The organism is Streptomyces sp. NPDC001920 (assembly GCF_053594495.1).
In genome coordinates, this window is sequence record NZ_JBSFEP010000025.1 from 17,469 (window position 1) to 74,399 (window position 56,931).

The 56,931-nt window shown below is 67.5% G+C and carries 49 protein-coding genes and 6 pseudogenes (1 of these 55 cut by a window edge); 20 read left to right on the forward strand and 35 right to left on the reverse strand.

Going from position 1 to position 56,931, the window contains the following annotated elements; all coding sequences use genetic code 11:
- Nucleotides 1-208: 208 nt before the first annotated feature.
- From ACWCPI_RS33300 to ACWCPI_RS33315, 4 genes are all read left to right on the forward strand, one after another.
- A complete protein-coding gene (locus ACWCPI_RS33300) occupies nt 209-442 on the forward strand; it encodes a hypothetical protein (RefSeq protein ID WP_451041680.1) in 234 nt (77 codons plus the stop codon).
- 65 nt (nt 443-507) lie between these two features.
- Nucleotides 508-1,815 (forward strand): hemopexin repeat-containing protein, encoded by a 1,308-nt coding sequence (locus ACWCPI_RS33305; protein ID WP_451041681.1) that lies wholly within the window; start codon nt 508-510, stop codon nt 1,813-1,815.
- Nucleotides 1,816-2,187: 372 nt separating this feature from the next.
- Nucleotides 2,188-2,526, forward strand: coding sequence for a hypothetical protein (locus ACWCPI_RS33310; protein WP_451041682.1), 339 nt, complete (start codon nt 2,188-2,190; stop codon nt 2,524-2,526).
- A 999-nt stretch (nt 2,527-3,525) separates the two neighbouring features.
- Nucleotides 3,526-4,008 carry an AfsR/SARP family transcriptional regulator gene (locus tag ACWCPI_RS33315; RefSeq protein WP_451041683.1) on the forward strand — a complete coding sequence of 161 codons (483 nt, stop codon included), beginning with the start codon at nt 3,526-3,528 and terminating at the stop codon, nt 4,006-4,008.
- 121 nt (nt 4,009-4,129) lie between these two features.
- Here the strand turns inward: ACWCPI_RS33315 and ACWCPI_RS33320 are convergent, their stop codons facing one another.
- From ACWCPI_RS33320 to ACWCPI_RS33355, 8 genes are all read right to left on the reverse strand, one after another.
- Entirely contained in the window at nt 4,130-5,776 is a 1,647-nt protein-coding gene (locus tag ACWCPI_RS33320; protein ID WP_451041684.1) for a hemopexin repeat-containing protein, read from the reverse strand.
- A gap of 407 nt (nt 5,777-6,183) precedes the next feature.
- Entirely contained in the window at nt 6,184-6,951 is a 768-nt protein-coding gene (locus tag ACWCPI_RS33325) for a bifunctional DNA primase/polymerase (protein WP_451041767.1), read from the reverse strand.
- A gap of 1,458 nt (nt 6,952-8,409) precedes the next feature.
- A complete protein-coding gene (locus ACWCPI_RS33330) occupies nt 8,410-9,249 on the reverse strand; it encodes a hypothetical protein (RefSeq protein ID WP_451041685.1) in 840 nt (279 codons plus the stop codon).
- A 12-nt stretch (nt 9,250-9,261) separates the two neighbouring features.
- The gene (locus ACWCPI_RS33335) at nt 9,262-10,629 is read right to left on the reverse strand and encodes a radical SAM protein (RefSeq protein WP_451041686.1); all 1,368 of its coding nucleotides are present in this window, start codon (nt 10,627-10,629) and stop codon (nt 9,262-9,264) included.
- 530 nt (nt 10,630-11,159) lie between these two features.
- Nucleotides 11,160-11,384, reverse strand: coding sequence for a hypothetical protein (locus ACWCPI_RS33340; protein ID WP_451041687.1), 225 nt, complete (start codon nt 11,382-11,384; stop codon nt 11,160-11,162).
- 809 nt (nt 11,385-12,193) lie between these two features.
- Nucleotides 12,194-13,276 (reverse strand): M14 family metallopeptidase, encoded by a 1,083-nt coding sequence (locus tag ACWCPI_RS33345; RefSeq protein ID WP_451041688.1) that lies wholly within the window; start codon nt 13,274-13,276, stop codon nt 12,194-12,196.
- Between the two features lie 2 nt (nt 13,277-13,278).
- A complete protein-coding gene (locus ACWCPI_RS33350) occupies nt 13,279-13,599 on the reverse strand; it encodes a hypothetical protein (protein WP_451041689.1) in 321 nt (106 codons plus the stop codon).
- Nucleotides 13,596-15,149 (reverse strand): S8 family serine peptidase, encoded by a 1,554-nt coding sequence (locus ACWCPI_RS33355; protein WP_451041690.1) that lies wholly within the window; start codon nt 15,147-15,149, stop codon nt 13,596-13,598. Before ACWCPI_RS33355 ends, ACWCPI_RS33350 begins: the two co-directional genes overlap by 4 nt.
- Nucleotides 15,150-15,703: 554 nt before the next feature.
- On the opposite strand from ACWCPI_RS33355, the gene ACWCPI_RS33360 reads away from it, so the two are divergent.
- Nucleotides 15,704-17,221, forward strand: coding sequence for a hypothetical protein (locus ACWCPI_RS33360; protein WP_451041691.1), 1,518 nt, complete (start codon nt 15,704-15,706; stop codon nt 17,219-17,221).
- 191 nt (nt 17,222-17,412) lie between these two features.
- Here ACWCPI_RS33360 and ACWCPI_RS33365 read toward each other — a convergent pair whose 3' ends face one another.
- Nucleotides 17,413-18,009, reverse strand: a complete 597-nt coding sequence (locus ACWCPI_RS33365) for a TetR/AcrR family transcriptional regulator (protein ID WP_451041768.1) — start codon at nt 18,007-18,009, stop codon at nt 17,413-17,415.
- Between the two features lie 168 nt (nt 18,010-18,177).
- On the opposite strand from ACWCPI_RS33365, the gene ACWCPI_RS33370 reads away from it, so the two are divergent.
- Entirely contained in the window at nt 18,178-19,143 is a 966-nt protein-coding gene (locus tag ACWCPI_RS33370; RefSeq protein WP_451041692.1) for an alpha/beta hydrolase family protein, read from the forward strand.
- A 140-nt stretch (nt 19,144-19,283) separates the two neighbouring features.
- Here the strand turns inward: ACWCPI_RS33370 and ACWCPI_RS33375 are convergent, their stop codons facing one another.
- The 3 genes from ACWCPI_RS33375 to ACWCPI_RS33385 all read right to left on the reverse strand — a co-directional run bounded on the left by ACWCPI_RS33375 (nt 19,284) and on the right by ACWCPI_RS33385 (nt 21,484).
- Nucleotides 19,284-19,712 (reverse strand): hypothetical protein, encoded by a 429-nt coding sequence (locus tag ACWCPI_RS33375; RefSeq protein ID WP_451041693.1) that lies wholly within the window; start codon nt 19,710-19,712, stop codon nt 19,284-19,286.
- On the reverse strand, nt 19,709-20,701 hold the full coding sequence (locus ACWCPI_RS33380; RefSeq protein ID WP_451041694.1) for a hypothetical protein: 993 nt from the start codon (nt 20,699-20,701) through the stop codon (nt 19,709-19,711). The genes ACWCPI_RS33375 and ACWCPI_RS33380 overlap by 4 nt, the downstream gene beginning before the upstream one ends.
- Nucleotides 20,702-21,040: 339 nt before the next feature.
- Entirely contained in the window at nt 21,041-21,484 is a 444-nt protein-coding gene (locus tag ACWCPI_RS33385; RefSeq protein ID WP_451041695.1) for a hypothetical protein, read from the reverse strand.
- Between the two features lie 240 nt (nt 21,485-21,724).
- Between ACWCPI_RS33385 and ACWCPI_RS33390 the strand changes: the two genes are divergently transcribed.
- Nucleotides 21,725-22,678, forward strand: coding sequence for an AraC family transcriptional regulator (locus ACWCPI_RS33390; RefSeq protein ID WP_451041696.1), 954 nt, complete (start codon nt 21,725-21,727; stop codon nt 22,676-22,678).
- Between the two features lie 341 nt (nt 22,679-23,019).
- Here the strand turns inward: ACWCPI_RS33390 and ACWCPI_RS33395 are convergent.
- From ACWCPI_RS33395 to ACWCPI_RS33410, 4 genes and pseudogenes are all read right to left on the reverse strand, one after another.
- A pseudogene (locus ACWCPI_RS33395) lies at nt 23,020-24,312 on the reverse strand (IS256 family transposase).
- A gap of 98 nt (nt 24,313-24,410) precedes the next feature.
- Entirely contained in the window at nt 24,411-25,058 is a 648-nt protein-coding gene (locus ACWCPI_RS33400) for an RICIN domain-containing protein (RefSeq protein ID WP_451041697.1), read from the reverse strand.
- A gap of 141 nt (nt 25,059-25,199) precedes the next feature.
- On the reverse strand, nt 25,200-25,559 hold the full coding sequence (locus tag ACWCPI_RS33405) for a PLAT/LH2 domain-containing protein (protein ID WP_451041698.1): 360 nt from the start codon (nt 25,557-25,559) through the stop codon (nt 25,200-25,202).
- A 55-nt stretch (nt 25,560-25,614) separates the two neighbouring features.
- Nucleotides 25,615-26,241 carry a hypothetical protein gene (locus ACWCPI_RS33410; RefSeq protein WP_451041699.1) on the reverse strand — a complete coding sequence of 209 codons (627 nt, stop codon included), beginning with the start codon at nt 26,239-26,241 and terminating at the stop codon, nt 25,615-25,617.
- Between the two features lie 223 nt (nt 26,242-26,464).
- Here ACWCPI_RS33410 and ACWCPI_RS33415 point away from each other — a divergent pair, with 223 nt between their 5' ends.
- Nucleotides 26,465-27,271, forward strand: coding sequence for a response regulator transcription factor (locus ACWCPI_RS33415; protein WP_451041700.1), 807 nt, complete (start codon nt 26,465-26,467; stop codon nt 27,269-27,271).
- Between the two features lie 164 nt (nt 27,272-27,435).
- On the opposite strand, the gene ACWCPI_RS33420 is transcribed toward ACWCPI_RS33415, so the two are convergent.
- The 3 genes and pseudogenes from ACWCPI_RS33420 to ACWCPI_RS33430 all read right to left on the reverse strand — a co-directional run bounded on the left by ACWCPI_RS33420 (nt 27,436) and on the right by ACWCPI_RS33430 (nt 29,605).
- Nucleotides 27,436-28,065: a hypothetical protein gene (locus ACWCPI_RS33420; protein WP_451041769.1), complete on the reverse strand. Its 630-nt coding sequence runs from the start codon at nt 28,063-28,065 to the stop codon at nt 27,436-27,438.
- 78 nt (nt 28,066-28,143) lie between these two features.
- A pseudogene (locus tag ACWCPI_RS33425) lies at nt 28,144-28,728 on the reverse strand (transposase); the annotation flags it as partial.
- A gap of 63 nt (nt 28,729-28,791) precedes the next feature.
- Nucleotides 28,792-29,605, reverse strand: a pseudogene (locus tag ACWCPI_RS33430) (IS5 family transposase).
- A 136-nt stretch (nt 29,606-29,741) separates the two neighbouring features.
- On the opposite strand from ACWCPI_RS33430, the gene ACWCPI_RS33435 reads away from it, so the two are divergent.
- From ACWCPI_RS33435 to ACWCPI_RS33445, 3 genes are all read left to right on the forward strand, one after another.
- On the forward strand, nt 29,742-30,215 hold the full coding sequence (locus ACWCPI_RS33435) for a hypothetical protein (RefSeq protein WP_451041701.1): 474 nt from the start codon (nt 29,742-29,744) through the stop codon (nt 30,213-30,215).
- A gap of 133 nt (nt 30,216-30,348) precedes the next feature.
- The gene (locus tag ACWCPI_RS33440; protein WP_451041702.1) at nt 30,349-30,693 is read left to right on the forward strand and encodes a Pepco domain-containing protein; all 345 of its coding nucleotides are present in this window, start codon (nt 30,349-30,351) and stop codon (nt 30,691-30,693) included.
- Nucleotides 30,690-32,288, forward strand: a complete 1,599-nt coding sequence (locus ACWCPI_RS33445) for a caspase family protein (RefSeq protein WP_451041703.1) — start codon at nt 30,690-30,692, stop codon at nt 32,286-32,288. Before ACWCPI_RS33440 ends, ACWCPI_RS33445 begins: the two co-directional genes overlap by 4 nt.
- Before the next feature lie 287 nt (nt 32,289-32,575).
- Here the strand turns inward: ACWCPI_RS33445 and ACWCPI_RS33450 are convergent, their stop codons facing one another.
- The 4 genes from ACWCPI_RS33450 to ACWCPI_RS33465 all read right to left on the reverse strand — a co-directional run bounded on the left by ACWCPI_RS33450 (nt 32,576) and on the right by ACWCPI_RS33465 (nt 37,591).
- The gene (locus tag ACWCPI_RS33450) at nt 32,576-33,721 is read right to left on the reverse strand and encodes a hypothetical protein (protein ID WP_451041704.1); all 1,146 of its coding nucleotides are present in this window, start codon (nt 33,719-33,721) and stop codon (nt 32,576-32,578) included.
- Nucleotides 33,722-33,723: 2 nt separating this feature from the next.
- Nucleotides 33,724-34,773, reverse strand: a complete 1,050-nt coding sequence (locus tag ACWCPI_RS33455; protein WP_451041705.1) for a hypothetical protein — start codon at nt 34,771-34,773, stop codon at nt 33,724-33,726.
- Nucleotides 34,774-35,202: 429 nt separating this feature from the next.
- On the reverse strand, nt 35,203-35,649 hold the full coding sequence (locus ACWCPI_RS33460; protein WP_451041706.1) for a DUF6463 family protein: 447 nt from the start codon (nt 35,647-35,649) through the stop codon (nt 35,203-35,205).
- 1,207 nt (nt 35,650-36,856) lie between these two features.
- Nucleotides 36,857-37,591, reverse strand: coding sequence for a dienelactone hydrolase family protein (locus ACWCPI_RS33465; RefSeq protein ID WP_451041707.1), 735 nt, complete (start codon nt 37,589-37,591; stop codon nt 36,857-36,859).
- A gap of 1,908 nt (nt 37,592-39,499) precedes the next feature.
- Between ACWCPI_RS33465 and ACWCPI_RS33470 the strand changes: the two genes are divergently transcribed.
- The 3 genes from ACWCPI_RS33470 to ACWCPI_RS33480 all read left to right on the forward strand — a co-directional run bounded on the left by ACWCPI_RS33470 (nt 39,500) and on the right by ACWCPI_RS33480 (nt 41,314).
- Nucleotides 39,500-40,231 carry an HAD family hydrolase gene (locus ACWCPI_RS33470; RefSeq protein ID WP_451041708.1) on the forward strand — a complete coding sequence of 244 codons (732 nt, stop codon included), beginning with the start codon at nt 39,500-39,502 and terminating at the stop codon, nt 40,229-40,231.
- The gene (locus ACWCPI_RS33475; RefSeq protein ID WP_451041709.1) at nt 40,228-40,728 is read left to right on the forward strand and encodes an N-acetyltransferase family protein; all 501 of its coding nucleotides are present in this window, start codon (nt 40,228-40,230) and stop codon (nt 40,726-40,728) included. The genes ACWCPI_RS33470 and ACWCPI_RS33475 overlap by 4 nt, the downstream gene beginning before the upstream one ends.
- A gap of 70 nt (nt 40,729-40,798) precedes the next feature.
- Nucleotides 40,799-41,314 carry a DinB family protein gene (locus ACWCPI_RS33480; protein WP_451041710.1) on the forward strand — a complete coding sequence of 172 codons (516 nt, stop codon included), beginning with the start codon at nt 40,799-40,801 and terminating at the stop codon, nt 41,312-41,314.
- 47 nt (nt 41,315-41,361) lie between these two features.
- Here the strand turns inward: ACWCPI_RS33480 and ACWCPI_RS33485 are convergent, their stop codons facing one another.
- On the reverse strand, nt 41,362-42,087 hold the full coding sequence (locus ACWCPI_RS33485) for a DUF2625 family protein (protein ID WP_451041711.1): 726 nt from the start codon (nt 42,085-42,087) through the stop codon (nt 41,362-41,364).
- Between the two features lie 230 nt (nt 42,088-42,317).
- Here ACWCPI_RS33485 and ACWCPI_RS33490 point away from each other — a divergent pair, with 230 nt between their 5' ends.
- Complete coding sequence (locus ACWCPI_RS33490) at nt 42,318-43,202, forward strand: transposase family protein (protein ID WP_451041712.1); 885 nt, start codon at nt 42,318-42,320, stop codon at nt 43,200-43,202.
- 9 nt (nt 43,203-43,211) lie between these two features.
- On the opposite strand, the pseudogene ACWCPI_RS33495 reads toward ACWCPI_RS33490, so the two are convergent.
- From ACWCPI_RS33495 to ACWCPI_RS33515, 5 genes and pseudogenes are all read right to left on the reverse strand, one after another.
- Nucleotides 43,212-43,441, reverse strand: a pseudogene (locus tag ACWCPI_RS33495) (transposase); the annotation flags it as partial.
- A 267-nt stretch (nt 43,442-43,708) separates the two neighbouring features.
- Nucleotides 43,709-43,957: an Imm21 family immunity protein gene (locus ACWCPI_RS33500; RefSeq protein ID WP_451041713.1), complete on the reverse strand. Its 249-nt coding sequence runs from the start codon at nt 43,955-43,957 to the stop codon at nt 43,709-43,711.
- Nucleotides 43,947-44,336, reverse strand: a complete 390-nt coding sequence (locus ACWCPI_RS33505) for an Imm21 family immunity protein (RefSeq protein WP_451041714.1) — start codon at nt 44,334-44,336, stop codon at nt 43,947-43,949. Before ACWCPI_RS33505 ends, ACWCPI_RS33500 begins: the two co-directional genes overlap by 11 nt.
- Nucleotides 44,337-44,719: 383 nt before the next feature.
- Nucleotides 44,720-45,145 (reverse strand): DUF3592 domain-containing protein, encoded by a 426-nt coding sequence (locus ACWCPI_RS33510; RefSeq protein ID WP_451041715.1) that lies wholly within the window; start codon nt 45,143-45,145, stop codon nt 44,720-44,722.
- 286 nt (nt 45,146-45,431) lie between these two features.
- Nucleotides 45,432-45,893: a hypothetical protein gene (locus ACWCPI_RS33515; protein WP_451041716.1), complete on the reverse strand. Its 462-nt coding sequence runs from the start codon at nt 45,891-45,893 to the stop codon at nt 45,432-45,434.
- Between the two features lie 612 nt (nt 45,894-46,505).
- Here ACWCPI_RS33515 and ACWCPI_RS33520 point away from each other — a divergent pair.
- Nucleotides 46,506-46,718: a hypothetical protein gene (locus tag ACWCPI_RS33520; RefSeq protein WP_451041717.1), complete on the forward strand. Its 213-nt coding sequence runs from the start codon at nt 46,506-46,508 to the stop codon at nt 46,716-46,718.
- A gap of 86 nt (nt 46,719-46,804) precedes the next feature.
- Here the strand turns inward: ACWCPI_RS33520 and ACWCPI_RS33525 are convergent.
- Nucleotides 46,805-47,617, reverse strand: a pseudogene (locus ACWCPI_RS33525) (IS5 family transposase).
- A 273-nt stretch (nt 47,618-47,890) separates the two neighbouring features.
- Between ACWCPI_RS33525 and ACWCPI_RS33530 the strand changes: the two are divergent.
- Nucleotides 47,891-48,049: pseudogene (locus ACWCPI_RS33530) on the forward strand (IS5 family transposase); the annotation flags it as partial.
- A gap of 351 nt (nt 48,050-48,400) precedes the next feature.
- Here ACWCPI_RS33530 and ACWCPI_RS33535 read toward each other — a convergent pair.
- Complete coding sequence (locus ACWCPI_RS33535; protein WP_451041718.1) at nt 48,401-49,006, reverse strand: dihydrofolate reductase family protein; 606 nt, start codon at nt 49,004-49,006, stop codon at nt 48,401-48,403.
- Nucleotides 49,007-49,597: 591 nt separating this feature from the next.
- Between ACWCPI_RS33535 and ACWCPI_RS33540 the strand changes: the two genes are divergently transcribed.
- From ACWCPI_RS33540 to ACWCPI_RS33550, 3 genes are read left to right on the forward strand one after another with little or no spacing between them, the layout of a single operon-like run.
- The gene (locus ACWCPI_RS33540) at nt 49,598-50,944 is read left to right on the forward strand and encodes a flavin-containing monooxygenase (RefSeq protein WP_451041719.1); all 1,347 of its coding nucleotides are present in this window, start codon (nt 49,598-49,600) and stop codon (nt 50,942-50,944) included.
- Entirely contained in the window at nt 50,941-51,816 is an 876-nt protein-coding gene (locus ACWCPI_RS33545; protein ID WP_451041720.1) for an SDR family NAD(P)-dependent oxidoreductase, read from the forward strand. The genes ACWCPI_RS33540 and ACWCPI_RS33545 overlap by 4 nt, the downstream gene beginning before the upstream one ends.
- Nucleotides 51,813-53,222 (forward strand): aldehyde dehydrogenase family protein, encoded by a 1,410-nt coding sequence (locus ACWCPI_RS33550; RefSeq protein ID WP_451041721.1) that lies wholly within the window; start codon nt 51,813-51,815, stop codon nt 53,220-53,222. The genes ACWCPI_RS33545 and ACWCPI_RS33550 overlap by 4 nt, the downstream gene beginning before the upstream one ends.
- Before the next feature lie 19 nt (nt 53,223-53,241).
- On the opposite strand, the gene ACWCPI_RS33555 is transcribed toward ACWCPI_RS33550, so the two are convergent.
- From ACWCPI_RS33555 to ACWCPI_RS33570, 4 genes are all read right to left on the reverse strand, one after another.
- Nucleotides 53,242-54,321 (reverse strand): AraC family transcriptional regulator, encoded by a 1,080-nt coding sequence (locus tag ACWCPI_RS33555; RefSeq protein WP_451041722.1) that lies wholly within the window; start codon nt 54,319-54,321, stop codon nt 53,242-53,244.
- A gap of 502 nt (nt 54,322-54,823) precedes the next feature.
- Complete coding sequence (locus ACWCPI_RS33560; RefSeq protein ID WP_451041770.1) at nt 54,824-55,381, reverse strand: protein kinase domain-containing protein; 558 nt, start codon at nt 55,379-55,381, stop codon at nt 54,824-54,826.
- Nucleotides 55,296-55,511 (reverse strand): hypothetical protein, encoded by a 216-nt coding sequence (locus tag ACWCPI_RS33565; protein ID WP_451041723.1) that lies wholly within the window; start codon nt 55,509-55,511, stop codon nt 55,296-55,298. Before ACWCPI_RS33565 ends, ACWCPI_RS33560 begins: the two co-directional genes overlap by 86 nt.
- 1,180 nt (nt 55,512-56,691) lie before the next feature.
- Nucleotides 56,692-56,931, reverse strand: partial view of a hypothetical protein gene (locus ACWCPI_RS33570; protein ID WP_451041724.1) — the 3' portion only. 120 nt of this gene lie beyond the right edge of the window; the window shows 240 of its 360 coding nt (coding positions 121-360); its start codon lies beyond the right edge, outside the window; its stop codon occupies nt 56,692-56,694.

The following is a 56,931-nucleotide window of genomic DNA, read 5'->3' on the forward strand; positions in this document are numbered from 1 at the left end:
CAGCTCCGGCTCGAACTGCCCCAGCAGTCCGCCCCCATCGAGCGCGGCAGGCGCCCCGAGGGCTACGACGCCACCGGCGGCGCGGCCGCCAGCGGCCTGCTCGGCAGCCTGCTCGGCGACATCCTGCCGTTCTGAGTCCCAAGTCATCGGCGGGACCGGCGCCGCGGACCCGTGACCGGCCCGGCCCCACCCGATCCGAGGAAGCACCATGCGGCTCGATTTGCCGAAACTGGCACCGGCGGTCGACCGGCGGGAGCACTACCTGCCGCATCGCATCGTCGTCATAGCCCACCCCCCGGGCCGGCCTGAGTTCCTGGTGCACCAGCAACCGAAGGGCCCCTTCGGCTACCTGCCCGCCGACCCCCCGCCGCTCGTGCGCGGGTACGGACGCGGCTGGAGCTGCGCACCGACAGCAGGCTGCCGGTGGACCGGCGTTCTGTGAGGGAAAGGGACGGTGGCGGGTCGCCCGAACGGCGGCCCGCCACCATGACGAGAAGGAGCGGATCCATGGCAGAGCTGCGATCGGCGATCTCCTGGTCGAACGACAGGGCCTATCTCTTCTTCGACGACGACACCTACGCTGTGTACGACTCCGTCACCGGCCTTCGGGAAGCCTCCGGGCTCAGCATCGGCGACTGGCATGGACTGCCCCACTCACCCGACGCGTTCGTGTGGTGGGGCGTGGGCAAGGCGTTCGCCTTCACCGGCTCCGACTATCTACGCTACGACGGCCCTTCGGACCAGGTCGACCCTGGCTATCCGCTGGCGATCGGCCCCCAGTGGCCCGGCCTGCCGACCGGCGCCAGCGGCGGACCCGACTGGCGCAACGGCATTGACGCGGCCGTGAACTGGGGCCACGGCAAGCTGTACCTCTTCAAGGGCGACGCGTACGTGCGCTACGACATCGCCGCGGACCGGGTGGACCCTGGCTATCCCGTCAAGATCGCGGATCGCTGGACCGGCGTTTTCCCTGCGAACCTGGACGCCGTGACGTACGCGGGCGGGAGGTACGCGTACTTCTTCCGCGGCGGAGAGTACCAGCGCTTCGACCTCGACGCCGATCAAGTGGACGACAGCGGGCCTTTCGACGCCTCCTTCCGCTTCGCGCCCACGCCCTCCGGAGGCGTGGCACCGGCCCGGCGTCTCACCCTCGCTCAGGCCAACGGGCTGATGGCCGACCTGATACGGCGTGGAAAGCTGACCCTTCAGAGCCCTCCGTTCGTCGACGGGCCGAGCGGGATCGTGTCACCGAGGCCCGACCAACGCGTGGTGGTGAGCCCGCCGGCCTTCGACGGCATCCGCTATACCAACCAGATCGCTCCGGCGTCGACCGTCATCGACAATCTCGACCAGCGCATGCTGGTCGCCCTGTACCGGCTGACCCGCTGGACCAACTCCTCGGCGCCGGACATCGCCGAGCTCCTCCACCTGGGCATCGGGCACGGGGGGCCCGACCCCAAGGACTGTCACAACCAGGGTCGCGCGATCGACCTCTCTGCAATCAAGGGTGAGGTCGACGGGGCCGGCTTCACGCGGTCGGTGCTGAAGCACTGGGGTGAGCTGCCGCGGCCGGCTGGCGTCAAGGTCCGCATCAGCCCGTCGGCCGATCCGCTCGGATACGGGCTGTTCACCACGGTCTTCCGGTTTGGCACCTTCGAGTGTGAGGGCAACGGCATCGGCCCGCAGAACAAGTGGCCTATGCCGGAACTGGGCGAGGGCGGCTTCGTGGTCTATCCGGACCACAAGGACCCGGGCCTCGCGGCCGCCCATCAGAACCATTTCCATCTACAGGTCGGCGTCACGAGACTGCCATGACGGCGGCGCTGCTCCGGCCTGGCGCCCCGACCGCGCCGCTCAGCCGATGCACGGTGGCCGACTTGCCGGTCTTCGAATCCAGGGTGGGCACAGGGCGGCGGCGCTTGTCGTGCTGGCAGGCGGCGCGTCGGCTGTAGTCGCGTGCCCGCGTGCTCCTCACGGTCGGACGGCTCGGGAAGCATCGCGGTGAGGTGGTCCGCCGGACAGGGCGTCCGTTGCGGCGTCGGGCGTGACGCAGGCCCTGCACCGTTAGGTGTACGTCCACGGCGGTGGCCACGTTCGGCAGCTGGCGCAGCACGTCCTGAGCATCCTCGAATACGGCGACGGCATCCAGGTCTAAAGGGACATGGCTCGTTGTGCTGAGCGGTGGGCGTGCGCGGCCTCGTGCGGGCAGTGTGCGAGTTTGGCAGCCAACGGGAAGGGGCTGGGTCGATCGGCGAGGCCTTGGTGGAGATGGCAAACCTGGTCGGTTCGGCCATGGACCGGGCCGCCGACGCCTTACCTTGCTGGACACGATCTCCAGGTGGCGGAGGGCTGTTCTCCGCCGAAGATCAGATCGAGGAGGTGCAACGGGACCTGGGAGGCCGGGCGATCGCGGTGTCGGCGTGGCAGCATCCCGTCGCCACGGGCCACAGGGTGATGGATACCTCGGTGCGGATGAGGGACGTCCGCCGATATCGCGGCATGATGATGGCCGTCGACGTCACCTGATCGGCCGTTACTACGAAACGCTTCGCCGACCACGCCGTCCCTGTCACTCGCCGCGTGTGTGCCCGGTAGACGGGCAGGCACGCTGAGGAACTTGCCAGCGACCCGACTGCGGCTGGTGATCATCACAGCTGATCAGAATGTCGGCAGCCGGTAGAGGCGCTTGTCGCCGTCAGTGCCGAGGGACGGGCTGCAGTTCCTCTCGATTGCGCGCTATCCGTTCGTCTCATCGCAGGTCAACAGGGACCATGTGGTGCTGAGTGACCATTGGCTTGCGAGTCTTGGTGGGACGGCGCGAGCGCCACGACTTGGAGGCAGTCACAGCCGTCATTGCCCACGGCGGCAACTACGAGGACACGCCTGTCGGCCCATAGGTACAGCGCCCGCACAAGCCTCCTGTCGGCGTGCCCGTCGTTTCGAGCGCTCTCCGCCGCTGATGTGATGCTGTGGGTGCCTTCCTCTACGGGCTGCTCGATTGCCTGAGCCAGGTCGAGTTGCGGCACAGTCCTCGGCGCTCGGACCCGATGCCGGTAAGGCCTGCCCGGTGCCCATCGTGGCGGCTTCTCCGACTGCTCTGAGCCTCCAGCAGCGATGTCCCGAAGTGTTGTGGAGGTGTTGGGGAGGCATTGGGAGGGCATTTGGGCGGCGTCCCGCAGACGTTGCTGGAGCGTTGTTTCTGCAGGTTTCAGCACGTCAACAATGCTTTTGTCGTGCCTCGGTCAAATCTGTAGCGGGTGGCGAGTGTCAGGTGCACGCTGCAGAGTGGACTTTGTGTCGTCGCTCAACGTGCGTATCGAGATTCTGGGACCGTTCGAATTGACCAACGGTGGCCAGAGGGTCTCGTTGCCCCTGGGCGCGCAGCGTCTGTTGGCTTACCTCGCTCTGCAACAAGACGGAGCGCATCGGAGTGTCGCTGCCGCAGACCTTTGGCCGGATTGCACTGCTTGCCGGTCTGCCGCCAATTTGCGGTCCGCCTTGTGCCATGCACGGCGAGTGGCGTCGATGAATGTCATCACGAGCGTCGGCCAGCGCCTCCTTCTGTCTCCTGACGTGCATGTGGATCTCCAGGAGGCGTGGGAGGGCGCCCGCCAGGGAGCCGAGGGCAGCTGGCCGCTTTCGAACGACTGGGAGGATCTGCTCAATAAGCTGGGAAAAGAATTGTTGCCCGGCTGGCTCGATGAATGGTTGACGCTTGAGCGAGACAGATGGGATCAGCTGCGCGTTTATGCTCTCGAAAACGTAGCCCAGAAATTTCAGGCAGCTGGACAGTACATGCCCGCCTTGCAGGCGGCACTTGAAGCAATTTCCGTCGATCCGTTCCGGGAGACAGCACATCGGATTGTCATGGAGGTGCACTTGGCCGAAGGGAACATTGCTAGCGCCATAAAGCGGTATCAGCAATACCGGACGCTTTTGCTGCGTGAATTGAGAGTGGCTCCCTCACGGCAGATGACCCAGCTCATTCGCGACGTGCCTCGACCATAGCCTTCGCAGTGCGGCCAGCCGGGTTCGTGTCCGCAGATGGGTCGCTAATACTGGATCCCTTGCACATCGAGCTTCTACCGGGGAAATTATTACCCGGAGGCACCGTCTGCACGGATGAGTTCTACGGCAGGCCGGGCCAGTTCCCAGCGACCGACTTAGGATAGCCGGAATCGGCCGCGTCGGCCGCGACGTCGAAACTTATGTATTGTTGACCTTGGAAGAAATAGGCTTTTCCGTTGTTCCAGACAACGGCCCCGCCAAGGTCTGCCGGCCACAGGCCCGCCCAGTTTGCGGTGATGGGCTGTGGGTACCCGCTGTCGACCTTGTCGGCAGCAATGTCGTAGCGGACATACTGCGACCCGCGGAAGAAGTATGCCTTCCCATTAGGCCACACCACCGCAGCATCCACCCCGTCGACGAACAGGCCCGGCCAGTTCGAAGAAATCGGCTTGGGATACCCAGCGTCTGCCTTCTTCGTTGCGATGTCGACGCGAATGTATTGTGAGCCGCGGAAGAAGTATGCCTTCCCATTGGGCCACACCACCGCAGCATCCACCCGGTCCCCGAACAGGCCGGGCCAGTTCGAAGAAATCGGCTTGGGATACCCAGCGTCTACCTTGTCGGCGGCAACGTCGTAGCGGAAGTAGCTGCCAGCGACGAACATGTACGCCTTGCCGCTGGGCCAGACAACGGGTGCTCGAACCACGCTCGTCGCTAGGTGCTCGGTGAAGTACTCGTGGTTGTCGGCGTTCTGTATAGCCTGCGCAGGCTGGGTCGAAGCGAGGTTTCGGGCGCCGCTCTCGCCGTATGCCAAGTCGTCTGTCAGCGATACGGCATGACTCAGCTCATGTGCGACTGTGCCGAATTGGCAATCCGTGCCTACGGCAGTAGCGGACCAGAAGCTAGCGCACAGCCATACCTTGCGAGTGTTTTTGTAGGTGTACGCATACCAGCCGGGCTGGCAGCCTGCCCCTGTGAGATCGTACGTGATGCTCTGGCCTGCGATCGCTCCACTGATGTCAGTGAAGTGCTGTTGCACGGTTGTATAGCGAATTGGGTCATGGGTACCGAACCATCCAGCAGAAAGCTCATTTACTGAGCCCGGCGTTGACTTCAGCTGCTGCATCGCAGTGTGCGCGTAGACGCCTGCATTCTCGTGAGCTGCGCGGACCATTTCCTGGCGGTCCGACGTTCCACCAACGAGCACAGGCGCGAGAGCGGCCACCCTGGCAACCGCAGGACCGCCAGGCGGCTGGATCCCCCCGAGCTCGCCTCGCACCTTCTCAGCGACTGTGGTTCGGGGCTCACCGCCCTCAACAACTTCGAATGTGGTTTGCACCTGATCAAGCTCGAAGCCCTGGTGCTCCTCGCGGAGGCGCGCGGACACCTCAGCCTCATCATGGCCCCGCACGACGGCATCGAGCACTTGCGTCTCGAGCGTGACGTTGTAGGTGCCAGGAGAGTCGATTGGATATGCCGTGGTGAGGTCGACGATCTCGGTGACAGTCTCGCCGGCTCGGATCAGGCGGTACGAGGCAGCGTCAGGCTCACCACGCTTCACATACCGGCCGTCGTACGGCACGAGGAGTCCGTCAAAACGTACACGGAAGTAGTCAAGGACCTCGGTCGCGGTCTCAAGCGGTGTGTTCCACGCAAGGATCCAGACATCACGGTCACTGACGTTTTCCATCCTGAACGTGACGAGCACTGGCTCGCCGATTGAATACCTTTGCGCGCTGTCAAGTGATACGCGGAAATACTCCTTCATGGCGCATTACCTCGCAGGTGGGGCATCGAGTCACACCAGATTGTTCGACACGAGCATCACTGGGCTATTGCTCAGATGTCTACTGCAGCAAGCATCTGCGTTGCCGAGGCGTTCCTAACTGCTGGCTGTACTGTTTAACGCTGGTTTTTCGCTCCCGAGACAGTTATCACAGGGGCAGCGTTATGCCCAACTCCTGCATGGCGCTGGATGGCGGGCCGCCTTAAGAGCGTTCGGTGGGACTGTCAAACGAGTGGTGCAACTGCGGTAGTTGGGGTTCACTGACGGGCCGCCGACAGACGTTGTCGATGGTGAGCGGGTGGTGTCCCACCGGTACCAGCCGAGCTCAGGGACGTGCCGGTAGTCGTTGGTGTAGCGCTTGGCGAAGAGTTTGGCGTCGCCGCGGTCTGTCAGGGTGTCCGGCAGCAGGCCGTGGGGGGTGGCTCGGCCGAGAGGACGCTCCGTGTGGCCTGCGCGGGCAGCGGCACGGCGGCGGCCTGCTCGCGGATCTGAGCGGCCACGGCTTCGGGGTCAAGTCGAAGAGGGTCTCGTTGCCGGAGGACGTCATGGGCGCCTCCCGGTGGCGTGGAAGGGCTTATTGAAGGCTGCGGCGAGGCCGCTGCGCATGATCTGCTGGATACGCAGCTCCTGATCCGGGCGGGCTGCGGCTGCGGATTCCCGAAGGGCCTGCTCGGCTTCCCGCTGGGAGAGTCGGCCGGCCGCGATGAAGCCACCGACGGGGAAGGCTGCACGGTTGAGGCGTCAGAGACCCCAGCGCCTTCGGCGACCTGGCCGCAGGCCTCGACCGGCGTGAGGACCACAGCGAGGATGTGCGCGGCTCGGCCGCGGCCGCCGCCGGCAGCGAGGACAGCCTGCTGGGCGCGCGGCGGGACGGGCCGTGGAGCAGGAATACTGGGTGCGGGCAAGTGCCCTGTGCGATCCAGTTCCTGGGCAAGCCACAGAGGCAGTGGGGCGGGATCGCGGGCCACCCCAACGGGGATGCAGGTGTAACGGTCGGCGAGGGTGCCGGGGGCGATGATGTAGCTGCCCTGGGCGCGGATGTCGACCTGCCAGGCCAGGGCACGGCCCGGGCTGGAGCCGACGGAAGAGAGCCACTGGCGGTTCCCGGTGGCCCGGTACCACACGTGGAGGCCCCCAGAGGGAGTGCGCACGCGCACAAACCGGCAGGAAGCCTCGAGAAACTGCTCGTCCGTCAAGGGGGCGTGTCGCCGATGAAGTCGCGGTGGTCACCCGGGCGGCCCAGCTGGTGCGGTGCGCAGCACCGGGGAGTATGCCCTCGATAACGCTTACGTGCGGGGCGCAGGCCGGCGCGAGGACTCGTGTCGCCTGCTCGCCTGCAGCTCCCGAAGACACCTGCTGTCGAGCAGCTTGCTGACGGTGTTGGGCTACAGGCTCCGGGCGTTCGCAGCTTGGCTGCGGGTGAGCACTCGTCGGTCGAGTCTTCGGATGCCACCAGTTCGATGGACGGCAGCAATGATCAACCTGACTCGACGCTGTTGATTCCGCTGCTGTAGCAGCTCAGCGTTGGCGCAACGGGCAGGCGCGCCGGCGTCCTTGTCCTGGTCCGATAAGGAGGAGGCGCGGCCCGGTCCCGGAGTCGCGCCCCCTCCTGCGCGCCCGTGAAGGGCAGGTATCCGCAGGCCGGAGTCGATTGGATGCGAACGTAGGCTCGCGAACAGTCAGGAGACGATGTACGGGTGGAGAGGATTGAGGCCTCCGCCTGTCCATTTGCTGTCCCAGCCGAAAAGGGGCGGGGCGACAATGTTCGCTGCGACGCCAGGGTTAGTACCCAGAACACCCGCAGCCGCGACTTCGCCCCGGTGGACGGGTGGCGCCTGATGAGGCATATGCAATGCGGTGCCGGACCGGCACCTTGCCTCATCGCGCCCATCCTGCTGCCTCATGATCATTCTCCTGTCGTTTTTGATCATCCTGCCCACTTAGGCACGAATGGCTTTTTGTCGGGCTCAGTGGTCGCGCTGGGCATAGTAGAACCGGCGCACGATGACATGAACGTCACGCTGGTTTTGGTGGGCCGATTCGCAGTGAGAGGGGTCCGTCAGTACTGCACTGCACCCCCTGGGTTGCCGGGGAGCTCACCCGTCGGGGAATACCGTGCTGTACCGACCGGACACCCATCCGATGCTCTTCCCGACTGTGTGGGCAGGGTGTCGGATCAGATGAGTACAAGACTCCATCACCGATGTCGGAATGGTGTGCCTCAACCGTTCTCAGCGCGTCTCACGAACATCTCTCGTTCATCTACCGCTTGCCCGTCTCGGGCTGGCGGTGCAATGCAGCAGGGCGCGGGAGGATGACCACGCGAGGAGAGGGCCTGGGGATGCAGGAGGTCAGCCCTGACCGGCCGTGCCGCCCGGCGCCGAATGTAGGGCCGCTGGTGTGGGCGGACGGGACGCCCGGAGCGGCAAGGCCGAGGAGCGCAGCACGTTTTAGGCGCATCGCCTTCTGCTGCACTGAGGCGTTGCCCACGCCTGGGCAGCCATGTGCAGGCGGGCCGCGCAGTACTCCGCTGTCTGGCTGAGACTCCCCGACGGCCAACCCAGGGGAATGTGGTGTTCGGACGGTTGCGTCGGTTGTTTTCCCTCCCAGCGGGGTCAGACGCGGGCGAGTTGGGGGCAGTCGAAGGTCAGCGTCGGCAGAAGGAGCCATTGCTGCGGATTCCGGCGGATCAGCCCTTCTAGGAGATGTGCGATCAGTTGACGCATGCTTTCCCGTGCGGATCGTGCCTCCCGGGGCTTTCCCTGCACGAGGAGGGGTTCGTCGAATTCCACCGCGATCTGCTCGCCGCCAAGGGACCTCATGGACGCCGGCAACAGCATGGTGCCGGGCCGGCATGCGGCGGCGACGAATCCCGATGAGAGGGGACGGGGACGTCCGAACAGCGTGGTCAACTGGACACTGCGGCCGGCGTATACGAAGTCGGCGTAGGTGCCGAGTACGCCGCCGGCGGCAAGGTGTCCGAGGATGTCCCGGATCGATCCGGCATCACCGTTCGCAACGGAGAGCCGTGCGCCGTACCGGGGCACGGCGCCTTCGCCGAAGGCGACCACCGGCCGGTCGGCGAACACGGCCGCGAACGTGTGGAGCGCATCCGCCGTGGTCATCGTCATGGGCGTGACCATGACGGTGGGATGACCGCTGGTCTCCTCCAGCCAATGCCGTCCCGACGTCACTGTGGCCGGCAGCGGCCGGGCCGTGCCCGTCGTCCAGGAGGCCTGACGCCAGGCGCACCAAAACTGATGACCGATGTGATCGCGGGGGTCGTCGCTTCCCGGATCCACCAGACGCAGCGCGGCGCGAAGACTCGGCAGTTCCCCGTAGGGATCGCGCTCGCATACCCAATCGGCCAGGCAGCGGATTTCTTGGGGCGGTCGCCGGCAAAATACCCGGCTCGCGCAGGGATCGTAGGAGAGCTGGTGCAAGGCCCCGGCCATGCCAGGCATCGTTCATCCCAACGTTCGCAGGTAGCCGAGAAGATGCGGGGTATGGGCCAGGGAGTAGGAGATCTTGTCAAAGGCGCACAACGCCACCGCACAGGACTCCTGCCCGACACCGTTGAGTTCCGGGGCGTGTGCGAGGCAGGTGCCTCCGCAGACCCCGTACCAGATGCACTCCGAACACTGGGTGCCGCTGAGGTCCCGGCTGCGGATGAGAGCAGCGGTATCGCTGCTGCGGGCCGCGACCAGTCCCTCCTCGACGGAGCCGAGGTCGGATAGCGGGCCGGTGGGATCGATGCAGTCGCACGCCTCGACGGTGCCGTCGGCGGAGACGGACAGCAGGTCACGGCCGGCACCGCACTGCGGGCGCATGCACATGTTGCGCCCGGGTCCGGCGAGGAAGTTGTCCACGTACTTCTTGACGGGCAGGACGGGAAAGCCGTCGAACTCCCCGCCCTCGACGGCGTCGAACAGTTCGACCCACGCGCCGACCAGGGAAACGGGGTCGAGGGTGAACTGTGCCTGGCGTTCCCGTCCCCGGCCGGTCGGCTGGAACAGGCTCCAGTCCCACGATTTCATGGCGAGATCACGGAAGTGCCTGGCCAGCTCCAGGAGTCTGCCCTGGTTGGCGGAGGTGATGGTGCTCATGACGCCGCATCCGCGGACGAAGGCCGGGTACCGTTCCAGGGCCCTGGAGAAATGAACGTATGTGCCGCGTCCCTTGTGATCGACTCGGAAGTGGTCGTGAAGATCCGGCCCGCCGTCGACCGACACGCCCCAGGTGATGTCGTTCCGGAGGGAGAAGTCCACGATTGCGTCGCTGAGGCGGGACAGATTCGTCTGACCCATGAACCGGATTTGTTTGCCCTGCCGGGCGGCGAGTCGCCGGCCGGTCGTCACGAGCTCCTCCACCAGATGCCATACCAGCATGGGCTCACCGCCGTGGAGGATCACCTGCAATTCCTGCTCGGCGAGGTCGAGGGCCTGCTGCAGGGCGCTCACGGCCGTGTCCCGTGACAGCGCGACGGCCCGTTCGAAGGTCTCGTAGTCGTAGCAGTAGGAACAGGCGTGGTTGCAGGCATTGGTCAGCTTGAGGATCACCGTGTTGAGTGCCTCGAATCGCCGCTCGGACCCGATGACCCCGATACCCCGCTCGACGAGCAGTCCCCGCAGTCGGGCGACCGGGCCGCGGATCTGTTCGGGCAGCCGGTGGGCCGGCGACGTCACGAGCGGCAGCAGTTTCCCCGTCGGTGAGTCGATCGTCACCCAGTGGCCTGAAACCCTGTCCATCACCAGCAGATAGTCACCGCGCCGAAGCGCTCTCACCCGACTGGGGTCGAAGCGATCCCGGTGCAGGGTGACGGGAATGGCGGCCATGGTGATCCTGGTCCTTACGGTCCGCAGAGTGAGTGTGAATCTGATGATCTTGAGCCGGTGCCGACCGGCGGGATCCGCTGAAAGGGCGCGAGGCAGGACGCCTCGCCGGGGCCGGCGGCGCGGATACGGGGGATGGCGAAGCCGCGACGGGTGCTCCTTTCACCGGCCCGGAACCGGTGCGGCCGGGAGGCCATCTGCGTGTAAGGGCGGTCTTCCCGGACGGCCCCCACATGGCGGAACTCGTGCGGCACCACACCGGTACGCATGCCTGGGCTCCGGGACGGTCAGGGTCTGCGCCACGCGGGTCGGCGGCTGCCCGTAACGGGCGCGCCGGTTGTGGGCCTTCGCCGTTCGCTCGCTCCCGGGCGACGTCCCAGGCCGCACGCGCAGACCCTCCAGCGCATTTCTACACGGTGAATACGCAATGTGCCGCCAGGAGCGGGACGCGGGACCGGGCGCGTCGAGCGCAGGCCGCCGCCGGCGTTCCGGTCAGGTCGCACGGGTTCGGGCAGGCGGCGCGGCAGGTGGTCTCATTCGGCACAAGCACGCCTCCATACGGGCGGCAGCGCTGCTGCGGCAACGCCGGGCCGCATCGCCTCGATTGCGACTGCGTTGGTGCCGGCGGGCCTGATGTCGTCAGGGAGGCGGGCCAATGCGTGGGCGGCCGCTTCCTTGACGTACGCCTCGATCTCCTTCTCGGACATGTTGTGCAAGCCCATAGACTCCGGCGCCTGGAAGGTGATGACCTGGACCACAACTACTCCACAAATGGATACAAAAGATCACGTACCTCGGAAAGTATCAGAATGCTCGCGCTGTGCAACGGCTGTCGGGCAAGAGTGAACGTGAGTATGGGCTGGGCCACTCGAGTGCAGCCGCGAGGCGCCGCTGACGGCAGGGAGCCATGCCGTTCCGCCGCTTCGTGCGGTCACCCCCGGTCCGGTTCGCCCCGGACAGGCGGACTCCAGGTTGACGGCACCACGGCCGTCCGCGAGAGGCCGGCGCCGGTTCTCTGTTACCCCCGACATCCTCTTCACCAGCCTGCTGGAGGCAATGGACCAGCTCCTCGCGGACGCAGCCTCAGGACCAATCAGAGTGGCGCGGGGCCGCACTGGCCGATTCCGATGTAACCCGCTCCTGGCGGTCGTCTGTCCCGAACCGTAGCGCTCGCCGAGGTCATATGGGCTGGGAACGGCGCCAGGCCCCCGGGGGGGGGAGGCGACCACGGCCTGACTCGAGGCAGGTCGGCGAGCAACTCGGTCTGCCCCGACAGGGGCTCGGGCCGCAGCGAGGATGCCCGCTGGAAGCGGCTGCCTCACGGTTACCGACACTCCACCGAAATCCGGCTTGTTGCAGGCTGGCTCCTGACTCACCTGGGTCTACAGAACTTCTCCGTCCTTTGTTGACGTCGTCCTCGCCTGCGCGCGGCGCCCTGGCCATGAAGGTTGCTCGGACAACGCCGTGTAGGAGTCGTCCCCACCTATGGGGAGGCCGTCGGGCCATGGCGGAATTCGACTATCTGGCCGAGTTGGTCGTCCTTTGAGCACGGCCATACCAGCGTCCGCTACGCCCTGTTGGTGACCTTGGGAGCGTTCAGTGCCAGTGCCAGCAGCGCGGCCGAGACCTCCTCGATGACCTGTTCGGCCTCGGTGAAGACTGGTTGGAACCTGTCACCGCACTCGATCGTGTAGCTGAACACCTTCGTGGCGACCGGGTTGGTGAAGTGTCGGCTGTACGCGTAGTCGTCGCTCGTCCCCGAGGTGGGGTACAGCCCGTAGGCTGCCTCGACTCCGTAGTCGAGACCGCGCACCGCACGGACCGCATCGTTCATCTGCTCCGCCAGTTCGACAGCGATCTTCAGGTCCGATTCGGGGATGAACTCGCCGATGCCGTCGTCCGGCCGCCCCCGTACCGCATCGAGATCGGGGTTGCGGAAGTTGTCGGTAGGGGCGGTGGACTGATTCTGGTCGTCGCCCCAGTTGTGCAGGATCGCCGGAACCGCGCTGTGGACGTCGACCATCCACCGGATCTGCGGGTGACTGTCGAGCGCCCAGACAATGTTGCGGGTCTCGGGCTCCGACGCAGCTGCTGGCCCTCGGTAAACCTGCGGATCGCACGGGTCGTCCGAGGTGTGGACATCCGCGTCCGGGGCGAATTTCGCGGTGTGATCCCAGAGGAAGTTGAAGTTCCTGTTGAGGTCCACCCCTGTGCAAGACGGGTCCGTGGACCCGTGGGGCGCCGGTCGGCGGTTCTTCCGCCACATCGGGGAAGTGGTCTGGCTGAAGGCCCGGCCGTCGGGGTTGATACAGGGGAAGAAGAACAGATTGACGTTCTCCACGACCTGCGTGACCTGGGCCGCCGTGAACGTCGACGCCCCGTAGGCGAGCCCGGTGCCCAAGCTGTATGCCTCGAGTAGGTCTGCTGCCAACGAGACCAGCGCGTCGGGCGGCACCCACTCGCGGGCATGCATTCCGCCCAGCAGCAGGAGTCCGGGCATCTCGTCGGCTTGCTGCGTCCCGACCCGCAACATCCTCGCTATTCGGCCCTCGTGGGTGGGGTGGGGCGGAGTGATGATTTCTGTTGCCGCGGGGTAAGCGCCGTACAAAGTGGTGATCGCCGATTCGATCTCGGCCACGTTGAGGTACACAGTCACTCCTTCCGACCGAGACCATGCGGAACGATGTCCCGGTCAGCAAAGCGGTCACCACCACCGACCTCTTCCTTCCGGCTACGCCAGTTCTCCGTGACATTCTCGACCTCGGTGATGTCTACCAGCGGTGCCGATTTGGCTGCTCTTGCCCGGCCAAGCTGGTCCTGGCGGAGGTAGACGTCCAGTTCGACGCCCGCCCGGGTGCCTCGCGCGATGGCTCGGCAGCCGACATCGGGTTGGGTCTCGTGGAGGAACTCCCTGAGCGCTTCAGCGTTCTCAGCGACGACTCGGCAGCGGACAACGTCCGGTTTCTCGTTCATGGCTTCATCCCCTCAGCGAGCGCGACGGCCTCGGATGCGTTTACCCGGCCGAAGCCGTAGTCGTCGTTGTGACCGGCCGCGTCGTACTGCACTCCCGGTCCTCCGATCTTGTCGGCCGACTTGTGCATCAACTCGCGCAGCTGGTCTCTCGTCAGGTGGGGGTTCACCGACACCGCCAGTGCGGCGCATCCGGCCGCACAGGGAGCGGCGAAGCTGGTGCCGGTGCTCGTTCCGTAGCCGCCGCCGGATTTGGTGCTGCGGACGTTGACACCGGGTGCGATCAGTTCGACCTCTGGGCCGCGTGCCGCGTTGTCCTCTCGATCCTTGTTGGTCGACCGCACCACGGCGATCACGTCCGGATGGGAGACCACTTCATCCTTGGTGATGTCGACGTTCATGCCGTTGCTCGCCGCCCAGAAGATCGGCAGTCCCTTGCCCTGGCGGCCGTGAGTGGCGGCGAATTCGAGAGCAAGGTCCAGGGCGCTCGTCAGATCCCAGTCCGCACCGTTAGGGCCCAGACTGCTGACAAGGAGGTCTGCCCCACTCTCAGGGCCGGTCCCGGGAACTTCCATCGACGGGTCGGCCGCGTATGCCACGGCGCGGGCGAGTGTCACCTGCGAACCGATCTGGTCTGTCAGGCATGCCACGAGCATCAGGCTGCACTCGGGTGCCGCGCCTGTGCCGCCCACCCCGTTGTTGAGCCGGGCCCCGACCAGGCCGGCGCAGAAGGTGCCGTGATCACTGTCGGGCATCCCTGAGATACCTTGAACGAAGACCGCGTCTGCCCCGTCGTTGATGAAGAATCCGGACAACGGATCCACCCCGTTGGTGAGGTCCGGGTGTTCCGCGTCGAAGCCGTTGTCGATGACGGCGACTCGGATCCCGGCCCCGAAGGTCCGATCCCAGGCCGACTCGATGTGGACGTCGGCGTCCGGCGTACCGCCGTTGGTACCGGCGTTCCTCCATTGCCACTGCCGGGGGTACTGGGCACCGGTGGGCCTGAACCGGGTGGGGACGTGCTCGATGAACGACGGTTCGGCGAAGACGAAGAGGTCGTTGTCATGGAGCTCGACGGAGGCCCCGAGAGCATCATGTGACGCTGTGGTGCGCACCTCATACAGATGCGTCGCAAAGTGGAGCTTGTTGACAACGGTCAAACCAGCCGACTCGAGCTCGATCTCGGCTTCCTCCTCCGAGAGCGTCGGCCGCAGCTGGACAGTCAACGCGTCGGTCGCGATACCGAGCCTGCCGCTGGGCCGCCGGACGGCCTTGCCGGTCGCCTCTACGCCAGGGATCTCCCCGCCTGCACTGATCGCTTCGCGGGTCCGCTGGTTCGGTCTGAGGAATACCCAGTTGGCGCGGGCAAAGGCGTTGGTCGTCTCGTCGTCGACGCCAGCCGCACGTATCTGCCTGCGGGCGCTGCTTCCCAGTTCTGCCTCTACCTCGGCGGCTGGAGGACTGGGGTAGCCCCTGCCCATCTTGACCGCGACTACATCGTCGAGCTCTTCAGCCTCGACGAGGTGACCACGCTGGTAGTACTGGCGTGCCATGGCACTCGCCTCTTCGTATCCGGTGAGATCCCTTGTACGAGAATCCCCCGGCCCTGTTCAGGCGACGTGGGGCGGATGGTGTCATGGCGTTGCTCACCCGTTTCCGAGGCGTCAACGACGCGTCGTCCTCGCAGGAAACAGCGGTTGGTGCGGACGCCAAAAGAGTGTGAGCAGCTGGCTTGCCTGCGTCACCTGCGGCAATGAGCGCACCAATCAGGTGCCGCTCGAACTGCTGGGCGCCTTCGAGCTCACCTGCGGCGGTAGCTGAGCTCACGCATCGCGTGGGCGCGATGGCCAGTCCCGCGGCGAGCACCCGCCCGTGGTGCCGCTGATCCCGATGAGGAAAAACCCAATAAGAGAGACAATTAGGTCATTCGCGGCGAGAAGCCTTTTTACATGCAGGGGCACGTCCTCGCCGAGGGTGCCTGTCCGAGGAGGCATCGGGCGTCGGCGGTCGTGTCCATTTCCGGAGGGACGCCATGACCAATGATGTGCGCGCTGCGGACACTCCGCAGGAAGTAGAGGCGGGCCGAGGCCAATCGCCGCGGAAGCCGGTGACCGACCCCACGCTGGGCGTCGATGTCCGCCCTGCCGGGCAGGGGCCGCCGGTCCGTCACCGGCTGGTGACGATCGGCGATTCACTCACACACGGCTTCCAAAGTGGGGCGATCTTCAACACCGACCTGTCATACCCGGCGATCATCGCCGACGAGCTGGGCTGGGGCAGGAACTTCCGCTACCCCGCTTACCCCGGCTACGGAGGCCTGCCGCTCAACGTCGAACTGCTACTGCGCGAGTTGTCGGGACGCTTCGGGCAGGACCTCGATTGGTGGGAGACGCCTCTTGCACTGTTCCAAGCCCGCAGGTTCATGGACGGGTTGGAAGACTACTGGGAGCGCGGGCCGGGCGCTGTCGCCCCCCGCACCAGCTTCATCAACCACAACCTTGCGGTGTATGGCTGGGACCTGCGCGATGTGCTCGAGCGGACTGCGAAGACCTGCCGGGACGCCCTTGCGGCGCCCAAGGACCACTGGCTGCGGCAGTTCGTGGAGAACAGCGGCGACCGGGCGGCCCTGCGGGTCCTGCCCTCGGATAGCGTCGACGGCGACGGACGGCTGACACTGCTGGACGCGGCTCGGCGGCTCGGCGAGGAGCGAGACGACGGACAGGAGCACGGCATCGAGACGCTGATCGTCTTCCTCGGCGCCAACAACGCCCTGCAAACCGTGACCCAGCTGAAGGTGGTGTGGAGCGGTGAGGGATTCCAGGACCTGCGCGGCAAGCGCCCGTACACGGTGTGGACGCCCAAGCACTTCCGGGTGGAACTGAAAGAGGTCGCCGACCGGGTGCGCGAGATAAGGGCCCGCCACGTCATCTGGTGCACCGTGCCGCACGTCACCATTGCCCCGCTGGCTCGGGGCGTGGCGGGAAGGACCGAGCCGGGCTCGCGATACTTCCTGTATTACACCCGGCCCTGGATCAGCGACCGCGACTTCAACCCGCTGCTGCACCCGCATCTGACAGGTCGGCAGGCCGAGGACGTCGACCGGGCCATTGACCTGTACAACGAGGCCATCACCGACCAGGTGCGCGCGGCGAGGCGGGACGGCCGCGACTGGTACCTCCTGGACACCGCCGGCCTGCTCGACCGGCTGGCCTCACGCCGCTACATCGAAGACCACTTGGCCCGGCCCCCATGGTGGCAGCCCTACCCGCTGCCGCCGCAGTTGCAGGCGTTGAGCCCGCCACCGAACTCCCACTTCCTGACCAGTGACGGGGCCCGGCGCACCGACGGAGGCCTGTTCTCCCTCGACGGCATCCACCCCACCACCGTCGGATACGGCATTCTCGCCCAGGAACTGATCACCATCATGCGGCGGGCCGGCGTGGAGTTCCTCCACTTCGACGGCAGCCTGCGAGCAGACCCTGTCACCGTCGACTTCGCCCGGCTCATCCGCCGCGACACACTGATCAACCAGCCGCCCAGTAACCTCACCTCGGGCCTGGACGCCCTCGCTTGGGCCGAGCCCACCCTCAACCTCCTTCAACGCATCCTGCACTTCCGCGTCTGAGAGGGAGGTCCGCCCGCCAGGTCCCACACGGCGACCTTCCGCGGGACTGTAAGACGTGCGGTGCAACTCCCGTGCATGAAAGATGCATCGATGACCAGTGAGACGTGTCCGGGTATGAGGCTGTTGAGAGGCGGCCGCTCAGATCGCGTGGAAGTCGCGGAAGAACCAAATCGCAATGTCGCTCGTCGGCATCAGGACGCGTGAGGTCGCCGGAGTCCCAGGAGGAGGAGAGCGATCAGGCGTCGGGGATCGTAGCGGGGGTCGTTGTCCCGTCCGATGCAGAGGTTGCCGATGCCGCGCATCAGCTCGTATGGCTGCGTGCCGGGCCTGATGTCGCCGGCCTCGACCGCAGCGTCAAGCAGTTGGGCACAGACGGGCAGCAGGCGGTCGAGGAAGTAGGCGTGCAGCGCGGCGAAGCGGTCGCTGTCGGACTGCAGGGCGTCGGCGAGTCCGTGCTTGGTGACCAGGAAGTCGACGAAGAGGTCGATCCACTGGCGCAGCGCATCGAACGGGGAGTCGGCACTGGCCAGCAGGTTCGGGCCGGCCTCAGCGCATTCCTCGATCTGGTGGCGATAGACGGCGGTGACGAGATCCGCCCGCGTCGGGAAGTGGCGGTAGATCGTGGCCATCCCGACGCCGGCCCGGGCCGCGATCTGGCGGATCGGCGCGTCGACGCCGGAAATGACGAACACCTCGGCGGCGGCAGCGAGCACCGTCTGCCGGTTGCGCTGCGCGTCGGCCCGCTTGCCTCGGGACGGCGACTCCCCTGCTGGGCTCTCCGTGGCCACCACGCAGTCCTTCCATACCGATTGACAAAACGGAGCATCGCTCCGGAACCTAAGTGGAGCAGCGCTCCGCTTCAGGTTAGCCGAAGCGGGCCGCTCCTGACCGCCCTGTCCGTCGCCGGTCGCCGAAGACCCGCGGACGGCAGATGCCACCGAAAGGGAATCCACATCGTGAGCACATCCACTGCCACCAGCGCCGACACCTCGGGCACGCCCGTCCCGGTCCAGTCCTTCAGTCCCGTAGTCCTTTCCGTGCCCGGACGTCCCGTGGACCTCCACGTACGCGTCTCCGCACCCGCGACCGGAACCGGCCTTCCCGTCATCCTCCTCTCCCACGGTCACGGCCCCTCGCACCACCTCTCCTCGCTCAACGGATACGCGCCGCTCGCCAACTTCTGGGCCGCCCACGGATTCGCCGTCGTCCAGCCCACCCACCTCACTTCCCGGACCCTGAGCCACCTGGTCGCCGACGCGCCCGGCGCACCCGACTTCTGGCGCTCCCGCGCCGAGGACATGACCCACATCCTGGACCGGCTCGACGTGATCGAGCGCACCGTGCCACACCTCGCGGGGAGGATCGACGCCACCAAGGTCGCCCTCGCCGGACACTCGCTCGGCGGCTTCACCGCCGCCCTCCTGCTGGGCGCCGGGCTCAACGACCCCGACACCGGCAGCGTGGTACACCTCGTCGAGCCCCGGATCAAGGCGGGCGTACTGCTCGCCGCCCCCGGCAGGGGCGGCGAAGTCCTCAACGGGCCCATGGCCGAGCAGTGGCCGATCATCGGGGCCGTCGACTTCTCCACGATGACCGCACCCGCACTGGTCGTCGCCGGCGACAAGGACGACTCCCGGCACTTCACAGACATGGGGCCGGACTGGCACGCCGACCCCTACACCCTCGCCCCCGGCCCGAAAACCCTGCTCACCCTGTTCGACGCGGAACACGGACTCGGCGGAATCGCCGGCTACGACGCCGCCGAGACCACCGACGAAAACCCCGAGCGAGTCGCCGCCCTCGCCCAGCTCACCGCGGCCTACCTCCACACCCAGCTCCACCCCGGCGCCCGCACGTGGCAGACCGCCTGCGAAGCACTGACGACCGGAACCGACCCAGTAGGACACGTCGAATCCAAGTAGCCCCGCAGCCATGTCCCGCATCGGACGGCCCGCGCCGTCGTCGTTCGGATCGCCGGCATCCGGGTCACGCGGGAGCCGCAATCCCTCGCGCGCACCTCACCATGTCAGCCCGCCGGCCCCAGGCTGGTTCCGAGCCACCTTCACTCGCGTGTGGCGTGTGCTCGGTCGAGCGGGATGACGACGGCTGAGCGTTGGGCGATCTGCTCGCGGAGGACCGTGTTCCCCGCGAGCAGGGCCGCGATGACCGTGGCGGCGGCGGCGACTTCGTCTTGGAGTCGTTGTCGCTCATGTCGGTTGTCTCGCAGTTGGCGGCGGAGGCGGGCGATCTCTGCGGCCTGGGCCTGGTCGTGTTTGCTTGCCGCGCTCTGGCTGACGTGATTATCCCAGTCGACGAGCACTGCGGTTGCCCGGTTCATCGTGGCCCGGCTGACGCCCGCCTCCCGCCAGAGATTCTGCTTGGTGAGCTTGCCGTCGGTGCGGACGGGCCGACCACTGCAGAGCCGTTCCATGGCCTCTCGAAGGGCCTTCTCGGCCATGGCGGAGAAACCGGGCCGGGTTGGGACGGTCATGTTTCTCCTGCCTTGGTGAGCCCGATCTCGACGTCGCGGATCTGCTGGTCGATCAGGGCTTTGCGGTTCGCCGGAAGTGTGGGGAGGCTCCGCAGTTTGGTCAGGGAGGCGTGCTCGGCCTGCCAGATAGGCAGGTGCTCCGGGGCGATGATGCTGTTGCTGCAGCGTGCGGGCTGGCAGCGGTCGATGAGTGGCCCTCGGTGTCCTGGGGGCACGATGGCGTCTTCGAGGCACTTCGCGCCGACGGGATTGTTCTCGTCCAGGGTGCAGTGGTTGAGCTTTCCGAACCGGATCGAGAGATGCGTGCGTTTGAGCAGGCCGTCTTCGACACGAATATCTCCTCTCTGGGCCTTTCCACTCGCTCGGAGGGCTTCGGCCTTCTCTCGGACGGCAGCGAAGGCGAAACGCCTCTGGTCAGCACCGGGCCCGGAGCCGATAGCCTCGCCGCGGCTGTCGGCGTCGAAAAGGCCCCTCAGCCGTTGGAACCGACGTTCGGCGATGGCGGTGGCGAGGAGGAGGCGGGCCCAGGAGGGGTCGTGATCCATGTAGCCCTGGGGCCAGCGAATGGCCAGCGCTCGGGTGGCTGCGTGCTTGAGCTGCATGCCGACAGCGATTTCCGATCCGGGATAGTCGCGCGTCAGCATGGCCATGGTCCGGCGGAACATGTTCGGGGTGACCTTGCTGGGAGGGATCTCGGCAAGCCCGGTGACGCTCCGATGACGGTTGACGTGCTTGATGAAGCACCTGATGGCGGTCTGGCTGGTGAAGCCGCTGCCGTGAAAGCGCGGGGTGACCGCCGCGAAGGCAAGGGTGTCGCTCATCGACAGGTGCATGGCCGTTTCGACGGCCTGGGCAACCGGTGCGACGATCCACCAGCGAGCGGTGGGCAGGTCGGGATCGAGCTTGCGTTTGACCGACTTCACCGCCGGGTTGCCGAAGTACTCGGTGAGAGCATCTTTGGTGATCTCGCGGATCTCGCAGTCACGCATCATTGACAGCGCGGCGACGAAGACATGTGGATGCGTGCGTACGGCGCCATCGCCCTGGCCAGCACCGCACGAGCCCTGTTCGGGAACCCGGGCTCCGGCCTCCGGGGCCCGGACCCCTCCCGGGGTCCGGCCGCCCAGAGGCCGACCGGCTGGCACAGAACTGGACCATCGGCCACGGGCTCGCCTCACTCGTCGCGACGGCTCGGAAGCCGGACCGGTTCGCCGACGGCATCGGCCTGCGCGCGGACGACGTGACGCGGAGCGTCCGAGGGTTGGCGACTCGTTCGACTTCTACGGTCGAGGAGAAATCGAACCCGGTCACCCGCTGAGGCCGCGGGCTCAGCCGCCCGCGCAGAAGCCGCCGCCGTGAAGGGAGGCTCCGGCCTGGCCGCTGCGGTATGAGTCAAGGCTGCTCCACCCGCACACCTGCACGCCGGCGAGGTTGCCGGAGACCCGGAGGTAGTGCTTGCCGTGCAGGTCTATGCCCTTGCGATCCGCGCCGCCCACGATGTTGACGTCGATCCAGGCCCGGTCACCGGGGCTGTGCACCACTCCCAGACGGAAGGAGCTGTAGGCGCCCTTGTTCCCGCTGCAGTGGGCCCGGCTGTTGCCGCTCGTGTCGGTGAGGAGGCAGTAGTCGGAGACGAACGCCGTCTCCCGTACGTCGATACGGATGTTGTAGCTGCCGGCCGCCTGGGCGCTCGGTGCCACCGCGGTGACGAGTCCCGCGGCCGTTCCCAGTGCTGCCGCCGTCATCGTCAGCTTCTTGCCGAAAGCCTTCATGGTTCGCTCCTTGTTGGTGTGCGGATTGCTTCGTGGCGAGCAGAGCAGTTCGTGCCCGTGCGCCTGCGGGACCGCAGGCCCGGTTCGCCGGTGTGAGCTCGGGATGGCGTTGACTGCCGGCGGGTCGGCCGCTGGGCCGTGACAACGACCGTACGGAGCGGCGCACGGGTGCTCCCATGCGTGCGGCGCCGCGTTTCTTGCGTGATCGTCCGGCAGTCCGGAAGCGGGATACCGTTGGGCATGGACGTGTTAAGTGATGTGATCGCGACGATGAAGGCCGGTCACGCCAAGCTCACCCGCTCCCGCTACAGCGGCCGATGGGGCAGCAGATACGGTCCGTACCCGGGAGCCGGCTTCCACGTGGTGCTGAGCGGAGCGTGCTGGCTGATACCTCCATCCGGGCGTCCCGCCCGCATGTCCGCCGGGGACGTGGTCTTGCTGGCGCACGGCAGCGTCCACGGCATGAGCGATACGCCGGACCGCCCCTTGGAGGCCCTGCCCCCGGCCCCTGCGCAGACGGACACGCTTGTCGGCAGGGTCACCCACCCCACCCTCGCGCACCCAGGCCGGTCCTTCGACGACACGCTCCTGCTGTGTGGCGCCTACCGGCTCCGACGCGGAGCCGTGCACCCCTTTCTGCGCGGCCTTCCCGATGTCGTCCACATCCCGGCAGAGCTGGGTCGGGAGCACGGGGAACTCAGCGCGGTGCTCGGCCTGTTGGGCACCGACACCCTTGAGGACCGTCCCGGGGCGCAGGCCACGTTGCCGGCCCTCCTCGACCTCCTGCTGGTGTACGCACTACGGGTGTGGCTGGAGGCCCAGTGCCCGCAGGAGGCCGGTGGTTGGTGTGCCGCTCTCAAGGACCCGGCCGTAGGCGCCGCGCTGGACCGCCTGCACCGCGATCCGGCCCGCGCCTGGACCGTGCGCGATCTGGCGGAGAGCGTCGGGCTCTCGCGCACCACCTTCGCGGAACGCTTCACGGCCTACGTCGGCCGATCACCCATCGCCTACCTCACCTGGTGGCGTCTGAGCACGGCCTCCCGTCTGCTGCGTGAGACCGACGCGCCCATCGCCTCAGTCGCCCGACAGGTCGGCTACGCCTCCGAATACGCCTTCGCCCACGCCTTCAAGCGTGAGCACGGCGTACCGCCGGGCTCCTTCCGCCGCGCAGCCCGCGAAGCCGGTGGTGCCTGATCCCTCGCCACCGGGCAAGGGGACCGCGCCACCCGCTACTGCCGGGACGAAGCCAGAACCCCGCGCCTCGCTTGACGAAAGACATAGAGGCACCCCCGGAAGATCCTGGGCAGCGGACAGCCCAACTCTGGCTGTCCGCTAAGCCGCGTCCGGCGAAGCACGAGCGGGCGAGGTGGGCTTTCGGAGCGTGATCCGCCGTGCACTGCCCAAGGCTCCTCACCGCTCGCATCCACCCGCTCCCGAGCCCTTGCCGTCTGCTCGCACAGAGTGCGGGTCCACGTTTCCATACAGCCGGCTGCGCGGGACTGTCGAACGAGTGGTGTAACTGCGGTAGTTGGGGTTTACTGACGGGCCGCCGATAGGCGGCCGTCGAAGGTGATGTCGAAGGCGTTCAGCGCGGTCTTCCAGCGCATGGTCCAGCGGGCCTGCCCCTTCCCGGTGGGATCGAGTGACATGATCGCCATGTCGACGCCCTTCAGGGCAGCCTGCTCGTTCGGAAAGTGTCCGCGGCCTTCACAGCTCGCCGGATGCGGGCGTCGACCAGGCTCGATCGCATTCAGCGTGCAGACGATGCGGCGGACCTCGGTGTCGAACCGCAGTAACGGGGGTGAACTCCTCCCAGGCGTTCTCCCACAGTTTGACGATGGCCGGATACTTCCTGCCCCAGGCGTCGACGAACTCGGCGAACAGCTCCAGGGCGGCTCCTTCGGTGGGGGCGGTGTAGACGGGTTTGAGGAGCTTGGCGATCTTGTCCCAGTCCTGGCGGGCGGCATAGCGGAAGGAGTTCCGCAGCAGGTGGACCACGCAGGTCTGAACGATCGTCTTCGGCCAGACGGTCTCCACTGCCTCGGGCAGGCCCTTGAGCCCGTCGCAGACCAGCATCAGCACGTCACGACGCCGCGGTTCTTGATCTCGGTGAGGATGTGCAGCCAGTGCTTGGCGCCCTCACCGCCGTCACCCGCCCACAGGCCCAGGATCTCCCGCCAGCCCTTGGTGGTGACGGCCAGGGCCGCGTAGACGGGCCGGTTGGCGACCGCGCCGTCGCGGATCTTTACGTGGATGGCGTCGATGAAGACCACCGGACAGACGGCGCCGAGAGGACGGCTCTGCCGTTCGGCCATGCCCTCCGGGACCTTGTCGGTGATGGTGAAGATGGTCTGCCGGGAGACCTCGGCGCCATAGGCTTCCGCCAGGTGGGCCTGGACCTCGCCGGTGGTCAAGCCCTTCGCGGCCAGCGAGATGACCATTTCGTCGACGCCGGTCAGGCGTGTCTGCCGCTTCTTTACGATCTTCGGTTCGAAGGAGCCGTCCCGGTCGCGGGGCACGGTTATCCCCACCGGGCCGACGTCGGTCAGCACGGTCTTGGAGCGTTTGCCGTTGCGGGAGTTGCCGCCGTCCTTGCCTGCGGGATCGTGCTTGTCATAGCCGACGTGGTCGGTAATCTCGCCCTCCAGTGCAGACTCCAGCAGCCGCTTGGTCAGCTGCTGGAGCAGCCTGCCTTGGCCGGTCAGCTGCAGGCCCTCGGCCTGGGCCCGCGTCACCAGTTCGTCGATCAGTTGGTCGTCCACGGCCTTCGCCGACACAGCCGCTGTCGACTCAACAGCCTCATACCCGGACGCGTTCTCACTGGTCATCGATGCATCTTCCGTGATCGGGAGTTACACCGAACGTCTTACAGTCCCGATGATGGCACCGGGACTTCAGGGGCCGGCGCGGAACCGCTGTGGCTGGGTCAACGGAGTTGCCACTGCTGGTTGTCTCCGCCGTGGCACTGCCACTGGTGGGCGTAGGTGCCGCTGCCGCCCGGAGGCATGTCCAGGCACTTGGCGCTGTGCCGGGCAACGACTTCGTAGTAGCCGTTGCCGCGGTACGCCAGTCGCCACTGCTGGTTGGTGGCGCCGTGGCAGCCTCCGGACCAGGCAATCACCGGCGCTCCGTTCGCCGTGCCGCCGGCAACGTCAAGGCAGTTGCCGTCGTACAGACTGCGGATCAGGTAGTAACCGTCGCTCGCGTACTGCAAGTACCACTGTTGATGAGAGCCTGCGTGACAGGGCCACTGGAACACTGCGTCGGTGGGATCGCTCTGCAGCGGGGATTCCAGGCATCGACCGCCGGACTTCAGCACTAGTTGGTAGCTGGTCACCAGGGGCTGGAGTGTCTGCGTACGGCTGGGTGTATGGACGTCAGCGGCTGCGGAGCCGACCGTCAGGCCGCAAGCCGAGAACACTGCGACGATCAGTCCGGAAGCCCTGCGCCATATGGGATGGTGCATCGTTGACTCGCTCTCCCTCGATGTGTCTGATTCGGCAAGAGCCTGTCCGGCTCCAAGCTCGGGCTGACTGTTGAGATGCGACAGACAGACACCGGCCGCAGCATGCATGCCTCTCTACGCCGAGACACTCGCTGCGAGTACTGGCTGTTGGGGCAGCTGCGCGGAGAGAGACTGCCCCGGCCCCTCAGGTCCGCGCAGCGCTGGCGTGCACTCCGATGATGCTGCCGATAACCCCGCGGGCGGATCGGGTCAGGCGAGGTCGAGGATCCGGTCGATCTGTTCGTCGTGCTCGTCGGTTGAGAGCCACAACGAGCAGGGGAACGACCATTCCTTGTCGGCTTCCTCATTGCGGATGACGATCCGCTCCAGGAACCAGCCTGGCCACCGCCCGGTGTTGTCGTGACGGATCCGGACTTTCTGCAGGTCGCCCAGGTCCCGCAGCGTATGGATGAAATTGGATACGCTGGCTCGTTCGAAGTCGTCCCGGCCGCTTTCGAGGTGGATTTCCTCGCTGCTGCCGGCGCTTCCGTAGATCGTCAGATAGACGTTCGCGTCGGTTCCGGCACTGTCGACCTTCCCCGTGACTACCTGAATCCGGTATTCGGGCATGTTCCTACTCCTCGAAGTGTGTGGTGTTCTCGGCTTTTCAACCCATGTGATGTGTTCAACCCGCGAAGACCGCCGCCACGGCAGCCACACTGGAAACCAGGGACGCCACCTTCTCGCCGGACTCGGCCCAGCGGCCGAGGATCTTTTCGAACGAATCGGGCGCCCACGTCAAGAAGATGGCATGGCGCGTGATCCGGGCGGTGTCGGCCGGCGGCATGCTCTCCCACCAGGCGTCCGTCCGGTCCGATGTGCCGATCACCGTCCCGTCCACGCCGTAGCGGTGGAAACCGGACTGGAAGACGGGAGCGTCGTGCGCATCACTGAAGATGACGTACGTGGCGCCGTGATAGCCACCGAACCAGGTGAAGGTGGCCGTGCGGGTCTGGGCGGCTATCTGGCCGGTACCGAGTTCCAGGACCCCCCAGGTACGCATCCAGTGGTTCGCCCCGAGGTGCATCAGCCCCGAGTCGAAATGGCGGGTTCCCGCGGGCGCGAGCAGGCCAGCGGACGGAATCCGCCGAAGCTGCTCCTCGGACAGTGTCAACTGCTGTGCCGCGCTCGAGTGGAGGTCGACTCCGGCCGCCAGGACGCCGGCGGGGCTGAGGATTCGCTTCCGCCGACCGCCTTGGAAGAGATAGGGGACGCCGTCCGTGGACGAGGTGAGGATCGTTCCGTCCCTCAACGTGTCGGGCTCAACTGCCGGATCTCCTCCGAGCGGTGAGGTGCGCTGTCCTGTTTCCCTTTGAGGCATGACGGACCTCCGTGAGGTGAGGTTTCAGTTGGGCGGGTGCTCGGACGGATGTGTGAATGCTTCCGTGTGAATACATGCTGCCCGCCCCGATGGCATGAGAGATATAGAGAGAATTACCTAGAAAGGATCAATTACTTGCGGGACGCTAGCGGGTATGGCTGACTTATCGCAGCGTGACTACGAGCGCATGCTGGACATGGCGGTAGCGGTCCTGGAGAGCCGGGCCCCTGAATCAATGTGGCATCTGATCGGCCAAGAGATACTTGAGGTGCTTCACGCGACAACGACCATCTTCGTGGACTTGCGCTGGCGGCAGCGAACCGGTCACTCGGAAGGTTGGGCACCCGAGTGGGTGGGGCGCACCCCGCTCGCAGAACTTGTCGGGCGGCGCATGCAGCAAGAGCATCCGCTCTTTCGCTACACCGCGAGCGGCCAACGGCGCCCCGCCACCGTGGACGAAGTCTGCGATCGTGCGGACTGGTTGAGGTCGGACTGCTACCACGAGGCCTACGAAATCTACGGGACCACGCGACAGATGGCGCTGCCGCTGCCCACGACCGGAGAAGTGATCCGCGGCTTCATAATGGGGCGCCCGGGCAAGGACTTCACCCGTCGCGAGACTGCTCTCGCGGCACGGCTTCAGCCCCTGCTGCGAAGCGCCGACATCCACGTGCGGGAGATGCGCCGACTGCGGCAGGCCGACGAGGGCGATGGCGAGGCGACCGACCCGGAACAGAAGGCCAGAGAGCTTGGAATCACCCCTCGTGAGCTCACCGTGCTCAACGTGCTGGCCGAGGGGCTGACCGCCGCGGCCATCGCGCGCCGCCTGGGCATCTCCGTGCGTACCGTCCACGCGCACCTGGACAGGCTCTACCGCAAGCTAGGGACGCGCGATCGCCTGTCCACGGTTCTGCTGGCCGAGGACCTGGGGCTGACGCGTCTTCCCAGCAGCGGTGCCTAGCCAGCAGGGACCCGACGCGCCGGGATACTTCACCATCACCAAGCCCAGAGCGGCCACGCTCGATGGTTGCTCCAGCTCGGAGAAGACCCCCATCGTCTGCCGCATGGCCATGCGCATGGGGTCTTCGGGATCGTTCTGGAGGATTTCGCCCTGGTCAGCTGAGCTCATCGCGACTGCCCTCTCACGAGCGCGGTGGTAAGCGACGCGTCGAGGATCAGTTCACGCGGCAGCGCCAGTTCGAAGCGCCGCTCCAGCACGGCGAGAGAGGCACGGTGCGCCGTGTCCCTGTTCCGTTCCTCCGGGATGCCGGCCGTGTTGATGTCAGCGCGGATGAGGTCGGCGCCGGGGCCGGTGATCTCCTGCGACCAGGTGTGCATGTACATGTCGAAGCCGCACACGTAGTGGTCGTCGTGGAAGTAGGCGAATGCCGGTGGCGGGACCTTCGGGTTCTGCTTCTCGTAGTAGAGCTCGAAGACGTGGACCCCGTCTCGGGATGTCCCGTCGTGGTAGGCGGGCCCGAGGACGGATGGCCAGTGGCCGTAAGCGATGGCGAAGCCCAGGCCGACGTGGTCGCCGTAGCGGACGGCGATGCTGTCGGTGTCGCCGCGCTCGGCGTCGAGCCTGTCGATGAGATCTTCGGCCTGCGGCCCGGTGGTGGCCTCGACCGGCGCGGGGCCGCCTGGAGCGAGGCGAGCGGCGAGTTGTTCGCCGGTCAGGCCCCGGGCCAGCTTGATGTAGTAGCCGAGCCAGGAAATGTCCTCGTCGGCTATCCATGTGATCCCGCCGGAAGTCACTGCGTGTCTCCGTTCTCCGGTGTGCCGGCCCCGGGCCGCACATGCGGTGTGCGTCAGTATCGTGCTACCGGATGTCGCAGCTGTCTCCCCGCCCCTGGAGCGCCCGAGGAGGGCGACCTTCAGTCGGAATTTCCGTCGACGCCGGATGCGTCTTCGTTCTTCACGCGCGGGATCGGTCTCGGAGTCCTGCCCGCATGTCCTTCGCGACCGCCCCCTTTGACCTGGCCTTCTCTTCGGCGGCTGCAGCTTTCTCCAGGACTGTGACGACGTCCTGGCCCAGGTGGTTGCCTGCAGCGCCGTGGTGAGCGCGCGCAGTGGTGGAGTCGATGCTGACCAGGGACAGGTCCACCTCACCCCGCTGCGCAGCTTCCGCGATCAGTCCCTCCAGCAGGGCTTTGAAGACACGGGCGTCCCGCACCCACTGCCGTCGCGCCTCCCCCGCCACTGCCGGAAGCGGTTGTGAACGGTTGACCAGGCACCGAATTCCGTCGGCATCTCCCGCCACTGCCCGCCCGTCTTGAACCGCCAGATCACACCCTCGAACTGCTGCCGCAGCCGCTCGGGGTACAGGCCGTAGTCGCCGATCGGCAGGTACGGCTCGATGAACTCTCGCTCCTCGTCCGCCAGTTGCACGCGCGTCCCGCAAGAAGTTCTACGATACAGGCCCTACCGAGAGGGATAATCCCGCAGATTGACCACGCATCGGTACGCGCCTCAGACCGTGTCCTACGTGGTGAGGCGGACGAGCCGCTTGTAGCAGCACAGGGCTGCGGCAACTCCGAGAAATGCCAGGTGATTGCGGGGATTTCGTTCGTAGCGTGGGCTGAGGCGCCGGTAGCCGGACAGCCATGACATGGTGCGTTCGATGACCCAGCGGCGGCGCCCTAATCGTTCACTGGACTCGACTCCTATGCGGGCGATGCGCACGCCGATGTGCTTCCCTCATAGCCATCTTCGCAGGTGGGGGCCGACGTACGCCTTGTCCGCGTGGAGCCGCTGCAGTTTGAAGTACCGGCCGCGGTGAGGGTCGTGTTGCTTCTGGTGGCCCTCGACCATGTGCTTCAGCCCTTCGCTGTCGTGGACGTTGCCAGCGGAGACGCCGACGAGGAGGGGCAGTCCGTTCGCGTCCGACAGGATGTGCATCCTGGAACCCGGCTTGCCCCGGTCCACGGGGCTCGGACCTGTGTGTCGCCCCCTTTTTAGCGCGGACATGGGCGGTGTCGAGGACGACACGGGTGACGTCGATGAGGCCGGCGTCGTCCAACCGGTGCAAGACTGCCTCGTGCAGGCGGCCCCAGACGCCAGCCCTGGACCAGATCAGGAACCGGCGATGAGCGGTCGACTTCGATATCCCGAAGCAGGGGTAACGCCCGCCAGGCGCAACCGCTCACCAGGACGTAGATAAAGCCGCGAACAGCGTCTCATCAGGCGTATCCGACGTTCCGCCGCCCTGCGGCCGCACCCGCGACGGTGGGATCAGCGGCTTCGCGATCTCCCACAGTCCCTCCGGCACGGTCCAACTCCACGTTCCCCGCCCCATACCGGGTCAACGTCCGCCTCACCACGTAGGACACGGTCTTATCACAGGTTTCGTACCCTCCCCCCGATGCGCCGTGCTCGAGGAGGCGCAGGAGTTTTGGGCCGGCCTGTCAGAAGCGGCAAGTAGCCTCAGCCGCATGGGCATTGAGATCGATGTGGTGGTGGGTCATCCGATCAACGATGAGGTGGAGAGGGTGCTCGGGTTGGCCGAGACGGTCGGCGAGCCCGTCACTGTCACGTTCATGTGGGAGGGGCGTGAAGAGGCGGAACGCGCGGTGTTGGTTCCTGCGGCCACGCTGGCGCTGTGGGAGCATTGGGCCCCCGCCGGTTACCCGACGAGTGGCCCCGAGGACGAGAACCGGGCCGTGGCGCAGGAGCCGGATCTGGCCCACCCAGTGGAGTTTGGCGCGTTCACGCTCTTTCGTCGTCGCGTAGGAGGGCGCACGGCGGTTGCTCGCAAAGGCGTTGTGGTCGCCGAACTACTGGATCCCGACGAGGCGCACTGGCTCCAGGAGCAGGCTCGCCATGTCCGCCAAGGCTTCATGGATCTGAAGCAGAAGGCGGCGTTCGAGGAATTCCTCGCCCGGCAGGCGTCCCTCGATGATCAGTGACGACCCGTTCATCGCTGGTGGGTATGAAACTGATGGCCGCCAACGATCGACCGGCATCGGATCGACGCTCCTGACCATGAATCACCCTCCGTCTCCGTACAGTGGACTTGCTGTCACCGTCCAAGGGGGATTCGTGAGCTCAGCTGCCGATGCGTCCGGAGTAACGGCCCTGCCCTTCTGGGTTTCGTACGACGATCAAGACGGACTCCACGACGACGGCGACTCCATGGGCCTGTTCGGCGGTGGGGACGGTGAAGCGCGGCTGAGGAGCGTCCCTCTGGGGCCCCTGCGTAAGAACCTCGCCGAGGCCGTGGACGCCTTGCAGCAGGTGTTCACCGAGGCCGCCGCCCGAGGCGGACCGCTGCCCCTACGGGAGGCACACCTGTCGTTCCAGGTGACGGCGAGCGGCGGTGTGCAGTTCATCGGTTCTGCCCAGACGCAGCGCGGCCACGGCATCACACTCGTCTTCAAGCAGTGACCGGTGCGATGGCGCGTCACAGAGCCCTCCTCATCGGGGCCAGCGACTACGAGATGCGCGGTGTCCCTCCCCTCCCCTTCATCCCGGCCGACCTCGCTCGGCTCGGATCGGTGCTCGAAGACCGTGGATTCGACGACGTGCAGGTCCTGGCCGGGCGCGAAGGGGGCAAGCAGGTCTCGGCGAACTACGTGAACGCCCGGGTAGCCGGCTTCCTCAGGCGAGCTCACCCGGGCGACACGCTGTTCATCCTGCTGAGCGGGCATGGCGTGCATGCCAAGGGGCGCGACTACCTCGTACCTGAGGACATCGACGAGGACACACATCCCTTCGAGGCGGGGTGCGTGGCGATCGACTGGCGTGAGCACCTCGACGAGACGCCTGCCGAGCACGTCGTCTTCCTGATCGACGCCTGCCGGGAGGGCATCGAGCAGGACTCGATGGGCGTCACAAGCGTCAAGCAGTGGAGCCGGCAGAAGATCAGCGCCGCGCTGCGCCGCAAGGTGGCGTACGTGTACGCCTGCTCGCCGGGGCAGTACGCGCTGTTCGTACGCCCGCACGACTTCCCCCTCAGTCCAGTCGCCGGGGCTCGGGTCGGCGATTCGTTCAGCATCTTCTCCCGGTCGGTGTCCGACGTCATCGCCGCGCATCCCGGTGGCGCCACGCTCCCACTCGGTCGATTCCAGGACGCCGTACAGAACCGGATGACCGAGTTGCACCGGGGGTATCGCAAGAGCGGGCAGCCGCAGTTCCTGCGGGTCGTGAGCGACATCCCGTCCGACGGTTTTCTCTTCCTGCCGTCTCCGGGCGGGCGGCCGGGGCGTGTCCGTGGGCCCTCCGCCGTGATGCCTGGGCCCTCCGCAGCGGAAGGGGACGCCGACACGGCGGCGTATGAGAGCGCCGGGATGGGTGTCGAGGCCGGCACTCCCCGACCGGCGTATCCGCAGCACGCTTTCCGGCTGGGGCGACGTGCGTTCGCGGCGCTGACCCTGCTCGGCCTGCTCGGCGTCGCGGCCTGGGCCGCGGCCACGTACCACGGCAATGGCAAGGGTGGCGACACGAAGTCGAACGAGCCCGGATCGGAGACCTCGCTCACGCCCAGCTCCTCCGGGGCGCGGTCTTCCAGCACGAAGAGCAAGAAGGACAAGGACAGTGCAGGATCGGCGGATACCAGCGCGTCCAGCATCTCCGCGCTGCCCGACTGCACTCCCAGCGCTGCGCATTTGACCGTGCGCAGCCTTCGCAACGCATACCGACCCGATGACATCCCCACCCTGCTGGTGACCGCGAAGAACATCACCGGCAGCGACTGCAAGGTCGATCTCGGACCTGAGAAGACGGTGCTGACCCTCTCGCCGGCCAATAGCGCCGACGTCTACTGGTCCTCTGCCGACTGCCCCGAAGGCTCTGGCAGTCGGCTCTTCCTGGCGCCTGCCCACGGCGACGTCACGTACACCGTGAGATGGAATCGCAAGCCAAGTACTCCGCAGTGTGGAACGGCTCCGGAAGAGTACGCAGGCTTTGGCACGTTTCTGGCGGAGGCGACAGCACCGCGCTTTGGCAAGGTGCAGACATCGTTCGTGCTGTCCAAGTCTTGAGCAGGCTGCCCGAGCGGAGGCCTTCCACGCTGGTGCCGACGGGCAGGAAGCCCCTCCGACCTCGGTATTGTCTGGCGGGCAGCTGATCGGCGGCATGGGGAACGGGTTCCTACGGGCATTCCGTCGCAGACATCCGCTGCACCATCCCGGACGCGGCGGACGGCCCGCAACAGAAGGAGTCTCAGCTGCCGCTGTTCTGCTCTCGATCCAGGGTGACCGAGTCAATACCGAGGGATCCTCCAGGCTCCGGCGAGGCCCGACGGCCGTGGGCTTGCCCGCACGGGCAGTCACTCACGTACTCGGGACGGAGCCCCGCGCGTCACCTCAGCCGAAGCGCAGGATGCGGGGGCGAAGGTGTTCTCGGGGCCTTGGGCGCGGCCGACCGACCAGACCGTCGCCGTACCCGGCACCGGCGCCAGCCGCAGCGTCCTGGAGTCACCCTCCCCGGCCACCGCCGGTTCGCCGTACTCGGAGAAGGACTGTCCGTTCCAGGCCAGGAAATCCGGCCCGGGAACCAGCGGCGGAGTGCTGCCCGGAGGGCCCGACTTCTGCGAGCGAGCCACCGAGACCCAGCCCAGCGCGCCTGACGTGTTGGGCGCCAGTGAGGTGATCCCGCCGAAGTCGGTGGGTACAGTCACCCGGCTCCACGCCTGCCCGTCCCAGCGCACCAGCAGGGGCGGAATCGGCCGGCCCGGCGGGCCGCCGACGAACCCGGCCGTGCCACCCGCCCACACCTCCGTCGGCGAGACCGCCAGCACACTGCCCACGGCCGACCGCGGGAACCCGTCCACGATCGTCTGCTGCCACGCCTGCCCGTTCCAGTGCGAAACGGCCGCACCCGCGTTGGTTTCGCCCGCGGCCCAGACGTCGTCGGCCGCCAGGATGTGCAGGCCGTACACATTTCCCGACGGCACCGGAACGTCCCGCCAGCCACGCCCGTCCCAGCGCAGCAACACCGGTGCGCCGTTCCGCGAACCGATCAGCCAGGTCTCACCGCCCCCGGCGACGACTTTGGTCAGTACCACGCCGCGCGGCGGCCGGCTCTCGGACCAGGCGCTGCCGTCGAAGCGCAGCAGACGGGAGCCGCCCGCCGAGTCGCGGCCCGCCGCCCAGACCGCGCTCGGCGAGGTCCCGGCGATGGACAGCAACTCTCCCTGCCAGCCGATCCCGGGCAGACTCTGGCGCTGCCAGGCGTCCTGGTCCCAGCGCAGCACCAGCGGGAAGCCCGGAGCCTCCCGACCGACGGCGTCGGCACCCACCGCCCACGCCCGGTCCGGCCCGAACGCCACGGCCTCGTTCAGCCCGGCCTGTGGACGTACCTGTGCCGGGACCGGGACGTGGCGCCAGGACTGGTTCTCCGCCGCGGCCGAGCTCATGATCGTCATGATGGTCATGGCGACGGCGAGGACCGTGACGAGAAGTCTTCGTGCCATGGTCAGCCTCCCAGCCGCTCGCTCAGCAAGTTCGGTTTCGAGCCGTAGATCTCGACGGTTCCGAAGGACAACAAGGAAAGCCCGGCTCTCGCCAGTGCACGTGCTTTGACGTCGATCGCGTCCTTGCGTTCCGGGCCGTAGGAGAAGGTGGCGCGCGGGCCGTCCACCCGTGCGTACTTCGACTGGAACGCGCGGTCGCTGCGCACCGGCAGCCACAGCGCGCCGTCCGGGCCGCGCACCATGGCCTCGGTGTAGGTGTCGCCGAGCGGTGGGTAGGTGGTGCGCCAGACGTGCCCGTTGAAGGTCATCAGGTACGTGCGGGTGGCGCCGTCGGTGGACTGACTGCCGCCGATCGTCACCAGGCCGGACGGTTCGAGCAGGATGGTGTGCACGTTGCTGTTCGGTGGCAGCGGCACGCTCGCGTCCCGCCACGCCGTGCCGTTCCAGCGCAGGACGGTGGTCCCGGAACCGGTGTCCGCCCACGTCCATGCGTCGGTCGCAGTACGCGCGGTGATCCCCATCAGGTACAGCACCCCGTCCGGGGTGGACTGTGTGGTCCAGCCGGAACCGTCGTAGTGCAACACCTTCAGCCCGGTGTCGTCTTCACCGACCACCCACGCGCCACCCGGTACGGCGGTGAAGTCCTGATAGGTCCACAGGGTCTGCGGCAGGGGGACGGTCTTCCATCCTCCGGCCGACCGGCGCAGGATTTCCCCCATCCCCGCACGGTTGTGGAAGATCCACACTTCCTCGCCGACGAACTGCACCTCACCAAGCCAGCCCAGCTCACCGGCACCGGGGAACGTGGTGTCCCGGCTCCACGCCGTGCCGTCCCACCGGTACAACATCGGCCGCAGCCCATCCGCCGCCTGCTCGTACCCGGTGGCCCACGCCTCGCCAGGCCCGCGGGCGGCGAGATCGGACACGGTCACCGGCGGGGCCGCCGCCGGCACCGGAAGCGCCGACCAGCTCGACTTCGCTGCCGCCGCCGGCGACACGACCGTGGCACACGCCAGGACGAGGCAGACAATGACCGCGCGGAGACCGTTCATGAGACCCCCAGAATGCGAAGGTCGCACACCGTATTCGCGTTCACCCAACGGTGAACAGACGGCATTCGGCCATCGCGGTTCCCTCTGGGGTCCTCCGTGTCTTCCGACTCCTCACGCCACGAGCGCTGTTCGTCGTCCGGGCCGAAGTCGCGGCCGCGGTTTCCAGTGCCGCCGCCTGAGCGGTCGTCGAACAGGTGGATCTGCGGAGCGCCGGGCATAGCAGCCGGCACCGGCTGTGCCCTCGTGCTGCCGCCGACTGCCGTTGCCGGATGTGACGGTTGATGCGGTCGAGCCGCAGATCCGTGAACTGCTGGCGGCAATCCGCGAGATGCCGGCGACGGTGATCTCGGGGGTCGTTCGGCGTGGCCGTCCTGACTCCGGAGCGACGAGACTCAAAGAGCTCAGCGCCTCCCGCTGGGTGGGCTTCTTTCAGTGGTCGCGGGCGTCCCTTGCGCCGGGTCCACGGGCAGCCAGTACGAGAAGCACCCCGACCAGCAGCAAGGCCCATGCCGGCGAGGCGGGAAGCAGGGCAACCAGAACCACACCCCAGGCGGTCATGGCCCAGCCGAACGGGACGGGCACCCGCTCGCCCCGCTTCGCCGCGCTCAGCACGAAGGCGCCGAACAGAAGCACCGGCACCCCGAAGCTGCCCGGCGCGACCCAGAAGGCCTCGGAGTAGGCCAGATTCTCGGGGGTGACGTCGAGCGAAATGGTCTGCCACGGTCCCTGGTCGAAGATGTCCGACCAGACGTCTCGGTTGTCCAGCGGCGACACGACCATGTGAATCACGCCGAAGGCCACGGCGATCCAGCCGGCCGCGCGCGTAAGCCTGGACTTGTTCGGGCGGGAAGTGCTCGTGGCGCGCAGGAGGGGCATGACTGCTTCCTCTATCTATACGGCATCGTATAGAACGCAGCCTAGCACTGCTCTATACGGTGGCGTATAGATCGGTGATCGAGGTGGGACAGGGCAGACCATGGCGGTGGCTCGCACTCCGCGTCACAAATTGCTCGACGAAGGACTGTGTACAACTGGCGTGCCAGGACCGTCCGTTGGTCCGTGCGCCGAGCCGACGTGCGGTAGTCGGAGAAGGAAGCAACGTCCAGGCCGTGTATCGCAAGTAGATCTTGGGCTGTCACCCTGTACGACCTGGTCTCCGGACAAGCCGCCGTCGACACCGGAATCTAGGCCGGCTTCGAAGACCCGCCCCGGCCGAGCAAGCGGTGACTTTGCCTCGACCTCTCTGGGGTCACTACCTGGGCACCAGCGGCCATGGCCGCTGGTGCTGCGGAGCATGAGAGGCAGGGCGAGAAGGTCAGCCGGAAGGTGAAGGGGCTCGCTGCGCGCATTACCGACCGCTCCACCGCGGCCGTGGCAGTCGCGGTGAGCAGCTGATGAGCGCGCCCGCCCCCGTCGCAGCCCGCCCGGCCCGCCGGGAGGTGGTGTGACGGATCGCCCTGCCGAGCATTCCGGCGGGCACCGGCAGCGTCGGCGTGGCCCTGCTCCACGGCACCATCCCGTCGGGCTCCGTGCTCTACCCACAGCGCTGGCTGACCGCTCTGCCGGGCGGCAGCGAGGTCCTTCTCAGCCTAGGTGAGTGCGGCCCGTCCCGCGCCTTCCGGTCCTTGGCGCGTCACACAAGCGCAGGTGCCTGGTGGTGTGCGCGCCAGAGGTACAGGCCTCCACAAGGACACGCAAGAGGGTGGGGTAGTCCTTACCGAGGAGCACGTAGAGGCCGTGCAGGATGCTCCAGGCAGCATCGGCCTCCTCCGGGCCCGTGACGGTCCCGTAGCGGGCTGTGAGACGGCGACCCAAGGGCGCAGTGGGCAGGTCGCGTCGCCGCGTTGTTTCTTGGATGGCCTCAGCGACGCAGTCGACCACCGTTTCGAACTCGTAGCCGGTGTGGATGAACAGCTGGTCGAGCCGCGCGTAGGCGACGCGCAGCCTCAAGGAATGGGCTTCCCTGGCTTTTACGGAAGTCTCGTTCGCGATAGAGGCGGGCCACGGCCATGGAGACATCGGTGTGGCCCGCCATGCCGTCTGCTGGTCGCTGCCGTTCAGGCTTGGTTTCCGGGCTGGACCCTCAGCTGTTGGACAGGGTGCGGTCCAGAAGGGGGAGCAGGCGATCCCAGTGGCGCTTCAGCCCGGAGGCGCTATAAGCGTCGGTGTCGGACATGGTGAAGCCGTGAATGGTGCCGGGGTAGATCTCGGAGGTGTAGCCGACACCTGCCGCATCCAACGCCTGGTTGAGCTCGCCGAGGGCCTCAGGTGTCATGTCGCCTTCGGCGTGGCCGAGGTGGACCTGGGCGGTGAGCTTGGAGAAGAGGTCGGGCCCGTCGGCGCCCACAGGGCCGTGGAACGCGGCGACGGCCGCCACCTGGTCGGGATGGGCCGCGGCGGTGCGCATCGCGTAGAGGCCGCCTATGCAGTAGCCGGTCACCGCGACCGGTCCGGCGCCGACCTCGGGCTGGGTGGTGAGGAACCTGAGGTAGGCGTCGGCGTCGCGCACGACACGTTCGGCGGTGTGCGCCTCGATCAGGGGCATCAGCTGGGCGAAAACCGCGGGCCGGACCTCCTCTCCGATGTGCTCGGTAAGCTCGACCAGCGGTGCCGGGCCGTGGCGGTAGAAGGAGTTGGGGACGAGCACGTAGTAGCCGTGCCCGGCCAGTTCGCGGGCCATCTCCCGCAGCACGGGCCGGATGCCGAAGCCGTCCGCGTACATCAGCACCCCTGGGTGGCGCTCGCCGTGGTCGGGGAAGGCGGCGAAGGCGTCGGCCTGGCCGTCCGTGGTGGGAATCCGCAGCGTCTTGGTGGGCATGACTACTCCTGTCGTGGTTGATGTGCAGAGCCTGTGATCAACACGACGGAGGCGGAGCCCGCGCAGCAGCGCAAGAGCCTCGATCAAACACCGGGCCCGAACCGGCCCGTACGGCGCTCAGAAGAGCCCCGGGTCACCGATCCGTGTGTGGCGCAAGGCCGTCCCGGTATTCATAGCCGCACAGCCTAGCCCACCGACGGGACATCGAGACTCCCGTTCGACGGACACCACTCAAGATCGAAAAGACAACAGCTTCTGAGCCCGGTCGCATCCGCACTGGGGCGCCCGCCTTTCGAGATACCGCCCCACCGACCAGGCTGCAGCGTGCCTCACCCGCGAGGCTGGAAGGTGAGCGGATAACGGTGTACGACATCTTCTCGGGCAGACGGCTGTTGCCGAGAGGCCTGATCTGGGATGCGGGGCGCAGGGGGCAAGCCGTCGCAGACGGCGCGCTGTAGCTGTATGTGACAGATCGCAGTGGTGCCGTCGGGCATTTGCCTGATCCGGTTGAGAAGCCGGCCCCTCGTCGCTGGGATCGGAGGGCCAGGCTTTTGGCCTATGGGCCAGGTGGGGCCGGTCTATCCAGTTCGACCGTGTTGGGGACACGTAGCCGGTTGTCACCCGGCGGTGGCTGCCCCCGGTCCGGGCTTGGTGGCTTGCGCGTCCGGTGGCGGTGTCTCTTTGGGCAGAGGGGACGGGGACACTGCGGGGGAAGGAGACGACGTGGCTGCCGGAGTGGTTGAGGACGTCGGTGCGGGGTCCGTATTCGGCGCTATGGGAACGCCGAACAGGAAGGCCAGCGCTATAAGGGTTGCTGATCCGGCAGCGAAGGACACGCCGATGTCTCCGGTCGGAGGCACGGCCGGCGATGTCTTCCGTGTGTGGCGGTAGACGGCGTAGCCGACCGTGCACGACACCACGAAGATCAGCCCAGCCCCCGTATCAATCAGTATGGTCACAGATGCGCCCCCACGGCTCGGAGGGCCTGCCGTGCCGCGACTGGACATCCTGCGGGCGGGCCCTCAACCTCGGCCACCCGCACATGCGAGAGGCTCGAGCAAGCCGCTGGGCACGGGGGCGAGAGCGAGGCGGGGGCGAGGGGCCGGGGAGGAGCGGCCGGGCTGCGGGGGTCGGGGGGGGCAAGAGGGGATCCCGCCGACGGGAGAGGTGAGGCCCCGAAATGAAAGAAGGCCCAACTCTCCCCTTTGATGGGAGCGGGCCACTTCGTTGCTCCCATAGTGGCACACGCCGCGAAGCTGAGGTAGATCCCGCCTCATGGCTGGTAACAGCGCGTCGGGGGTGGTTGTTGCGGCCTCTGCCGACGCGAGCAGCTTCACGAGGAGGCCGAGCAGGCCAATGCAGACGGGCTCGGAGAGGCTGCTGGGGTTCCAGTCCACCGTTCGACGCCTTTCTTGGCGATCGAACGTGAAGACGGCAGCCTCAGTTCGACCACCGGCAGTGTGGTCCTGACTGAGGGACGGCCTGACGCGGAGCGAATCCGCGTTGCGCTGTCAACGCGGTGACGTGACCATGGTTCTCCCGTGCTGTCTGGTTCTTGGGCCCGGAGCGTTGGGTTCTCGGCGGGGACCTGCGACAGCCCTGCGTCGTGGGCTGGTTGCTGATCCTGAGCCAAGGGTGGCACGGCTGCTCTACCGCACCTGTGCCGGTGGGAGGTCCGCTTTCAGCGGCCCGTTGGGGTCAACACCACCTAACGGCAGCCACTATTGCCAACGTCGCGGCTGTGCAGCGGAGTTCAAGATGATGTTCTGTCTGGCCCGGACCAAATCCATACTGACCGGCCTCTCCGCCACGTGCTGGCCTGCCGCGATATCGAGCTCGCTACATGTAGCCAGTGTTTGGGAAGTGGCCCTGGCGTCGAACGCGACGACGTAGGCAGGATCGTGAGTCATGCGTGCAGTCGTGTTCGACATGGATGGGACGCTTCTGGACAGCGTCCCCACGGTGTCCCGCGCGTACGCCGACGCGATTCGCTCGCTCGGCGGCCCGCCGGTCTCGCCGGATGAGGTGGTCGCCGGCTGGCATGTCGGCCACACAGAGCTGGTTCTCGCCCACTTCCTCGGCCGCACCTGCGGCCCCGCCGAGGCCGAGCGCTTCCACGCGTTCCTGGATCCGGCCGTAGCCGAGCTGCGGCCGTTCCCCGGCATACCGGTCCTGCTCGACGAAGTCGCCGATGCGGGCATGCGACTGGGCATATTCACGGCGGCCACCCGACGAGTGGCTTCGAGCATGCTCGCTGCCGCCGGAATCGACGCGCGATTCGACGTGGTCATCGCGGGCGACGAAGTCGGCAGACCCAAACCGGCGCCGGACGGATTGTTGCTGGCACTGCGGCAGCTCGGGGTCCCGGCCGAGGCAACTGCCTATGTCGGTGACGCTGAAGTGGACCTCGACTGTGCCAACGCCGCGGGATCGCTGGGAGTGCACGCTGGGTGGTGTGCGCGCGCCGGTGTCCGTGCCGGGACCCATCCGGTCGCGGCGCGTCCGTACGACGTGCTCAGCCTGCTGGTGGCGCCACGCAGGCGTACGGGCGACGGCACGGCCCGCCAAGGCGGCTCCGGGAGAGTGTCCCGCAGATCGGTAGATCAGGTGAGGCTCGCGAGTGAGGATGGGCAGTCGTGATCATCATCGGTTCGTTGCGCGAGGAGGATCGCGCCGCCTGGGAGGCGCTGGCGCGCGGTTACAAGACGTTCTACCGCACCACGGTGCCGGACGAGGGCTACGAGCAGACGTGGCAGCGGCTACGGGGCGGCACCGAGTTCCACGGCATCGGCGCCTGGTCGCAAGGGAAGCTGGTCGGCATCGCGCACTATCTGTTCCACCCGACGTTCTGGATGGAGGACAGCTGCTACCTCCAGGACCTCTTCGTCGACGAGGCGGCACGCGGCCGGGGCGTGGCGCGGATGCTGATCGAGAAGGTGGCCGATGCATCGCGGGAGCAGGGGGCATCCCGCTTCTACTGGACCACTCAGGAGGACAACGCCGCCGCCCGCGCACTGTACGACAAGGTGGCGAGCTTCAAGGGGTTCATACGCTACGACTACCCCATTGGCTCGCGACCTGGGGGAAGTGCTGGCGGGGCCGGTCGGCAATGTCATGAGAAGGGCCGCGCGGATTAGGGTCTGCCCGGCGGATCTTGGGCCAAAAGTCAGGCGACAGCCGGAGACCGAGCGCCTAACCTCCGCAGGCATGGCACCTTCGTTTGAGCGTCCCCCCTTGCAGGCCGACGAGCGCACCGCGCTCATCGGCTGGCTGGATCTGCAACGGCAGATCCTGAGATGGAAGTGCGATGGCCTGAGCGAGGCCGACGCGCACCGCTCCGTCATCCCGACCTCGCCGGCGATGACGATGGCTGGGCTCATCAGCCATATGCGGTGGGTCGAGCACACCTGGCTGGAGGTGCTGTTCCTGGGCGGCGACAAGACGCAGAACCCGTCCTTCGACGAGACGGACGAGGACGCGAACTGGCGTACCGACGGCATCCCGCTGAAGCAGCTGCTCGCGGAGTACGAGGCCCAGTGCGCCCGAAGCAACGAAATCGTGGCCGCGGCCTCCCTGGACGACGTGGGCCGCCACCCCGACTACCGCTCCGGCAACGCCAACCTCCGCTGGATGCTCATCCATCTCGTCGAGGAGACCGGACGGCACGCGGGGCATGCGGACATCGTGAGGGAGCTCCTCGACGGGGCAAAGGGATATTACTAGGTCCCCCCCGGCGCTCATCTGCCACCGGCGTCTGGGCGCGTGACGGTTCAGGCGGCTCCGAGGAAACCCGGGTCAGTGCCGTCGAACCCACGACACGAGTCACGGCTCAGCCCCAGGAGCTCTGCCATGGACACCGCACGACGGCTGGTCGCCGACAGGTCCTGGCGGGCCTCGGCGGACCACAACGGCGGGAAGAACGACAATCCCTGCCGGCCGTTCAACACGGAGACCTCGGGACGCCAGCCGTCCCACCGCAGGCCCTCGTAGAACTCCTGAAGCCCTCCGGAGAGAATCCAGGACAGCCAGGCCGAATGCCCGACGCCCAGCGCTTCCCAGCCAAGGGAATCCGGGGCGAAGTAGAGAATTTCGCCCGGCTCGCCGGGCCGCCCGGCCTCCCGGGGGTTGCCCCCGTTGAGGGCGAAGACCCCGCCCAGCACATCGTGCGCCACCACGAGCCCCGCAACCGGCCGCCAGGCCGGATCGAACCTCTCGGGCATCGCGTTGATCTCCGCCAGGCCCGGCAGCCTCTCGGCGCCGGCGTCACCCGGGCTTCCGAAGATCCGCAACCAGCCGCTGTCCACGAGCAGACCGCCGCTATTCAAGACGATCCCGCCCAGATTCGACCGCGCCGTGACCTGGAGCTGCAACAGCGAGGCGCGGCCTACCTCGGTGTTGCCGGGCAGCACCTCAACTGGTACGTCGGTGCCAGACAGCTCCTGGAGGAGGAGCGGCCAGGCTTCATCGACGTTGAGCAGCTCATCGACCTCGCGCATCTGCGCATCGTCGCACCAGCGCTCAAAGCGCAGAGCACCGGGGCACCTTCACTCTGATGCACCAAACGAGATGATCTCTAACGAGTTGGTGCGTGATAGCGGGTGAGCGTCGTGCCTGGCCGGTGGCATGATCCGGTTGTGTCGGTCATGGTCAATCGGGCGGTGTGGCGCACCGGCTGTTCACGGGGATTTGTCGGCGTCATCTCGCCCGCTTGGTCGAGGAGTTGGAGGTGCCGTGGCAGGCCGGGGTCGAGGGTCGCCGCCATGCTGCACGAGGTAGGGCCAGGAAGCGGACCGCGGGAGCCGGCGCCCGCCACCAGCTGGTCTTCGTCGACCGGCTGGTGGCCACGCTGATCCATCTGCGGCACGACCTGCCGCACTCGGTACTGGGGCTGCTGTTCGGCGTCGACCGCTCCACCATCACCCGTGCGATCGCAGAGGTGCGTACCCTCCTGACCGGGCGGGGGTGTGCGGTCCCCGACCGCCGCGGCCCGCGATTACGGACTACGGCCGACGTGTTCGCCTACGCCCAGGCCGAGGGCTTCGAGCTGCGGCTGGACGCCACCGAGATCCAGGTACGCCGGCCACCGGCCGGACGCGGCGGACGGCGGGCATTCGTTTCCGGGAAGAAGAAACAGAACATCATGAAGGCAACCGTCATCGCTGACTGGCGGGGCCGCACGTTATTGACCGACACCCTTCGGCCTGGTCGTATGCACGATGCCACGGCCGCCCGCAACGAGGGCATCGCCGTCTGCTTCCAGCACTTCCCCGACGTCGAGGTCCTCTTGGACGACGGCTGTCTCGGCCTGAGCCGCGACCATCGCAGGCAAGCGATCACACCGCCAAGAAAACCGCGTCCGGGAGCACTGCCCGGCAGAGTCCAGCAGTGGGAACGCGACCGCCACGGGCACTCCTCCGACCGCATCACCGTCGAGCATGCCCTCGCCGACCACAAACGCTGGAAACAACTATCGCGCTGGACCCACCGCCCGCGACCGCTGGCCCGACACCTACCGAGCCATCGCCAGCCTCGTCTCCGACCGCACCGCCGCCTGAAAACAAGCCACGAGCAGGCCAAAGCGCCTCACCCGCTATCACGCACCAACTCGTAAGACCGTGTCCTACGTGGTGAGGCGGACGACTCGTTTGTAGCAACAGATAGCTGTGGCCAGACCGAGAAAGGCCAGGTAGTTGCGAGGGTTCCGCTCGTAGCGGGGGCTGAGTCTGCGCGGTAGCCGGACAGCCACGACATCGTCCTTTCGATCACCGACCTGCGGCGGCCCAGCCGTTCGCTGGACTCAATGCCTTTGCGGGCGATCCGGACTCCAATGCGCTTGCCACGTAACCATTTCACGCGCCTCTGGCAAGACGAGAACCCACAGTGCACCGCCGGATGCTCGGCAACGGCTACTGTGCTCGCCCCCTTGCCACTTCGCCTCGATCTGCGAGTCCTGCACGTTTCTCCTTACCACCATCGAGTTCCGGCCCAAGCTCGAACGTCAGCGAGACGACGCGGCAGCCAAGTGACAGGACGCCCGCGAGCAGATCTTCGACGGATTGCTCAGCCGTCTCGACGGAGAGGCCTCCTGAACATCCCCACACGGAAAATGCAGCTCGGTCAGTGCGGCGACCACGGCAGAAGATGAATCACCCCAACTGAGGTCTCCTCGATCGGTGAGGCATAGACGGCGCGGACTGCCCAGCGGCCGGGCCGAATAGGGACGGGCGCTTGCTCCGGCAGGCCACCGCCGGCCGGGTACTCGACACCCAGCTCAGCCCCAGCTGTCACGGAGTCCATGAGCACCGCCGGGCCATCCGTCTCCCATACACCGCACTCGGCCCACACGGTGGTGGGGTCAGCGAGCACCGCCGGCCGCAGCGATCAGATCGCCCTCGCAGTTGGCGCCCAGCCAGCGGACGAACGCTTGGTGTTCCGGCAGATAGCAGCTGCTGGCGGGCTCATCCGCCAAGACAAGTCCTTGAGCGCCCTCCTCGCCGACGGCAATCACCCCAGCCAAAGTCTCAACCTCGCAGGCGCGGTCATAGTCGTCCCGAACGTCCCCGACGCCGAGGACCATCCCCGACTCTGTGCAACCACGCCACCGGGCCAATGCGGAAACCGGCACTGCTATCAGCGGGCCACCCATCGACTCGACCCAGGCGGGGGAAGAGTCGGCTGAGCTGGCCGTGGTGGAGGAAGACGTCTTCACGACGCCAGTATCCCCGCGGTCACTGACAACGAGCATTCGAGCTGATCAGCACGACCCGTGGCTCGGCATCGAGAACCGCATATTAGAGGGGTTCCGCGGAGTGAGGTCCGCTACGACAACCTGAAGGCGGCCGTCGCCCGGGTGCTGGGGCTGAGCCGGGCCCGGGTGGAGGCTGACCGATGGATCGCCTTCAAGTCGCACTTTCGTGCTGCCATTCACTCCAGCGTCCTCATGCTTACTGAGGAGCAACCCCTCAACCCTGGCCTCAACCCGCTTCCCCTATCAGCCAACCCCTCGGATTCCCCGCCCTGACCGGCCGGGGAGACTTGCACCTTCCACCGGTCAAACTCGATGGCACGCAGTCAAAGTTCGCTGTCACGGGACACCGAACCCTTGGGTTCGCGAGGCACCCAAGGTGATCAAAGGGTGATCAGCAAGACAACGAGGACCGACAACGTGCCCGCTGTGAGCACCGTCCCCACCCCGGCGAATACCAGGTAGAACGACTTGGAATCCCAGCCTCGGATCTCGAATCGGCGGGGATTCTCCGCGTCGTACAGGATGGTGACGGAGTTGCCGATGCCGAAGCCGGGGAGAACTGAGCCGCGGCCGAACATGGAGGGGTATGTGCACTCGCGCCCGTCCTGGGTTGTCCAGGCGACGACCGGGTGGTGGTACTTGGCTCCGTCGTCGTCCCGCCTGGTGTCGTGACGCACGACTCGCCCCACCGTAGTGATTCCGCTGCGGCGAAGCGCGCTGGCGCGGCGGATTCCATACACGCCAACACAAAGGAAGCCCACCCCAACCAGCAACGGTATGAGCGAGAAGAGCCATTCGCGTTCCATGTGATGTCCGACGCCTGAGTGCCCTCGTTGGTTGCTGCGGCAGGTCTCTCCACCTCTCTGCCGCACTCGAGCACGGGCATGGCCTTTGCCGCAGATCAGTGCGGCGCCATGGGGCCCTTTTGAACGTCACGCGGTTCGCCGGCTCGATGCACGGGGGGGGGGGGCGGGGGCCCCGGGGGGCGCGGGCCCCGCCCCCCCCCGCCCCACCGCGGGCGGGTACACGCCCGCGGTGCGGCGGAGCATACGTGGACGCCTCGCCGGAACGAGGCGAAGCGCGTGCCGGCTGTCAGTCCTTGAGCTTGTATTCGCAGGGCTTGGCCGACTTGCCGTCCTGATTGTCAGCGACCTGCTTGCCGTCGACTTTGATCGTGCACGGGGCCGGCTTGAGCATCCCGTCCGGGCCCTTGACCGAGCCGGGCACCACTGACACCGTGACGCCGACCTTCAGCTCAGCGCCCTCCAGTTGGATGGACTCCGTCTTGGTCCAGGGCAGCGTCACCTGTTCGAAGTGGTTGCTGTTCCCGTTCCACATGACCTGGGCCGCGCCCGTGCCACCCACCTCAAAGACCACCTGATGCGGGACACCCTTCTTCCCCGAGGACGAGCCCTTCGCCCCGCCGCTCGCCGAGGTGCTCGGTGAGGCCTCGCTCGCCTGGGCCGGGCTGGCGTCCTTCTTCTCATTGCCGCACCCGGTCACCAGGACCGTCGCCGCGAGCAGACTGATGGTGAGGGTTGCTGTCTTGCGCATATGCGTACTTCCCCGTTGCTGAACTGATCGGTGCTGGTGCACCAGAAGACCGTAGATCATGACGCCGTACGGGTGCATACCGCCTCAGAGGTGGGGCCCAGAACAGGGTCAGGGGCTGCGGTAGGGGCGGGACGGTCCGGTGTTCCCGGACGGCGTCCCGGAGGAGGACGGGGGTCACGCCGGCGGCGTCGAAGGTCTCGGTCCAGCCGTTGGGCATCTGGGCGGCGTTCGACCTCTAAGGTCACCAACTGGCTGGACAACACCGGCAAGCCTGACGGCAGTTGTCTCGCTGAACTTGGCTACGAAAATCACAGTGGCCATGGTGCAGCGACATACCCGATGATCGACTCCATGGATGTCGTCGTTCAACGAGTACGCACGTCATGGACGAAAGCGTCCCGGGGCGGGTCCGGGGCCGCCGCGCGAAACGCAGTCCCGACAGTGTTCCCACTCCCACTTGGCCTGAAATCCGGCCTGCATGAGGTCGTCATGCAGGAGTCCGACGCATTCAGTCCGAAGATGTCCGAACAGAAACTGTCGGATCCCGGCCTGGTACTTCGCGAGGCCGACGGACTGCTACGAGTCCATCCACCAGAGACAACGATCTTCAGCATGCCCCGACGCAACCGCCGCCCTCCAGCGGTCCGACTCACCCCCGGGCAGTGGCTGCAATGGCAGATCAACTACCGGTTCGTCGGCACCAGGGGCGGGCCGTGGTCATACCGGCTCGATACGTTCAATGTCTCCTACGGCTCCGCCTCGCCCGAGGTCTTCCTCAGCACACCACCGACACACAGAGTCGACGAGCGCGGCTTCCTGCGCTGAGCCGTGGGGACGCTTGGACGGTCACGGAGGGTTGTCACCAGAGGAGAGTTGCTCAGGATCTGACGACAGTTGAATAAGACCGTGTCCTACGTGGTGAGGCGGAGAAGGCGCTTGTAGCGGCACAGAGCGACAGCGAGTCCCAGAAAGGCCAGGTAGTTACGGGGATTGCGCTCGTAGCATGGGCTGAGTCTGCGGTAACCGGACAGCCACGACCCATCGTCCTCTCGATCACCTGCGACGGCCCAACCGTTCGCTGGACTCGATGCCTTTGCGGGCGATGCGGACTCCAATGCGCTTGCCGCGTAACCTTTTTCGCAGGTCCGGGCGGTCGTAAGCCTTATCCGCGTGGAGACGCTGGGGCTTGTAGTAGCGGCCATGGTGAGGGTTATGTCTCGTTTGGTGACCCTCGATCATGGGCTTCAGTCCTTCGCTGTCGTGGGTGTTGCCGGCCGACACCAACGAGGAGGGGCAGTCCGTTCGCGTCCGACAGGACGTTCATCTTTGAGCCCGGCTTGCCCCGGTCCACGGGGCTCGGACCTGTGTGTTCGCCCTTTTTTTCGCCCTGGCGTGGGCGGTGTCGAGGACGATGCGGGTGACGTCGATGAGGCGGCGTCGTCCAACCGGTGCTGGAGAGCTTCATGCAAGCGGCCCCAGACGCCGGCTCTGGACCAGATCAGGAAACGGCGGTGGGCCCTCGACTTCGAGATGCCGAAGCAGGGTGGCAGCGCCCGCCAGGCGCATCCGCTGACGAGCACGTGGATGATGGCCGCGTACAGAGTCTCATCAGGCGTGTCATGCGTCCCACCGCCCTGCGGCCGCACCCTCGATGGTGGGATCAGCGGCTTCGCGATCTCCCACAGCCCGTCCGGAACAATCCAACTCCACGTACCCCGCCCCACACCCGGGGCAACGACGCCTCACCACATAGGACACGTTCCAAGAAGTCGTGTTTCACCTGAGTCATTGCGGTATAGCCAGGTTGCTACCGTCCCGTGGTCTGATGCTGGTGAGGCTGTCGGGCTGGTGGTGGATCCCGAGACGAAGGGTGTGACGCCTGGGGCGGAGGACGGCTTGCGTCTGCCTCATTTCCAGGACGCCCGGGTCCGTCCGTGCTTCGATACGGCCGCACGCACGCCTGGGCGCACGCCCCTGAACGGCGGCATCCCCAGGTCATGGCTGACGGTCGCCCGTATCCGAGTGATCTGTCCGATGCACGCTGTGAGTTGATCGAGCCGGTCCTGGCCGCCTGGCGCTACGAGCGCCACGGCCGGGCGCTGGGCTTCGGCCGGCCCGCCGAGCTCGACCTGCGCGAAATCATGAACGCGATCTTGTAAGTCACCACACAAAATCCGCGTCCCGGGATGAAACAACGGGAGAAAGCGGCCTCTGAGGAACAACACGCCACAACCGAGATCGATAAGCAAACGCAACGGCTACGCCACACACCGCCGAGGCAGCCGCCACCCACGGCACCCCCTGTGCCGCGGCCGCCCTCATCGACCCGCCCGGACACCCCGCACCCCACCAATCACCGCCCCTCCCGATGAGCCGCCGAGGTGTGAGCGGGCGGCCACCCGTGCGGGCGATGAGAGCCGGGAGGTTCGGCGAGACGCCCAAGGGCTTGCTCCACGCCCGCCGGTACCGGCCTGCCGGCCGCCCAGACCGGCGCCGGCGGGGCGACATCACGCAGGGACGCCCAGCGGCGGGTGCTCGAGCACTCGGGGCTTGTACTCGACCAGCTGGATGCGGCCGTCGAAGGTGCGGTGGTCGATCATGTCGAGGGCAACATCCGGATAGCCGTCGTAAATGCGTTCCTCGCCCGTGGCCCCGGTGATCACCGGGAACATCACGACCCGGAAGCGGTCCACGAGTCCGGCACGCAGCAGGGACCGGCACAGGCTGAGGCTGCCGATCGTGCTGAGCAGCCCCGAGCCGCTCGACTTCATGGCGCGGACCGCCTCGACGGCGTCGTCGCGGACGAGCGTGCAGTTGGCCCACGTCAGTGGCTCCTCGAGGGAGGAGGAGAACACCACCTTGGACGCTTGCGTGAGCTCGTCGACGGACGCCTCTTCTTCGGGCCTGAACTCGTCTTGGCCCTTCGGGACCTCGCCCGCGGCGAAGCCCGACATCAGGCGGTAGGTGTTCGCTCCCATCAGGTACGTGGCCTCTGGCTGCTCGCCGAGCCATGCGAGGTACTCCGGGCCCTCCAGGCCCCAGAAGCCGGGCCATCCCTCTGCCGACGCGTAACCGTCGAGGGACGTGATGAAATCGACGAGAAGCTCCGACATGGCGGTGTCCTTTCCTGAGACGTCACGAGCTTGGACCGTCCGGGAGCCACAAACTCATCGCCGCGCCGTGCGCCCCCAAGGCACGGTCGTGGCCGCTGCCGGTCTCAGCGCCAGTCCGGGAGCAGTGGCCACTGTCCTGAAGGACGGGACGGCTCGCAGCGTGCCAGGAGGGCTCGCAGCCACGGGGACTCTCGACATCCCACCGCTGCCGTTCACACCCGGCCATCCTGGCCGTCCTGGCCATCGCCCCGGCTCCGGTGGTGGACCCCGAGGTATTCCTGCTGGCCGCGCATCCGCGAGGAGCATCGACGAAAGTGCGGACTCCCGGGCCGCGGCGGTGGCGGGCACTGCCCGTACCAGGCGCAACCGATGGCCCCCGCCGCACTGGCCGTGGCGATCTCCCACCCCACCACGGCCACCCCCACGCGTCAGCAGCAAACCCGCCTCGTCCCCCGCTCCCCGCCGAGCGGGTGGGCGGCACCCCGTTGGCCGCTGAGGTCCCCTCTGTGGCCGCAGAGGTCAGTTCGCGCGGGGCCGTCGGCTTCGTAGGTTCCTCGCATCACCTGACACCGGGGAAAGGGAGGCGGACCGGTGCGCGAGAACCAGGACGACACGTGCGTGATCGGGGCGGGGCCCGCGGGGCTGGCGGTCGCGAGGGCGCTGGCGGAGCGGGACCTGCCGTACACCCACATCGAGCGCCACACCGGGCCGGGCGGGCTGTGGGACATCGACAACCCGGGCAGTCCGATGTACGAGTCGGCCCACTTCATTTCCAGCAGGACCCTCTCCGGCTTCGGCGGCTATCCGATGCCGGACCACTTCGCGGACTATCCGCCGCACCGGCAGATCCTGTCCTATCTGACGTCGTTCGCCCAGGCGTACGGGCTGACGGAGCGGATCGAGTTCGGTACCGAGGTCCGCAGCGTGGCGAAGAACCCGGACGGCACCTGGTCGGTCACCCGCGCCGACGGGCGGGCGAGCGGGCACCGGCGGGTCGTCGTGTGCACGGGCGCGCAGTGGCACCCCAACATCCCCGAACTGCCCGGTGACTTCACCGGCGAGGTCCGCCACACCGTGACCTACCGCAGCAGCGACGAACTGCGCGGCAAGCGCGTGCTGGTCGTCGGCGCGGGGAACTCCGGGCTGGACATCGCCTGCGACGCGGCCCGCTCGGCCGACCGCGCCGCGATCAGCATGCGGCGCGGCTACTGGTTCATTCCCAAGCACCTGTTCGGCCGTCCGGTGGACACCATCGCCGCGGGCGGACCGCACCTGCCGATGTGGCTGCAGCAGAAGCTGTTCGGCGCTCTCCTGCGGATCGTCAACGGCGATCCACGCCGACTCGGACTGCAAAAGCCCGACCACGAACTGTTCGAGACCCACCCGGCCATCAACTCGATGCTGCTCCACCATCTGCAGCACGGGGACATCGCGGCCAAGCCCGCGATCGCCCGTACCGAGGGCAGTACGGTGCACTTCACCGACGGCACCAGCGAGGACTTCGACCTGATCCTGCTGGCCACCGGGTACCTCCACAAAGTCCCCTTCGCGCAGCAGTACTTCGGCGACGAACAGCACCCGGACCTGTACCTGTCGGCGTTCTCCCGGGAGCACGAGGGCCTGTTCGGTGTCGGCTTCGTCGAGACGAACTCCGGCGCCTACCGGCTCTTCGACGCCCAGGCGCAGTTGATCGCCTCGTTCATCCGGGACGCCGGAGCCGGGTTGCCGACCGCCGAGCGGTTCGCCCGCATGGTCCGCGACGACCGCCCGGACCTCTCCGGCGGCCTCAAGTTCGTGGACTCACCCCGTCACACCGGGTACGTCCACAGCGACACCTTCGTGAAGTACCTCGGCAAGGTCGCCGCGTCGATGGGCTGGCGCACCGAGGGCCGGCCGCCTCGGGTCACGCCCGTGCGCCGTGAGGCGGTGGCGTCGTGACGTACGACTTCCGAGACAAGGTCATCGTGGTGACGGGCGGTGCCGGAGGCATCGGCAGTGCCCTGTGCCACCGGTTCGCCACGGGCGGTGCCCGCCTCGTCGTGGTCGACATCGACGGGGCGCGGGCCAGGCTGACAGCCGCCGGTCTCCCCGGCAGCGGGCACCTCGGGCTGGGCTGCGACCTGCTGGACCGCGCCGCCGTGGAGGAGATGGCCGACGCCGTCACCGCCGGCCACGGCCGCATCGACGTCCTGGTCAACAACGTCGGCATGACCAGCTCCGAACGCTTCGACGTGCGCAGCGTCGAGAGCATCGAGCAGGAGATCCGCCTCAACCTGGTGTCGCCGCTGGTCACCACGCGGGTCGTGGTCCCGCTGCTGAAGGCGTCCAGCGATCCCCGGGTGGTCACCACCGTGTCCCTCGGCGGAATCTTCCCCCTCGGCGAGACCCCCATCTACACCGCGTCCAAGTTCGGGCTGCGCGGCGCGATGCTCGCCATCGGGCTGGACCTGCGGGACAAGGGAATCAAGGCCGGCTCGGTGCTGCCGTCGGCGACGGACACCCGGATGCTGCGCCAGGAGGCGGTGGACGGCGGGAACTCGATGCAGTTCCAGGATGCGCCGCAGCAGCCGACCGACGTCGTCAGGGCGGTAATGAGTCTGCTGGACAAGCCCCGCCTGGAGTCCTACGTCCGCTCCGGCGAGTCCCGTCTGGTGCGGGCCGCGATGCTGGCGCCGAACCTGCTGCCGAGACTCTTCCCGCTGTTCCGCAAGCGCGGCGAGCGCGGTATGGCCCGGTACCTGGAGGACCTGCGCCGCAGGGGACTGGCGCGTCAGGTCGGCGGACGCTGGGAACTGGTGGAGGAAGCATGAGCGGGGAGAAGCTGCGCGTCGTCAACCCGGCGACGGGCGAGCTGATCGCCACGGTACCGGCCGCGAGCGCGGCCGACGTGGCCGAGGCGTCCGAGCGGGCGCACCGGACGTTCCGAAGCGGCGTGTGGTCGGGGCGGTCGCCGCGGGAGCGCGCCGCGGTCCTGCTGCGCCTGGCCGACCTGATGGAACGCGACGCCGAGCTGCTGGCACGGCTGGAGAGCGAGGACGCGGGCAAACCGATCACGGAGTGCCGGTCGGGCGACGTGCCCGGGGCCGTCGAGTCGATCCGGTGGTTCGCGGAAGCCGCCGACAAGGTCTTCGGGCGTATCGCGCCCACCGGTCAGGACAGCCTCGGGCTGGTGATCAGGGAACCGGTCGGCGTGGCGGCCGCGATCTTGCCCTGGAACTATCCGCTGGCCATGGCGGCCTGGAAGGTGGGGCCGGCCCTCGCGGCGGGCAACAGTCTGCTGCTCAAGCCCGCCGAGGCCACACCACGCTCCGCCCTGCACCTGGCCGAGCTGGCCGCGCGGGCCGGCCTGCCGGACGGCGTGCTGACCGTGCTGCCCGGGTACGGCCGCGTCACCGGTACGGCACTGGCCCGCGACCCGCTGGTGGGCGCGCTGTCCTTCACCGGCTCCACGGCCACCGGACGCCGCGTCCTCGCCGACGCGGCGGAGACCAACTTCAAGCGGGTCTCCCTGGAGATGGGGGGCAAGAGTCCCCAGATCCTGCTGCCGGACGCGCTCGGTTTCGGCGACGAGCTGATCGACAACATGATCGAGGCCGCCTTCTTGACGATGGGGCAGAACTGCACGGCGGGCTCCCGCGTCCTGGTCCATCACAGCATCGCCGACGAGGTGCTGGACCGGTTCACGGCCGCCGCGAAGGGCCTGGTCGTCGGCGAGCCGGCCGACGCGGGTACGCAGGTGGGGCCGCTCATCAGCCGGGCCGCCTTCGACCGGGTGTCCGCGGCGGTGAACGCGGCCCGCTCCGCCGGGGCCCGGATCCACACCGGCGGCCTGCCGCACGGCCTGCCGGCCCGCGGCGCCTACTACCCGCCCACCGTGGTCAGCGGGGCCCCGCCGGGCAGCGAGGTGCTCACCAAGGAGCTGTTCGGCCCCGTCGTCGCCGTCCAGACCTTCGCCTCGCAGGAGGAGGCGATACACCTGGCCAACGCCACCGAGTACGGGCTCGCCGCCTCGGTGTGGACCCGGGACCTGGACGCGGCGCTTCGGCTGGCGCGCGGCGTCGAGGCCGGCGTGGTCTCCGTCAACGCCTACAGCGAAGGCGACATCACGACCCCCTTCGGCGGCTGGAAGCAGTCCGGCTTCGGAGGGGGGGAGAAGTCCACCGACGCCTTCGCCCAATGGACCCGCCAGAAGACGGTATGGATCCGCACCCGCTGACCGGACAAGGGCGCCCGGCTCAGGTGCCGGCGTCCCCTTCCGGATCCCCGCTCCCCCCGCGCAGCCGGGCCGGGGCCATGCCGTGCCATCGGTGCACCGCCCGGCGCAGGGCGCGCACGTCGGAGAAACCCGCCTGTCGGGCGATGTCGCGCAGCGTCGAGTCCGAGCGCAGCAGCAGCTGTTCGACCCGCTCACGCCGTACCCCGTCGACGACCGCCTCGTACGTCGTGCCGCACTCGGCCAGGCGGCGGCGCAGGGTGCGTTCGCTGGAGGAGTGCCGACGGGCCTGCTCGACGAAGGACGGCACCTCCGGCAGGCTCTGCGCGATCGAGATCTCCAGGACCTCCAGCAGGTCCTGCTGCTCACGGCGCGACGTCAGCTGGTGCTCCAGCAGTTCCATGACGGCCGCGTAGGTGACGGGATCACGACCCGGCATCGGCCTGCGGGCCCAGGCCGTGGGAAACACCAGGCGGTTGTCCGCGGCGGCGAAGCGCACCGGGCAGCGAAACAGATCCGTGAACACGCCCGGGTCCCGTGGGGCCGGGAAGGTGAATTCGACACTGCGCGGGACGAACTCCTCTCCGGAACTCAGGCGGGTGAGGGTGACGACGCTGGCCAACGCCTCCTCCGCGAGGAAGACCGCGACGGCCGGATCGAGGGCGGGGTCGGGCAGCGTGGCCCGCAGCACATACCCGGGCTCCTCCGGCCCGGCCGACCAGAGCACCATCGCACCGGACAGGTTCTGGAACCGCACGCCGGTCTCGACGGCGTCCCGCAGGGTGTCGGCGGCCAGCAGGGCGAAACCCGGCAGCCCCCACGCGGTGAGGTGCTGAGCCGCACCCACGCGAAGGCCCAGATGCGCGTCGCCGGTGAGTTCCACCGCACGCCGGATGACGGCGCTGCCCTGCCGGTAGGAGACCCGCAGCGTGGCCGAGCGCATCACGCCCTGGTCCAGTCCGACGTCCGTGAGCAGGGGCTGGAGGTCGAGCCCGTAGTCGTCGGCGACCATCGCGAGGTAGCGCAGGATGTTCGGCGCGATGGTGGCGGAGGTGCTGCGGCTGGTTCCGGGCGAAGGCGTCGGGGCGTGCGTGCCGGGCATGCGGTTCCTTGCGACAAGAGTGGGACCTGATCTACGGGAGAGCGTCGGGACGGGGAACGCCGTCCGACCTCTTGCCTCTCTTCACTGTGCGGCGGCGTCCGCGCGGAAGCATGCAGGATGGTAGACCGCATCAGGCGTCATCAGACCTCGTCAGCCTCCTCAGCCCTCCTCAGCCTTCACTGGCTCCCGTTGGGAAGGGGAGACCGGCCACCGAGCCGCCCTGGCGCCCGGGCGGCGGTGGGGCCGTGCCGCACAGGGGACGTCAAAGGGCTCGCAGCACGTCTAGCGTCGTGGGGGCCACGTGGGGTTCGGTGCGCTGGACACGGTATGCGAGGTCACAGCCGAGGAGCCGCTCGTGGCACGCAGGCGCTGGGTACATGGTCTCGCGGGAGAGACCGCCCCGGCGAGCCGCGGTGGTCTTGTCGTCGGCGGCCTCCAGATAGTCGCGGACGGTCGGGCCTTGCGCCGGTCGGCCTCGGTGGCATGTGCTCAAGCCCGGTGGTCAGCTTCGGCTTGGCGCGCAACCGCGCCCTGGTTGGCCTGTGCGAGCGCGGCCGGCCCGCCGGAGAGCGGGGCCGCGGGGATCTGTCCCAGCCTTGCGAGCACGTTGCCGACCGCCGGGCGGCCCTGCGGGGCCCGGAAGAGGCACTCGGTGATCAGCGCCGCCAGGAGGGGGTGGAGCGGTCGTGAAGGGCGGTAGAACTCCGTGCAGATGTTGATCGTGGTAGTCGTGCTCGTCCGGTCCCGTGAAAGGCGGGACGCTCTCCAGGAGCTCGAATGCCGGAACGCCCAGTGCGTAGATGTCGCTGGCGCTGGTGGCCCGCTGATTGTTCCAGCGTTCCGGGAGCATGGACGCGAAGGTGCCGTGGAACTTGAAGGTGCGCTTCGCGGTTGTGGCTTCGGCGTAGCGGGCGATTCCGAAGCCGGCGAGGCACCGGCGACCACCGAGCAGGAGGATGTTCTCCGGCTTGAGGTCACGGGTGGACGATCTCGCGGTCCTTGAGGTCGACGAGTGCTTCGGCGATGTCGGACAGGAGGGGGATCGCCTCGCGAGGGGCAGCTGACCGTGCTCCTGGAGGTATCACCGCCGCGTTCTCGCCAGCGCTGTCCTCCGCCTCGAACACGGCGCCGGAGCCGCCACCACCGATGCGGGCGCCGACGGCTCCCTCCTTGTCCCATGCCAGCCTCACGATGCGCGTTGTCTCCTTCGTCAACCGCCGTCCCGAGAGGGCGGTTTCGCCCGCTCTGCTCTCCCCAGGGACCACTGACAGAGGTGTGTCCGTGCTGCCCCGCGCGCCCGGGCCGGGCCCCGGGTGTCTGGTTCCCGGGACCTGTGGCATGTCCGTCCCTGGGGCAGATCTCTCCGGCCGCTGTGGCGGGGAGGCAGTCGGCGGCTTCGGCGTTCGTCACCCGCGGCACTTGAGCCGGGTGGGCGTCGCCATCCTGAATGACGTGGACGTGGCCCGGAGCGGGCTGCTCTTGGGCGAGTTCGACCATCAGGGCGAGCCGCTGCCACATGCCGGCGCTGACCCGGGCGACGGTGACGGTCGAGAACTGCTGCCGGGGATGAGGCGGCCGCCGACGGTGGCGGGTCCGTCGTAGATGACGTGGATGCCGGCCGCGCACCCTCGTACAGGACGGCCTCGAGGGCGGCGATGGCCGGGGAGCGCTTCGGGTCGTCCTTTTGCCGGAAGGTCTCCCCGTAGCGAGTGAGGTGCCGCAGGGGGTCGTCGGCCCGGTCGATCACGACTATCAGCCGCGGCACGCCGTCGGGGCCGGTGCGGCGCTTCAGCTCGGAGTTGAGGCCGACCAGGGGGTCGTGGATGCCGGCGGCGTTGCGCGGTGGGTGCCGGTCGGCAGGTCCTTGCCCCCGGGTGGGAGATGCGGGTGTGGTCGAGGACCGGGGCGTGGGCGCCCTAGGTGGAGGAACTGGGCGGTGAGGGTGCGCAGGATGGTCGTGCTGCCGCCGCCGGTGCCGCTGCAGACTGCGCGGGCGTAGCGCAGCGCGGCGATGGTGATGTCCCCGGCACGTGGCGTTCGTGGGCCTCACGCAGTCCCACCGCTTGGTCGTCGTCGACGGGGGCCGGGGCCTCCGGGGGCAGGGCCGCCGGCGACCTCGGCGGCCGACGGCTTGAGAGACCCAGGCGTCGGCGACGAAATCGGCAGCCGGAGCCGGGGCGGGATCGGGCACGGCCGGGGCTGCCGTGGTGCTCTTGGGGGTGGATGGCCTGGGCGTAGACAAACCACACATGGGGCGAGAAGCCGACACAGCGTGGGCCCGTCCGCAGCATGCGGACGGGCCCCTTGGTCGAGCGCCGAGCAGGCCTTGGACCTGCTTCTCCCCGCAGGAAGCGGGATGTCTGCCGCAAATCAGCAGTCAGCGCGGATGCTGTAAACCGGCGTCCAGTTGCCCCTGACGGGACCGTAGTTGGCCGGGGTGGTGTAGATGATCCAGCCGTCACTGTTGGCCATCCGGACGCGACCGTTGTTGGGCAGGCGATTGTTCCAGTAGCCGCCCCCGCTCCAGGGCATGCTCTTCACCTCGCCACAGCGGAGCTCGACGTAGCCGCCTGCGTCATTGGTTCCGCAGAACTTGCCGGCCGCGTAACA

Coding starts and splice junctions, on each gene's coding strand:
- ACWCPI_RS33300 (WP_451041680.1), top strand. CDS start 209: ATGCGGCTCGATTTGCCGAAACTGGCACCGGCGGTCGACCGGCGGGAG.
- ACWCPI_RS33305 (WP_451041681.1), top strand. CDS start 508: ATGGCAGAGCTGCGATCGGCGATCTCCTGGTCGAACGACAGGGCCTAT.
- ACWCPI_RS33315 (WP_451041683.1), top strand. CDS start 3,526: ATGAATGTCATCACGAGCGTCGGCCAGCGCCTCCTTCTGTCTCCTGAC.
- ACWCPI_RS33320 (WP_451041684.1), bottom strand. CDS start 5,776: ATGAAGGAGTATTTCCGCGTATCACTTGACAGCGCGCAAAGGTATTCA.
- ACWCPI_RS33330 (WP_451041685.1), bottom strand. CDS start 9,249: ATGGCCGGGGCCTTGCACCAGCTCTCCTACGATCCCTGCGCGAGCCGG.
- ACWCPI_RS33335 (WP_451041686.1), bottom strand. CDS start 10,629: ATGGCCGCCATTCCCGTCACCCTGCACCGGGATCGCTTCGACCCCAGT.
- ACWCPI_RS33350 (WP_451041689.1), bottom strand. CDS start 13,599: ATGAACGAGAAACCGGACGTTGTCCGCTGCCGAGTCGTCGCTGAGAAC.
- ACWCPI_RS33355 (WP_451041690.1), bottom strand. CDS start 15,149: ATGGCACGCCAGTACTACCAGCGTGGTCACCTCGTCGAGGCTGAAGAG.
- ACWCPI_RS33375 (WP_451041693.1), bottom strand. CDS start 19,712: ATGACCGTCCCAACCCGGCCCGGTTTCTCCGCCATGGCCGAGAAGGCC.
- ACWCPI_RS33380 (WP_451041694.1), bottom strand. CDS start 20,701: ATGCGTGACTGCGAGATCCGCGAGATCACCAAAGATGCTCTCACCGAG.
- ACWCPI_RS33385 (WP_451041695.1), bottom strand. CDS start 21,484: ATGAAGGCTTTCGGCAAGAAGCTGACGATGACGGCGGCAGCACTGGGA.
- ACWCPI_RS33390 (WP_451041696.1), top strand. CDS start 21,725: ATGGACGTGTTAAGTGATGTGATCGCGACGATGAAGGCCGGTCACGCC.
- ACWCPI_RS33400 (WP_451041697.1), bottom strand. CDS start 25,058: ATGCATGCTGCGGCCGGTGTCTGTCTGTCGCATCTCAACAGTCAGCCC.
- ACWCPI_RS33405 (WP_451041698.1), bottom strand. CDS start 25,559: ATGCCCGAATACCGGATTCAGGTAGTCACGGGGAAGGTCGACAGTGCC.
- ACWCPI_RS33415 (WP_451041700.1), top strand. CDS start 26,465: ATGGCTGACTTATCGCAGCGTGACTACGAGCGCATGCTGGACATGGCG.
- ACWCPI_RS33435 (WP_451041701.1), top strand. CDS start 29,742: ATGGGCATTGAGATCGATGTGGTGGTGGGTCATCCGATCAACGATGAG.
- ACWCPI_RS33450 (WP_451041704.1), bottom strand. CDS start 33,721: ATGGCACGAAGACTTCTCGTCACGGTCCTCGCCGTCGCCATGACCATC.
- ACWCPI_RS33455 (WP_451041705.1), bottom strand. CDS start 34,773: ATGAACGGTCTCCGCGCGGTCATTGTCTGCCTCGTCCTGGCGTGTGCC.
- ACWCPI_RS33460 (WP_451041706.1), bottom strand. CDS start 35,649: ATGCCCCTCCTGCGCGCCACGAGCACTTCCCGCCCGAACAAGTCCAGG.
- ACWCPI_RS33465 (WP_451041707.1), bottom strand. CDS start 37,591: ATGCCCACCAAGACGCTGCGGATTCCCACCACGGACGGCCAGGCCGAC.
- ACWCPI_RS33470 (WP_451041708.1), top strand. CDS start 39,500: ATGCGTGCAGTCGTGTTCGACATGGATGGGACGCTTCTGGACAGCGTC.
- ACWCPI_RS33480 (WP_451041710.1), top strand. CDS start 40,799: ATGGCACCTTCGTTTGAGCGTCCCCCCTTGCAGGCCGACGAGCGCACC.
- ACWCPI_RS33485 (WP_451041711.1), bottom strand. CDS start 42,087: ATGCGCGAGGTCGATGAGCTGCTCAACGTCGATGAAGCCTGGCCGCTC.
- ACWCPI_RS33505 (WP_451041714.1), bottom strand. CDS start 44,336: ATGCTCGTTGTCAGTGACCGCGGGGATACTGGCGTCGTGAAGACGTCT.
- ACWCPI_RS33510 (WP_451041715.1), bottom strand. CDS start 45,145: ATGGAACGCGAATGGCTCTTCTCGCTCATACCGTTGCTGGTTGGGGTG.
- ACWCPI_RS33515 (WP_451041716.1), bottom strand. CDS start 45,893: ATGCGCAAGACAGCAACCCTCACCATCAGTCTGCTCGCGGCGACGGTC.
- ACWCPI_RS33520 (WP_451041717.1), top strand. CDS start 46,506: ATGCCCCGACGCAACCGCCGCCCTCCAGCGGTCCGACTCACCCCCGGG.
- ACWCPI_RS33535 (WP_451041718.1), bottom strand. CDS start 49,006: ATGTCGGAGCTTCTCGTCGATTTCATCACGTCCCTCGACGGTTACGCG.
- ACWCPI_RS33550 (WP_451041721.1), top strand. CDS start 51,813: ATGAGCGGGGAGAAGCTGCGCGTCGTCAACCCGGCGACGGGCGAGCTG.
- ACWCPI_RS33555 (WP_451041722.1), bottom strand. CDS start 54,321: ATGCCCGGCACGCACGCCCCGACGCCTTCGCCCGGAACCAGCCGCAGC.